Genomic DNA, 54836 nt, shown 5'->3' on the forward strand with positions numbered 1-54836 from the left:
CGGCGGCGGCATGACATGCCCGCAATGATGGCAGGCGAGGCGGTGGACGAGGCGATGCTCGACCATCCACGCGGTGCAGTTCGGGCACTGGATGCGGTGCCCGCAGGTCCGGCAAAGTGTGAGCGGCGCAAAGCCGCGGCGATTGAGGAACAAGAGGCTCTGTTCGCCCTTGTGGAGCCGGTCGGCGAGAGCATCGACGAGCGGCGGGGCGAGCCAGCGGCCGCGATCGGGCGGATCCTGCCGCATGTCGATGGCCGCAAGGTCGGGCAGCATCGCGCCACCGTAGCGCGCGGGCAGGATGATGTGGCGATAGCGCCCCGCCTCGACCTGCGCGAGGCTCTCGAGCGCGGGGGTCGCGCTCGCAAGGATCACGGGCAGCGCCTCAAAATGCCCGCGCATCACGGCGACGTCGCGCGCATGGTAATGAACGCCATCCTCCTGCTTGAAGCTGGTCTCATGCGCTTCGTCGACGACGATCAGGCCGAGATCTGCATAAGGCAGGAAGAGCGCCGAGCGGGCACCGACCACGATCTTCGCCTCGCCGCGGGCTATGGCGTGCCACGCGCGGCGGCGTTCGGTCGAGCGCAGGCCGGAGTGCCAGGCGACAGGCTCGCAGCCGAAGCGCGCGGCAAAGCGCGTCAGCATCGGTTCGGTCAGCGCGATCTCGGGGAGGAGGACGAGCGCCTGCTTCCCCGCTTCGACCGCGGCGGCGATCGCCTCCATATAGACCTCGGTCTTGCCCGACCCCGTGACTCCGTCAAGGAGCAAGGTCTCGAAGATCGCGGCGGTCACGGCGTCGCGAAGCTGGCTCGCGGCCGCGGCCTGTTCGGCAGAAAGGTCGGGCGGACCAAAGTCGGGGTCGGGTTCGGGGTAGGGCGCGTCGGCTGACACGCTCACGGCTTCGAGCGCGCCCGCCTGTACCAGCCCGCGGATAACGGCCTCGCTGACGTCGGCAAGCGCTGCGAGTTCGCGCACGAGCCCTTGCCGCGCGCCGATCTTTTCGAGCGCAACAATGCGCTGCGGCGTCATGCGCGCGGGCAGCTCGCCCGTCGCGCGATACTCGACGATGGGGCGCCGCGCGTCGGCAAAGGCGGCGCCGGGCAGGACCATGCGCAGGACCGCGCCAGGCGGCGCGAGATAATAGTCGCTCGTCCATTCAACGAGCCGCCGCAAGGGCGCTGGCACGGGGGGGACGGGCACAATCTCGTAGAGGTTGCGCAGTCGGTTGTCGCCCACCGGCTCGGGCGCGCCGAAGCTTTCATCTTCCCACACTACGCCGCCCATCCGCCGCGGACCGAGCGGCGCGACGACGACGCTGCCGAGCGGGGCATCGCTCCCCTGCGGGACGCGATAGTCGAGCGGACCGAGGGCGGCGGTGAGAAGGAGAACGCGGGCGCGGGTCATGGGCTGGGGAGGATATAGGCCTGCGGGAAAAATTGGAAAGCGGTGAGGGTTGCCCGCAAGAGATTGCACGGGTCGATGACCTGACCCGCCCTATGGCTGCGACGTCCAGGCGATCAAGTTTCGCTATTGGCGTATGCTCGCGGTTTCGTCCGGTTTTGGCCTTCTTGCTGTCGACGCGCTTTGGAATGGGGGCGAAGGGGCGGTGCAGGCTGGCGTCCTTTGCCGGATTCCCTGAGCCTGCCGCTCATCGTCTGCCTTTCGCGCGACCAGGCCGGACGGCAGCTATTGGGGCGACGCCGGTCGTCCCGCTCGCTTCTGAGCGTTGGATATTTTATATGGGACTCGCAGCGCCTCCAGCGCTTGAACTCCCAGGGATCGTTGGCGGCCTCTCAGCACAAGGCCATCATGTCGAAGCGAGCGCCGCCGTTTCCACCATCCGCTTTGCGGGTTTCGGCCGCTTGAACCAGAAGGTCCAGACCGCGAAGCTGCCGAGCATGGTCAGCGACAGGCCCGAGACTGTGAGCACCACCCGCCAGAAAAGTCCGCCGACCTTGCCGGCGTGGAGCGGATAGGCCTTGTTGAACGCTTGCGCGCCGGGCGCCATGGCCAGCGCGTCACGCGCACCTAGGACCTCGCCGGTCGCCGCGTCAAACCACAAGGTCGTGCGCCCATTGGGCAGCCATTCGGCTGGCTGCCGCATCCGCAGGCTTATCGGCTCGCCCGCCTTGCGGGGCAGGCTGAGAATACGGAATTCGGCGCCTGGAAAGCGCCGCTGCGCCTCGGCGAGCATCGCGGCATAGTCTGGCTTCGCGGCGAGCGGCCCGCTTTCATATTTGGGCGGCTCCATCGATCTTACCGTTTCGGCGACGGAGCCGAAGGGCGAGACCATCGCCATCGCGAAGGGGCGGAAGATCATCATGGTGCCGGTGACGATCGACAGCAGGAGGAGCGGCGCGACGACGACGCCGAGGTCGCGGTGATGGGTGACGATCGCTGCGCGGCTCATCCGCTTGGGCCACAGCCGAAAGCGAAAAGTTTTGCGCGTGCGCCACCAGAGGATCAGCCCCGAGACCAGGAAGAAGAGACCGCACAGACCCGCCGTTCCGATCACCCATTCGCCGCTGTCGCCCGCGAAGAGATGGTGGTGGAAGTCGAAGATCCACAGCTCGGGCCGTTCCCACTGGCTCGCCCAGCGCGCCATGACCTCGCCCGACTGGTCGGCGTAAAAGCCTGCGCCTTCGCCGAACCGGAAGCGCCCCTGATGCAGCCCGAAGCCGTCGCGGGCATAGATGACGCCCTGCGGCGTCCCGGGCAGCGCCATGATCGCCTCGGTCGCCGCGGTGACGCTGGCAAGGTCACTGCGCAGCGGATCGCCGGCATGCTCAACGCCGATCCACGCATCCTTGTGAAGCAGGATTGTGCCCGACAGGCCGAGCAGCGCCAGCACGAGGCCGATCAGGCCTCCCGTCCAGCGGTGCAGCGTGTCGAGCAGCTTCATCATCTAGAAGCGGGTATCCCATCCCAGGGTGAAGGTGCGCCCGCGCCCTGCAAAATTGAAGAAATTGTCCGTCGGGCGCTGGGTGTCGCTCGCATAGCTGATATACTGCTCGTCGAACAGATTCTGCACCGCGAGGCTGATGCCGCCGAAACCCGTCTGATAGCGAACGAAGGCGTCGGTGAGCGTATAGCCCTCGAAGTCATTTCGCGGGTCGCGGTTCGGCCCGCGGAAGCTGCGCGAGAGATAGAATTGCGTCTGCACCCGCGCCGACAGCGGTCCGCTCGCGTAGGACGCGGCGAGGTTCAGCCGATCGGGCGAAATGTTCGCGCCGTCGAGGTCGGTGTCGACCACACCGTCCTGATCCTCATCGAAGCGGCCCTTGATATGGGCATAGCCTCCCGAGACGGTGAGTCCGTCGATCGGCAGCTTGATTGCAAGGTTGAGCTCAAGTCCCTGGATCTCGACGCGCTGGCGCACGACGTCGAAAATGCCGTCGGGGCGAGCGATCAGCAGCTGCCCCTTGGTGCTGGTCGACCAGAAATAGGTCGCGCTGGCGTCGAGCGGCCCGCGCTTCACCTCGACCCCGATCTCGCGATTGTTCGAAACGACCGGCGCGATGTCGAGATAATTGTCGATATCGACCCCGGCTACCTTCACCGCCCGGGTGATGCGGCCGATGTCGGGGACCGTATAACCCTCGGCGTAGCTCGCGTAGGCTCGAATGCCCGCGAGCGGCTCGACGATGACGCCGCCGTTGAGCAGTACGTCGTCAAAGCTCGGACTGCCGCCCGCGACATCTACGCCGCCATAGGTCGGAAGACCGCACGGCCCGCTCGGCACCGCAGGCGGTGCGGGGCAGGCGACAAAGGTGTTGGCGGCGAGCGTGTGATAATCGCCGATCTTGATCTTCACATTCTCATAGCGCGCCCCGCCGGCGAGCCGCAGCGCGCCGTCCAGCAGCTTGAGATTGGCCTGACCGAAGGGGGCAAAGCTTCGAAATTCGCTCGGTGGGACCCAGGTGCGGCCAGTTGTGATCAATCTTTGTTCGGTCGTGTCCCACAGGGCGTCGAAACCCGCGATCAGCGTCAGCGCCTCAAGGCCCGGCACCACGCGCTCATAGCTCAGTTTGCCGCCAATCTTCCGGCTGCGGTTTTGCGACTGGTCGAGCAGGGTCCCCACCGTCCCGATCGCTGGATCCTGGAAACTCGCGATCGGAGCAGGCTCGCCGCCGAAGGTGTCGCGGCTGCGGTTCCAGAAGATCTGGCTGATGAAGTTGCCGCCGCCAAGGTCGGTGTCGGTCAGCGACAGCGCGACGCTTTCGGTGCGATTGGTCGCCGGGATGCCGGGTGGCGAGCCGGGCTCTGCGCTCGTCGGCAGTCCGCCAGGCTTGTTGCCTGCAACAGGGGCGTAATCGCCATCGCCTTCGAGCTCGAAACGGCTCGCGATCAGGTCGAGCCGCATCGTATCGGTCACCGCATAACCGAAGCGTCCGAAGAGCGAGAGCGCTTTTGAATCCATTGTTTCGCCCTGCGTCAGGTTGATGCCGACCGGACGGCCTTCGCCGTCACGGAACAGCCCGCGCAGTTCGTAAGCCGCGCCGACCGAGGCGTCGAAGCGACCCGCCTTGTACTGGACGAGGCCGGCAAGCTTGCCGCCCATGCCGGCATCGGAAAACGCATTGTCCGCCGTTCCCTGCAGCAGCGCGCGACCCGATACGCCTTCCTTGGTCGGGGCGCCGACGGTGACCTGATTGACGATGCCGCCGGTGCCACCGATTCCCTGCAGCGCATTCGACCCGAAGATGACCTCGACCCGGTCGATAAAAAAGCCGTCGATCGTGAAGCCGTCGCGGCTGCCGTCGCGCAGCGGTGTCGACTGCGGGATGCCGTTGATCGCATAGAGCGGCGAGCGCCCGCGCAGCGTCTCGCCCGCGCCCGACAGTTTCTGCCGGGTCGGGGAAAAGCTGGGGACCAGCGTCGCTACTGCGTCGGTAACAGACCCCGAGATGGCGATCTGCTGGTCGAGCGCTTCCTTGTCGATGACGTCGACGGTGAGCGGGAGCGCATTGGCCGGCAGGATCGAGCGCGCCGCGGTAACGACGATATTGTCTGCGTCGCTCGCCGCCAACGCACTTGTGCCGTCCTGCGCATAGGCGGGGGAGGAAAGCGCGGGGCACATGAGCGCAGCAAGAGCCAATTTGCGATTCATTCTCATCTCCTGTTCGCTTGGCCGCTAATGCGAGCGATTTGCAGATGCAAGAGCTTTCGCGCGGGCGCGGGGGTTCTTGGCAGCATTCTCGTCCTTGCGTCTTGGGGGGGCCAATTGGCGAAAGGCGCGACCATCACGGCGCGACCTTCCAACCCCTGACGGGCCAGCGGCATTCGCGCCGGGGACCGCCCCTGCCTTTTCCAATTAATCCTAGCCAAGCCCACGGCGTTCATTCTATGTTCCGCGCATGACCCTTGTCTCGCTGCTCGCTGCCCTCGTCGCTCTTGCTGTCGGCGCCCTCATCGGATGGCTCTTTGCGGCGCGCCAGACGGGAGGGCTCAAGGCCGAGCGTGACGGACTTGCCGAGCGCTTCAAGGCCGCGGTGACCGACCTTGCGGCGGAGGCTGAGGCGCGCAAGGCGGCGGACCTCCAGCTTTCGGCGCTTCTCGCTGAGCAGAAGGCGCGCGATGCCGCACATGATGCGCAGATCGCCCAGCTCAAGGATGCGCAGGCAGCGCTGAGCGCGCAGTTCCGCGAAGTCGGGCAGGTGATGCTCGGCGAGGCGCAAAAGGCGTTTCTCGAACGCGCCGACCAGCGCTTCCGGCAGAGCGAGGAAAGCGCGGGCCAGACGCTGAAGTCGCTGCTCCAGCCGGTCCACGAGCGGCTCGCGCGCTATGAGGAGGCCGTAAGCAAGGTCGAGGCAGACCGACGCGATGCCTTCGGTTTGCTTCACGGTCAGATCGCGGCGATGCGCGAGGGTACCGAACGCGTATCAAGCGAGGCGGCGAAACTCGTCAACGCGCTGCGCAACGCCCCCAAGGCGCGCGGTCGCTGGGGCGAGCAGCAGCTACGCAATGTGCTCGAGAGCTGCGGTCTGTCCGAACGTGCCGATTTCCAGACCGAGGTCAGCGTGACCGATGGCGATGGCGGGCGGCTTCGTCCCGATGTCGTGGTCAAGGTGCCGGGCGGGCAGAGCCTCGTCATCGACGCGAAGGTTTCGCTCAACGCTTATCAGGATGCGTTCGGCGCGGTCGATGAGAGCGAAAGGGCGGCGCATCTCGCAGCGCATGCCGCCGCGATGAAGGCGCATGTCAACACACTGGGCGCCAAGGCTTATTGGAGCCAGTTCGACGACACCCCCGATTATGTGGTGATGTTCGTTCCCGGCGAGCATTTCCTCGCCGCGGCGCTCGACCATGATGCCGACCTTTGGGACTATGCGTTCGAGCGCAAGGTCCTGCTCGCGACGCCGACCAACCTCATCGCGATTGCGCGCACCGTGGCGGCGGTATGGCGGCAGGAAAAGCTCGCGGGACAGGCGCGCGAGATCGCGGCGCTCGGCAAGGAGCTATACGCGAGGATGGCTACAATGGGCGCGCATATCGCGCGCGTCGGCAAGAATCTCGATCAGGCGACGGGTGCGTACAATGCCTTCGTCGGCAGTTTTGAATCGCAGGTGCTCACGCAGGCAAAGCGCTTCGAGGCGCTCGATGTCGAAACCGGCGGCAAGGAGATTCCGGCATTGCCCGTCGCCGAACAGGCGGCGCGGCCGCTCGCCAAGCTTTCGGCAGCGCCGAGCGCGGTCAATGACGGCGAGTAGAGCCGCGTCAGATTGCCCGCTTGAGCACCGCACTTTGTCCATCGGCGCCGGTCAGAATCAGCGTGCCGTCGGAGGGAAATTCGAGCCGTACCGGTCCTGCCAGCAGCGCAAAGAAGCTGCTCTCCTGCGTCATCGCTGCGCCGGGACAGGCCATTTTTGTCGCCATCAGCGGGCCGGCGCGCAGCGTCGTGCCGTCGCTAGTATAGGTTCCTGAAAAGCGGTTGCAGCCCGCGCTGCCGCTGAGCCTCGTCTCCTCGAAGGCGAGCGAGGCCACCCGGCCGCCGGCCACGGAAACCCCGCCGATCGAGACGAAGGTCCAACTGGTTCCCGCGAGCGCCTCGGGCGCAAGGATGCCGCCGCCGCAGCCCTTTACCGTCTTCCCGTCGGCGCTGACCGTCACCGTGTCGCGGTAGCGGCGCTCGCTCATCCCGTCGCTGCATTCGGCATGGGTGATGTCGACCGCGAGGCGCTTGCCGGTATAGCGCTCGCCATTGAAGCCCGGCCGTGCGCCGGGGTTCGGCTCTAATATCTTGGTGTCGCCATAGTCGCCGGTATAGTTGAGGAGGCCCGGCGTGATCTCGAGCGTCCATCCGGGCTCGGTGCCGAGCGCCATATAGGATTCAGGCTGCGCATCCGGCGTCTGGGGCGGAATCGCGGTGCACGCCGCGAGTCCGAGCGGCAGGGCGAACAGGGACGGAAATCGGATCATCGAACGGCCTTTCTTCTTCGTCACCCTGAAACAGCTTCAGTCGAGCGAGGTTCCTGGAAGGCGCCGAATGTCCGGATCCTGAATGTCAACGTCGCCGCTGGTTCAGAACCTCATAGGCCATCACCGCGCCCGCAACCGCGGCGTTGAGGCTGTCGGCCTTGCCCATCATCGGCATCTTCACGCGCACGTCGGCCGCGGCAGCATAAGCTTCGGGCAACCCTTGGGACTCATTGCCGATCAGGATGAAGGTCGGCGCTGCATAGCGCACCGCCTGATAATCCTTGGTGTCCTTGCCCAGCCATGTCGCGACCAGTTCGCCCGGGCCGGCCCGCAGCCAGGCGAGAAAATCGTCCCAGTGCGTCTGCACGAGCCGCTGGGTGAAGATCGCCCCCATGCTCGCGCGCACCGCCTCGACCGCATAGGGATCGGTCGATTCGTCGAGCAGGATCAGCCCGCCGGCGCCGACCGCATCGCCAGTGCGCAGCATCGTGCCGAGATTGCCCGGATCGCGCAGCCGCTCAGCGACGAGCCAGATCGGCGCGGCAGCCCGGTCAAGATCGCCGAGGCGCGTTTTCGGCTCCGCGTAGATGCCCACAACCGTCTGCGGATTGTCCTTACCCGACAATTTGGAGAGGATGGCCGGCGTCGTGTCGATCACCTCTCCGCCGCCTGCCAGCGTCGCCTCGACAAGCGCCTTGGCGAGCGGATGCCCCGCCGCGCCCTCGTCAGCAAGAAACAGCCATTGCGGCAGCACCCCCGCCTCGCGCGCCTCGGTCGCGATGCGCAGCCCTTCGGCGAGGAACAGCCCCTCGGCGCGGCGATGCCGCTTCTCGCGCAGCAGCCGCATTCGCTTGACGAGCGGGTTCGAAAGACTTTCGATCCGGGAACGGCGAGCGGTCGCCATGGGTCAATCCTCGCCGAAGCTGTCCTTGACCAGCCCGACGAGCTTGAGCAGCGCCGCGTCGGCACCATGCCCTTTCGTGTGGATGGTGATCGAATCGCCTTTTGCTGCGCCAAGCATCATGAGCCCCATGATCGAGGTGCCGTTGACGCGGTTTCCGCCCTTTTCGACCTCAACGGTGACACTTTCGGGCAGGCGGCTGACAAAGGTGACGAATTTGGCGCTGGCGCGCGCATGAAGACCGCGCTGGTTGGTGATTTCGACGGTCTCCGACAATTCGCTCAAAGGCCCACTCCCAGCATTTCCGACGCGACCGAAATATATTTCTGTCCGGCCTCGCGCGCCGCGATGACCGCGGGGCGCAAGTCCATCGTCTTGCGCGCACTCTCGAGCCGGATCAACATCGGCAGGTTCACGCCCGCGATCACTTCGGTTCTTCCCGCTTCGAGCAGGCTGATCGCGAGATTGGACGGGGTTCCGCCAAACAGATCGGTCAGCATGATGACGCCGCGGCCGCCGTCGACGGCGCGGATCGCCTCGGCAATCTCCTGGCGGCGCATCTCCATATTGTCGTTGGGACCGATGCATACGGTCGCCACAGCGCGCTGCGGACCGACGACATGCTCCATCGCGGTGACCATCTCTTCGGCGAGGCGGCCGTGCGTGACGAGAACCATTCCGATGAGCGGCAATGCTTTATCGCTGGGCATGCAGTCTGGGACCCTTATGCTTTACCGCCGGATGCGGGCGGGGGCTTGCCCTCAAGCCCATCTTGCGGGGCCGAGTCAAGGTTGCGATGGAGGAGATTGGGGGCGTGGCCAGCAGCGCGTAGCGTCCCGGCGACGCGCTCTGCGACATGCACGGACCGGTGCCGCCCGCCGGTGCAGCCGAAAGCAATCGTGACATAGCTTTTCCCTTCGGCGCGGTAGCGCGGCAGCAAGGTGAGCAACAAGGTCTCGATCTGCTGAACCGTCGTCTCATAGGCGGGGTCGGCTGCGACATAGGCGGAGACGTCGGCATCGAGGCCGGTGCCGGGCCGCAGCTTCGGGTCCCAGTGCGGATTGCGCAGATAGCGCATATCGAACACCAGGTCGGCATTGCGCGGAAGTCCGCGGGCGAAGCCGAAGCTCATCACGGTCAGCGACGGCTCGTCGTCGCCTGTATCGGCGAAGCGCTGGCGAATCTCCTGCTGGAGATCGTTGCTGCTGTAATTGGTCGTGTCGACGACATGCTCGGCCCAGCGGCGGAGGGATTCCATCATCTCGCGCTCGCGCGCGATGCCGTCGGCTGCGGGACGGTCTTCGGCGAGCGGATGGCGCCGCCGCGTCTCGGAGAAGCGGCGTTCGAGTTCGGCGCCGGCGCAGTCGAGGAACAGCGTCTGGATGTCGCGGCCGCCCGCCTCCCGCAATTCCTTGATCCGTTTGACAAGTCGCGCGGGCTTGAAGCCGCGGCTTCGGCTGTCGATACCGACCGCGATCGGTCTTGCCGCCTCGCTCGGTTTGACGGGAGCTTCGATCAACGGCTCGAGCAGCGAGAGCGGCAGATTGTCGACAACCTCCCACCCCAGATCCTCGAGCACCCTGAGCACAGTCGATTTGCCTGCGCCCGACAGGCCAGTGACGAGGAGGAGGCGCGGCTCGGCGGCAGGGAGGGTAACGGTCATGCCGCCTCGAGCCGGTCGAGCGCGAGCAGCACCTTTGCCGGTGCCGAAGCCTCAAATGCCGAGAGCGTCACCGCGGGAAGAGGATTCCCCGCCACAGTCTCGATCTGGTTAGTCGGGGGCATGCGTTCATAGCGTTCGGCGAGCCGCACCGCGAGCGCCAGCGGCACCGGCGCTGTCCAGGGTTGCTCGACGATGCCAAGGCCGCGCACTTCCATCTTGCCGGCCAATTCGGCAGGCGGGCGGCACCAGAGCCGGCCGCGGTCGAACCAGACGTCGCAGCGGTCGTCGGCGACCAGCCGCGCTCCCCGATCGATCAGCCGCAGCGCGAGATCGGACTTGCCGCGTCCCGAGGGGCCGAGCAGCAGAATTCCCCGGCTGCCAGCCGCAACGCAGCTCGCGTGGATATTGGAGATAAGAGGGGCGGTCCGGCTCGAAAGCATGCATCGAGGCTTACCGGCGCGCGCACCGCGCCGCAAGGCGGATGGCTAGGCCGCCCCGCCTTCTTCCGCCGCGGGAAGGGTGATGAGCAGGCTCGCCCCGGGCTTGCCGTCATCGCGGTCGCCCGCGGCGATCGTTCCGCCATGTCCCTCGACGATGGTGCGTGCGATTGCGAGGCCAAGCCCGCTGTGACGGCCGAAAGCTTCGCCATTGGGGCGTTCGCTATGGAAACGGCGGAAAATTGCCTCGCGCTGCGCGGGCTCGATGCCTGGGCCGTCATCATCGACGCCGATATGCACCTCTTGCCCCAGCCGCGTCGCCCGTACGCAGACGAGCCCGTCCGGAGGCGAGAAGCTGATCGCATTGTCGATAATATTGTCGATCGCGCGTTCGAGCCGATGGCCATCGCCCATCACCGTTGCCGTGCCCTTGCGCGGGCGGGCGAACGCGATGCGCGGCTGCGGCTTCTCTCCCTGCTCGGCGCGGGCGGCGCGCGCGGCCAGCATCGATTCGATCATGAGTCCGACGTCGATCGGCTCGAAAAGGGTGCGCGACAATTGCGCGTCGATCCGGCTCGCGTCGCTGATATCGCTGACCAACCGGTCAAGCCGGCGCACATCCTCGTCCGCGATCGCGAGAAGCTGCGCGCGCTGTTCGTCGGTCTTGACGCGGCCAAGTCCTTCGATCGCCGAACGCACCGAGGCGATCGGGTTCTTGAGCTCATGTGTCACGTCGGCGGCGAAATGCTCACCGGCGTCGATGCGCTCGCGAAGCGCTTGCGTCATGTCGCTGAGCGCTCGGGCAAGCGTGCCGATTTCGTCGCGGCGGCTCGGCAGGCGAGGAACCACCACTTCACGCGCGCGGCCGAGGCGGACCCGCACCGCGGCGCGCGCGAGGCGGCGCAATGGGCGCACGATCGTGCGCGCAAGGAAAAGCGAGAGAAGGACCGAGGCGATCAGAACCATCGCGAGCACGACCGCGAGGCGAAAGCGCTCGGCGCGCACAGTCCGCGTGATGTCGCGGGCATTGACCGTCATCAGCATCACTTCGGGGGCCTCAAGATCGACGACGCGCGTTGCGCTGAGCAGCGGGGTGCGCTCGGGGGCGTAACGGAATCGGCTGGTGCCCTCACCGCTTTGCTGCGTCTCCTTTACTTCGGGCCAAGCGGCGGCGCGGTCGGTCGCGGGCTCTTCGAACTCCGGATATGCGGGGGCACCGACGATCCAGTCTATGCCGCGGTCCATCGCGCGCGCCGCATCGCGCTTCCATGGCTGCAGGTCGGGATCGCGCAGCGTGTAGGTCGGCGGGCCATGCGCGAAACTGTCGTAAAGCTTGCGCCCATCGGGCGCATAGAAGCGCAGCCGCGATTCCGTCGCGCGCGTGAATTCACCGATCAGTCTCTCGCGCTGGTCGGGCCGCGCGGCTTCGAGCGCGCTATCGAGCAACGCAAGCTGATCCTCCATCACGGCGATCCGCGTGTCGACGAGGCGGCTGCGATAGGTGTCGAGATAGAAGAAACCGCCGGCGAGCAAAGCAACCGCGAGAATGTTGACCACCAGGATGCGCGTCGTCAGCGACCAGCGCGCCGACCAGACGAGCTGCAGGTCCTCGGCCGCGGCTGCGCGATTGTCAGCCCTCGTCAGCAAAGCGGTATCCCGCGCCATAGAGGGTCGCGATGGCATCGAAATCGGGGTCGACCTCGCGGAATTTGCGGCGCAGACGCTTGATATGGCTGTCGATCGTGCGATCGTCGATATAGACATCGTCCTGATAGGCCGCGTCCATCAGCTGGTTGCGACTGCGTACGATTCCGGGGCGGCTGGCAAGCGTTTCGAGGATCAGGAATTCCGTGACGGTGAGTGTTACATCCTTGCCGTCCCAAGCCACCTTGTGCCGCGCCGGGTCCATCGTCAGCCGCCCGCGCGTGATGGGTTCGGCGACTGCCTCGTCCTCCTCGCTCGGCGCGCTCCGGTTAAGCTCGACGCGGCGAAGGATCGCGCGAATGCGCGCGATCACCAGGCGCTGGGAAAAGGGCTTGGCGATATAGTCGTCTGCCCCCATGGCAAGCCCCAGTGCCTCGTCTATTTCGTCATCCTTGCTGGTGAGGAAGATAACGGGAAGCTGACTCTTCTCGCGCAGGCGGCGCAAAAGTTCAAGACCGTCCATACGCGGCATCTTAATGTCGAAAACCGCAAGGTCGGGCGGGTTGTCGATCAGGGGCTTCAGCGCCGCCTCGCCGTCCGAATAGACGCGCGTCACAAAGCCTTCGGCCTGCAACGCGATCGACAGGGACTGGAGAATGTTGCGGTCGTCGTCGACCAGCGCGATGGTTGCCGTCATGCTCTTTCCATTGGGGCGGGACCCGCATGCTCGATTAGCCGATCCCGCACCCACCGACAACTGCGCCCGCGCGTCACCGGTTCCCTTGCGGCGCACTCGTCGTGCCTCGGGCACGGGTCCCGCTTTAATCTTTGACCTCATGGGCCATCGCCGCTAACGCGACCGGGAATTTTCGGAATCGGCGTCACCGTCGGCACCCATCACGATGCGGGCCTGCCCTTTTGCGCGGCGGGCGTTGCATAGGTATGCAAGGGTCCGGCGAAGTAGGGAAAGGCCAGGACATGACCAAGGTGGTGATCGGTAGCGAAGCCGTCGAGACGCGTGCGGACGTGGCCGAAAACTGGGGCACGGCGCAGCTTGTCGAGGAAGCAGTGCGTCATGGCGAAGGGCTCCTCGCCAAGGACGGCCCGCTCGTTGTTGCGACGGGCAAGCACACGGGTCGCAGCGCCAAGGACAAGTTCATCGTCCAGGACGAAGAGACGCGCGACACCATCTGGTGGGGCAAGACCAACGTTGCGATGACTCCGGATCATTTTGCCGCTCTCAAGGCCGATTTCCTCGCCTATCTCGCGGACCGTCCGCGCCTTTATCGTCAACAGCTGTTCGGCGGCTCGCAGCCCGAGCATCGCGTGGGCGTGCAGGTCATTACCGAGCTTGCCTGGCACAGCCAGTTCATCCGCACCCTGCTTTGCCGCCCGACCGCAGCCGAGCTCGCGGCGTTTGCAGCGGAATATACGATTATCGACCTGCCAAGCTTTCGTGCTGACCCTGCGAAGCATGGCACGCGGACGGAAACCGTCGTCGCGGTCAATTTCACCGAGAAGCTCGTGCTGATTGGCGGAACGGCCTACGCCGGCGAGATGAAGAAGTCGGTCTTCGGCATCCTCAACTATCTGCTGCCCGTGAAAGGTGTGATGCCGATGCACTGCTCGGCGAACATTGGTCCGAAGGGCGATACGGCGGTTTTCTTCGGCCTGAGCGGGACCGGCAAGACGACGTTGTCGGCCGACGCTTCGCGCACGCTGATCGGTGACGACGAGCATGGCTGGTCGGACACGGCCGTCTTCAATTTTGAAGGCGGCTGCTATGCCAAGATGATCCGCCTCTCGCCCGAGGCAGAACCTGAAATTTTCGCGACCACCAAGCGTTTCGGCACCGTGCTTGAGAATGTCGTGATCGACCCCGAAACGCGCGAACTCGATTTCGACGACGCGAGCCTGGCCGAGAACAGCCGCGGCTCCTACCCCATCGACTTCATCCCGAATGCGTCGCCGGAAAATATGGGACCGGTGCCGCAGAATATCATCATGCTCACCGCCGATGCCTATGGCGTGCTGCCGCCGATCGCGAAGCTCACTCCCGACCAGGCGATGTATCACTTCCTCTCAGGCTATACGGCGCGCGTTGCCGGCACCGAGATCGGCGTGACCGAGCCCGAGGCGACCTTCTCGACCTGCTTCGGCGCCCCCTTCATGCCGCGCCATCCTTCGGTCTACGGAAATCTGCTGAAGGAGCGGATTGCAAAGGGCGGCGTCCAGTGCTGGCTTGTCAATACGGGCTGGACTGGCGGCATGGCGACGATGGATGGCATTGCGCGCATGCCGATCAAGGCGACGCGTGCGCTGCTCAACGCTGCGCTCGACGGCAGCCTGAACGATGCCGAGTTCCGCAAGGACCCGAATTTCGGCTTCCTCGTGCCCGTCGCGGTACCGGGTGTCGATTCCGCGCTGCTCGATCCGCGCGAGGCCTGGGCCGACAAGGCGGCCCATGACCGCACGGCCGAGGCGCTGGTGCAGCAATTCATCGATAATTTCGCGCAATTTGCGGACCATGTCGATGAGGGCGTCCGCCAGGCCGCCCCTCGCGCAGCCGTCGCAGCCTGATCGCGCCCGGTGCTTCCGGGTGGCCCATCACCCGGAAGGAGCCGGACGATGACGACCCGATTTTCACCGCGCCTTTTCGAGCGCGACCTTGACATCCGCATGCTCGGTGAGGGGCTGCTCGCCTGCACGTTGCCGCGCGAGGCTTGGACGCATGAGGCGCATCTGGCCGCGTGCCTGTGGCTCCTGACCGAACGCCCCGACATCGACTTCGATAAAGAAATCGCGGGGCTTATCCGCCGTTTCAACGAAAGTGTCGGCGGCATAAACGACGACCAGAATGGCTATCACGACAGCATCACGCGCGCCTTTGTCGCCGGCGTGCGTCAGTTCCTGTCCGAGACTCCCGAAACCGGACTGGTCGCGCGCGTCAACGCGCTGCTGCTCTCGGACGTCGGGCGGCGCGACTGGCCGCTGCGCTTCTACAGTCCAGATCGTCTCTTCTCGGTTGAAGCGCGGCGCGGGTTCGTCGAACCCGATCTGGCGCCGCTGCCCCGCTTTAATCGCGGGCATGGCGGCGGCGCGCTCGCACTGACGCGATGATCAGCTCCTCCCGCTCGCGATATATTCATCGACATTTTTCGCCAGCACGTCGAGCGGGACGTTGCCGCCCTCGACGACCACATTGTTGAAATCGCGCAGATCGTATTTCGCGCCGAGTGCTGCCTGCGCGCGCGCGCGCTGGCGGACGATTTCGCTATGCCCGACCTTGTATCCGCACGCCTGGCCCGCCCAGCTGCAATAGCGGTCCACTTCGCTTGCGACTTCGAGCGGGTTCGATCCGTTGCGCTCGACAAAGAAGCGGACGCCTTCCTCTCGCGTCCAGCGTTTTGCGTGGAGACCCGTGTCGACGACGAGGCGGCACGCCCGGAACGCCAGCGACTGGAGATAGCCGAGCCGGCCCACCTCGAAATCATCATAAAGCCCAAGCTCGTCGGCGAGCTGCTCAGCGTAGAGCGCCCAGCCTTCGGAATAGGCGTTGAACGCGAGCATCGAGCGGATCAGCGGCATCTGGTTCGCATATTCGCCCTGCCAGACATGCCCCGGAATGGCCTCGTGCATCGCAAGATCCGGGAGTGAATATTTGCTGTGAAGGTCGGTCGTGCGCAGGTTGATCCAGAATTTGCCGGGAATGCTCCCGTCGATCGATCCCGCGCCGCCATAGGCGGCAGGCGCGCCGGGCTCCTCGCCGATCGGCAGGCGCTTCACCTCGACATTGCCCTTCACCAGCGTCCGGAAGGCGCGCGGCAGCTCGGCGCGAATCTTGCCGAGCCAGGTCTGGATATAGGCCTTGATCTCCTCGCGTCCCTTGTCCCCTTCGGGGAACTTGTAGCGCGGGTCCTGCGCCAGCGCGTTCATCCGTGCGCCGACCGGGCCGTCGCTATAGCCGAGCTTCTTGAGGATCGGGTCCATCCGCCCGTGAAGCTCGGCAAGCTGGTCGAGGCCCATCTGGTGCACCTCGTCGGGGGTCATGCGGGTGGTGGTCGAGGCGCGCAGCCCCCACGCATACCATTCCTCGCCGCCGGGCCGCGCCCAGAGGCCCGCATCCATCGTCGCCTTGGGCCGCTGCGCGCGCATCTCGGCGATTTGCCGCTCAAGTGCGGGCACGACCGCGCTCTTGACGATCCGCTCGGCGCGCAAACCCCAGTCTCCCCCAATCTTCAACGCCGCGGTCCGCTGCGCAAGGCTGTCGACCAGTTCGCCGCCAGCGCGCGCATCGGCAAGGCTCGCGTCCATCTGCTTGAGCGCCGCGTCGATAAGGAAGGCGGGCGCGATCAGGCCCTGCGCCCCGGCCGCCTTCAGTCGCTCGGTCTCGCCGTCGAGCGCGGCGGGATAGGCGTGGAGCCGCGCAAGATAGGCCTCGGCGTCGGCGGCGTTTCTGAGCGGATGATCGCTGCCGAGAAAGCGGGGGATATCGAGATAGGCGCCGACATTCTGGATCACGACATAGGGCGTGTTGCGCCAGCCCCCGACCGCGACGTCGCCATAGGGCAGCGCAAAGCCATCGAGTGCGACGCTGTAGGCGCTGTCGACCACCGCGAGGCTGGTGCGCGTCGCATGATCGAGGCCGCTCGTGTCCAGGGCGCGCACGCGCGCGAGGTCGGCCTTGAGGGTCGTAGCGAGCGCGGCGACGCCGGCGGGGGAGCGGTCGGACAATTGCCCGCGCATGTGCGCGCGATCGCCGGTGTCGATGCCAAGCGCGGTCGCGCCCTCGGGCGCGTGGGCAAGGAGATTGTCCGCGACCGAATCGAGAAGCTGCTCCGCCTCGCTCTTCGGTGCCTGCTGCAGCGCAGCGGCGGGGCGCGCGACGGTAAGCGTCGCGGCCCCGGCGCCGAGCGCAGCGAGCGTCTGGCGGCGGCTTACGGGCGTAAAAAGCGGATATTGCACTGGCGGCTCCCTGCGACTTTGTTTCTTCTGAAACCTGTCTAAGGCGGGCGCCGCGCCGGTCAATGGGCCTGCCAACCATCCTCCCGGGGGACCGTGGTGAGCGAACGCCGGACGGCGGTGAAGCGACTATGGGCTTTGCCCCTTCAATTCCGCGCGAGACCGCTGGCGCTTCCCCATGCCCCCGCACGGGGAAGCCTGCCCTTTGTCAATCTGTCAGTTCGGCCGGCACCTTGCCGCCGTTCGCCGCGAGTTCGCGCATTACAGCCTTGTGCAGCCAGATATTCATCTCGGCGCTGCCGTTGAGCTCACCGGTATAACCGAGCTCCTGCGCCAATTCTTTGCGATTCTGAAGACTGGGGTCGATCTCGAGCAGCTTCATCAGGTCGACGATCGACGTGCGCCAGTTGAGCGTCTGGGTCGCATAGGCGTTCTGTGCGGTCAGGATTGCTTCGACGTCGACCTCGCTTATCGGCGTCGGCGCGGCGGGAACCGGCTGCGGGGCCGCGGGGGCGGCCGTTGCGGCTGGAGCAGCCGCCCCCTCGGCGGCGGCAGCCTTCTTGCCGAAAATCGCGTCCTTGATCTTGCCGAAAATGCTCATGATGGGGACTCCCTCTCCTCATGCGACCGCAGCGGGTCGCTTGCGTGCAGATCGGCACCGGCAGACAAAAGGAGAATGAACGGCTCCCCGCCCGCCCGTGCACTGCTATACCAACCCTTGTCGGCGCTGTTCGATCCGCGCCCCAGACGGAGAATATTCATGAACCTCACCGACATTTTGCAGCAGGCCGGCGGCCTTGAATCGATGGCGAAGGAGCTGGGCGTCTCGCCCGGCGTCGCGCAGCAGGGCGCCGACGCGCTGCTCCCCGCAATTCTCGGCGGGTTCAAGAAGCAGATACAGGGTGGGGGCCTTGAAGGGCTCGGCGGTCTGATCGGCCAGCTCGGCGGCGGGGGACTGCTCGATTCGGTGCTCGGGTCGCAGCCGACTCCGGTCGGGCAGGGCAATGAGGTGCTAGGCCAGATCTTCGGGTCCAAGGACATCAGTCGCACCGTCGCGGGTGATGCAGCGGCGAAGACCGGCCTCGACGCCGGGCTTCTCAAGAAGATGCTCCCGATGCTCGCGATGATGGTCGCAGGCTATATGGCAAAGCAGGGCGGCCAATCTCCCGGCGGCGGACTGGGCGGCATGCTCGGCAATGTCCTCGGAGGACTTGTGGGAGGGGGCAGCAGCGCGCCCGCGGCAGGCGGACTCGCGGGTAGCCTTGGAGGCCTCGGCAAGCTCATCGACATGAACGGCGACGGCAATCCGCTCGACGACATCTTGGGCATGGCGGGAAAGATGCGCGGCTAGGGTGCGAGGCGCCCGCTACTTCCGCCGGATGGGAAGAGGGGTTAGGCCGCCTCCAGTCGCCAATCGCTGCGAAGCCTATCGGGCCACCGCGCGGCGCGCGGCATGGCGACGGCCCCTTCGTCGCCGTCGCCATCGGTGCCCGGTGCCGCGATGTCCCGGGCATATTCGATTGTCGGAGCGGCCTCGCCGCGGGCAAGGCTAGCGCGCAGCGGCCGCCGCCCGGTCTGCCGGAAGCCGAGCTTGCGTAGCACGGCGCCCGAGGCTGGATTGTCGGCGAAATGGGAGGCCATGAGCCGGCTTATGCCGAGCGTATGCGCGAGGTCGACCATGTGCCGCCCCGCTTCGGTCGCATAGCCAAGCCCCCAATAGGGACGCGCCACCCAGTAGCCGAGCTCGAACTCGCCGCTTTCGGTCCGGTCCATCCCGACACCGCCGATCAGGCGCGGCGCACTTGCGGTGCGCTGGAGCATCAGGAAGCGGCTCGGGTGGCCTTCGGTCCAGCCCGCCAGAAACGCGCGGGCATCCTCTTCATGATAGGGCCAGGGCGCCCGAGCGAGGTTCCTCGCAATCGCCTCTTCGCCGATCGCGCGCGCAAGCGCAGGGGCATCCTCGTGCCAACCGGGCCGCAGCAAGAGCCTGTCGGTGCGTGCAAACATGTTCGTCACTCCCATTGGGGGTCGCTCTGGCGTCAGATGGTGACGCTTTGACGACAGCCGATATGCGAGGGAGATGATCGGATCCTTTTTTGCGCCCTGCGCCAAGCGGCGGATAGCGGGCAAGAAAAAAGGGAGTCCGGGGGCGACCCGTCTCCCTCTTTTCGAACCTGGTTTCCGCTTGGGCGGAAAGGGCGGCTCCGGGTCGTCCCTGGCGGACGACCTCGGTGAAAGTCGTCCCTTATTCGGCGGCGTCTGCCATGCAGTCGACCGACACATATTTGCGGCCAAGCTTGCCCTCGTGGAATCGGACGCGGCCGTCGGCAGTGGCAAACAGCGTGTGGTCCTTGCCCATCCCGACGTTGACGCCCGGATAGACCTTGGTGCCGCGCTGACGCACGATAATGTTGCCGCCGATCACTTCCTGACCGCCGAACTTCTTCACGCCAAGGCGACGGCCGGCTGAGTCGCGACCGTTGCGCGAGGAACCGCCTGCTTTCTTATGTGCCATGACTGATGCTCCTTAATCTCTTGGGCCGAGCCGCGGGATCGCGCTCAGGCGTCCTTCTTGGGGGCCGCCTTCTTGGCAGCGGGTTTCTTGGCCGGCGCGGCCTTCTCGGTCGCGGCGTCCTTCTTGGGAGCAGCCACCTGCTTCGGAGCGGCTTCCTTCGCAGGCGCAGCCTTGGCTTCGGCCGCCGGGGCAGCCTCTTCCTTCTTGGGCGCCGCTTCCTTCTTCGGAGCCGCCTTCTTGGCGTCGCCCACGGCGAGGATGCGCAGCAGCGTCAGCGACTGGCGGTGACCGTTGCGACGGCGGTAATTGTGCCGACGGCGCTTCTTGAAGACGATGACCTTTTCGCCGCGCGTCTGGGCGATGATCTCAGCCGAGACGGTCAGGCCCTTGGCGTCCTTCACTTCGCCGCCGTCGCCGGCCAGCAGGACGTCGCCCAGCGACACGGTGTCACCGGCTTCACCTTCGATCTTCTCGACGGCGATCTTGTCTCCAGCGGCGACGCGATACTGCTTGCCGCCCGTGCGCACGATTGCGAACATGGTCTTCCATCCAATCAGAAACTAAAGCACCCGCGCTGCCAGTTGCCCGCCGAAGCAGGCGATTTTTCCGGCATGCGGGAAAGTCAGCGCCACTAGCGGCCAAGCCCGATGCTGTCAACCGCATATTTCCGCGTTTTTCGGGCTTTCGGCCATCCCGCTTTCAGTCCTGCGCGTCCTTCCCCCGATTCGGCTTGCCGCCCGCGCCCGCGGCCCATATCAGGAGCGGCAATGACGCGCATCCCCCATATGCTTCCCGCGGCGATCGCGGCCTCGCTGTCGCTGTCGGCCTGCGCCACCGCGCAGGAAGGCCAGGCGCCCTCGCTCGCCAAGCGGCCGGTCGAGGGGCGATTCGATGTCGCGCCGCCCGCGGTCGTCGTGGCGCCTCCGGGGCCGCTGCCCACTGATCTTGCAGGACGGCTCGCTCGTTGGGAATCGGATGCCGTCGAGGCGCAGCGGGCTTTCGCCGCGGAGCGCGGCGTCACTGCACCCCTGGTCTCCGCGGCCGCGGGTTCGGGGGTTTCGAGCGAAGCGTGGGTGGTCGCGCAGCAGGCGATCTCGCGCCTCATTGCAGCGCGCGCTCCGCTCACCGGTGCGCTTGCCGAGATCGACCGTCTCTATATCGACCGCAGCGTCGAGGGGGCGATTGACGGCTTGCCCGACATCTATGCGCTGCGCGAGCGGCTCGCCGACATGGCGTCGGCGCAGAACGCGGTGATAGAGGCGCTTGAGGCCCAGCTGCCCGAGCAATAGGCGCATCGCGCCCTGCAACAAATGCGGCCGCGCGGGGCCGTTGATCGCTTGCGCTTCGGATATTGCCGGGCCGCCAGGGGCGCGGCGCCGTGCTATTGATTGAGCCCATGCTTCTTCAGGGCGTGGCGGATCTGGTCGTAACTGAGCCCCAGTGCCTCCGCTGCGACCTTCTGATTGTAGCGGCAGCGCGCCATCGTATCGGCGAGGATCTGCCGCTCATAGCTGTCGACCGCTGCGCGAAGGTCGCTGACGGGCCCGAAGGGCGGCGCGGCGGGAGCCGCGGGGGAGGGGGCGGGTGCAGATGCGGGCGCCGCGCCCTCCTTTTGCCTTGGGCGGTGGGCGGGCTGCCAGGGGCTTGCGAACGGGTCGAAGCTCAGCGCGTCGACGGGCCTTGCAGGATCGGGCCAGCGATAGATAGCACGTTCGATTACGTTCCGAAGCTCGCGAACATTGCCCGGCCAGTCGTGACCCTCCATCTGCGCGAGTGCGCGCGGGCCGAAGCCGGGCCATTCCTCCCACCCGAGCACCGCCGCCATGCGCTGCCCGAAATAGGTTGCAAGCACCTCAATGTCGCCCTCGCGGGCGCGCAAGGGGGGCAGGGTGATGACCTCGAACGACAAGCGGTCGAGCAGGTCTGCGCGAAAGCGGTTCTCCTCGACAAGCGCCGGAAGATGCTCATTGGTCGCCGCGACAATGCGCACGTCGACGCGGATCGGGCGCGATGAGCCAACGCGGGTTACCTCGCCATATTCGACCGCGCGGAGCAGCCGCTCCTGCGCCGCCATCGACATTGTCGCAAGCTCGTCGAGGAACAATGTTCCGCCGTCCGCCTCTTCGAAGCGCCCGGCGCGACTGCGCGCCGCCCCGGTGAAAGCGCCAGCCTCGTGCCCGAACAGCTCCGATTCGATCAGCGTCTCGGGCATCGCTGCGCAATTCATGATCAGATAGGGTTTGTCCCAGCGCGCCGACAGGCGGTGGAGGCGCTCGGCGATCAATTCCTTGCCGGTGCCGCGCTCGCCGATGACGAGCACTGGACGGTCGAGCGCGGCAGCCTGGCTCGCGCGTTCGACCGCATCTTGAAAGGCCGCCGATTGGCCGATGAACTGCGTCTCGCGCTCCATTCCCAATGATTGGCAAAATTTCCCGCTCGTTGGCAAGGCAAATCGTGCGCGGACCGGCACCGGAGAGAATATTCGGAGTTTTTCCGGCCTTCTGGCCAATTGGCACACCCCCTGCATATCGATTGCCGAACCGGCACGACGGTGTGTCGGAGCAGCGAGAACAGGAAGGTTGACCCATGAAAACGACGTTTGCCCAAGCCGCTACTTTCGCGCTCAGCGCGGTCGGAGCATTGGCCATCCTCGTGGGCGTGATCGACCAGCCGCAAATCGCCTTCAGCGCCGGACACCCCGTCGGCGTCCTGGCGGTGACCGCTGCAGCGTCCCCGGCGGTCAGTCCTTTGGCCTGACCGGCTCTGGTGCCGGGGCACTCTCCCCCTTGCCCCGCCCCGGCACCAGCATTTTTCAAGGTCTCAAGAGTTTCGACAGGAGTTAGTAAAATGGGTATTTTCTCACGGACCCGCGATATCATTGCCGCCAACGTCACCGACCTGCTCGACCGCGCGGAGGATCCCGAAAAGATGATCCGCCAGATCATCTTCGAGATGAACGAGACGCTGGTCGAAGTTCGCGCCTCGGCCGCGCGCACGATCGCGGACCAGAAGGAGATGCGCCGTCATATCGCCAAGCTCGAAGGCCTGCAGGATAGCTGGAAGGAAAAGGCGGAGCTCGCGCTGTCGAAGGACCGCGAAGACCTCGCGACCGCGGCGCTGATCGAAAAGCAGAAGGCCGGCGACATGGCCGAGCGGCTGAAGGCCGAGATTGCCGTCCTCGACGATTCGCTGAAGGGATATGAGGCCGACATCGCCAAGTTGCAGAAGAAGCTTTCGGAGGCGCGGGCGCGCCAGGCGAGCGTTGTGAACCGCCTCGAAAGCGCGGAGAACCGCTACAAGCTGCGCGAAATGACCAACGGCGACCGTGTCGAAGATGCCTTCTCGCGCTTTGAAATGCTCGAACGCCGCGTCGACGAAGCCGAGGGCCGTGCGGAAGCGCTGGGCCTGGGCTACAAGAAGTCGCTCGATGACGAAATCGCCGAGCTGCAGGCAGCTGACAAGGTCGCCGACGAACTCGCCGCGCTCAAGGCTGCGCAGGGCAAGAAATAAGGAGCCCGACCGATGGAAGACATCATCATCGTCCCGATCGTCATCGGTACGCTCTTCCTCGGTCTGCCTTGGCTGATCCTCCACTACATCACCAAGTGGAAACAGGCCAAGACGCTGACCGGCGAGGACGAGCAACTGCTCGACGAACTCTACGACACGGCCCGGAGGCTCGAGAACCGCCTCCATACCGTGGAACGCATCATCAGCGCCGACCATCCCGACTTCCGCCCCGCGGTGCGCAGCGATGAGGACCTGGCGCAGCTCGAAAATACAAACAGGAGGAACTGAGATGTCTGCCAGCCGCACGAAATTCTATCTCGACAAGCAGAACGCCAAATGGAGCGGCGTGTGCGCAGGGATCGCGGACTATAGCGGCGTCGATGTCCTCTGGGTTCGCGTCGGCGCGGTCCTCCTGACGCTGATGGGTGGCTTCCCCTGGACGCTCATCGCCTACTGGATGGTCGCCTGGATGGGAACGCCCAAACCCTTCGCTCTCTATGGCTCGAATGAAGAAGCAAAATTCTGGCAGGGCGTGCGCTCGAACCCCAGCGCGTCGACACGCGACATCCGCTCGCGCTTCCGCGACATCGACCGCCGGCTCGCCGACATCGAGCTTTATTACACCAGCCACAACCGTCGCCTCGCCGACGAGATCGACGCGCTGCGCTGAGCGCAAGCGCGGGTCAGGGAGAAGAGACATGAGCATCGGTGCCCCTGCCTTCATCCTCGCAATCGTCGCCATGTCGATGATCGGATGGATGGCGACGACTTGGATGCGCGCGAAGCACGGCTATCCGGTCGAGAATGAATGGGGCGGCACGGTTCATCGAACCGCCCCCGACACTGATCGAAAAATCACGCTTCTTGAAAGCGATAATGCCAAGCTAGCCGACCAGATCACGCGGCTCGAAGACCGGATTTCGGTGCTCGAGCGCATCGCGACAGAAGCGAACGGCGGCGCGGCCCAGCTCGCCGACCAGATCGAACGGCTGCGTTGAGAGCTATGAGAGAGGATGGGATATGAACGCATTGACGGTCATCGGCGCCATTGCCCCGATCGTGACAATCATCACGGTAGTGGCGATCGGCGGCTGGGTCTTCACCACCTGGCTTCGCATCAAGAACGGTTATCCGCTCGACGGGGCCTGGGGGCAGGCGGTTTACCCCAAGACCAGCGACGAGACGGTCGAGCGCGTCAAACTGCTCAGCCAGGAAAATGCCCAGCTTCGCGCCGAGCTAGGCTCGGTCAAGGACCGGCTGGCGGTGATCGAGCGCATCGTGACCGATGAAAGCCACCGCGTGGCGAGCGAAATCGAGGCGCTGCGGCGCCCGGCGAACTGAGGAGATAGACGATGAACGGCACCTTTGTCCTCGGCTTCTTCTTCATCGTCGTCGGCATCCCGGTGATCTTCGGCATCGCCGCCGACATGTACAAGAGACACCTGAAATTCAAGGAACGGCAACTGACGGCGATCACCCATGAAGCCGCGGAAAGGGCGGCCCAATATGCGGCCCAGACCCAGCGGCTTGAGGAACGCGTCCGCGTCCTCGAACGCATCGTGACCGACAAGGGCATCGACGTCGCCGACGAAATCGAAAGGCTGCGCGACGCGCCGCTCAACTGAAAAACAACAAGAATCAGGCGAAAGGATCTTCCCCATGAACCCCTTTGAAATGGTCATCGGCATCGTCCTCATCGTGACGATCGGCAGCATCGTCCGCGCGAAGTACGGCGTGCGGCGCGACCATCGCGGCGGCGAGTATTTCGTCGGCCAGGACACTGCCGAGACCAAGGCGCTGCAGGCCGAGATCCGCGCGCTCAAGGAGCGCATCCAGGTTCTCGAACGCATCGCCACCGATCACAACCGGGCCGCCACCCTCGACGAAGAGATCGAGAAACTGCGCGACCGGTCTCTCCCGTAACGCGACGAAGAAGGAGCCGACCCATGGCCGCCATAACGTCCGACATCAGCATAAATCTCATCACTGCCGCGATTGCGCTGAGCGCGCTCACCATCATCAGCCTTGTCGCGCTGCGCGGCTGGCGCGACTGGATCCAGCTCAAGCGCGAGGAACTCGCCGCGGGCCGCGCCCCGGCGCAGGAGGCGAGCACACAGCATGCCGGATCGCGCATCGAGATCGCCGACCTTAAGGAACGGCTGCGCAAGCTTGAGGCCATCGCTGCTGGCGTAGATCTTTAGGAGCTCGCAGGATCGTCCGTACCAGGCGAAGGCGAGGCGCCGGCAGCCAGCCGCTCTGTCCACCGCCTGCCGCGCCTTCGTCCAGCCCGCATCGCGAAATGCCGGGGCTATCTTCCCACCGGACGTCAAATCTGCCACTGCCGCGCCTATGCGCAGCCTCTCCGACATTTTCGACGAATATGATTTCCTCGACGGCGACGATCGCTATCGCCTCCTGATCGAACTGGGGCGCGAGCTCGAACCGATGCCCGATGCGCTCAAGACCGACGCGACGCTGGTGCGGGGCTGCTCGGCGAGCGTCTGGGTCTATCCGGTGCCGCGCGACGATGGCCGGCTCCACTTTCTCGCCGACAGCAATGCCGCGATCACCAAGGGCATTGTCGCGCTGGTCCTCGCCGCGGTGCAGGACAAGCCCGCGTCCGAAGTCGCCGGCATGGACATCGCCGCCGCGCTCGCCCCCTTTGAGCTTACACGCCAGCTTTCGTCGAACCGCACCCAGGGCGTGCCCAACATGATCGCGCTGGTTCAGGATACCGCCCGCCGCCTCTCGAGCTGACCGCGCGGCCGGGTGCCCGGCCGAGCCGCTGTCCCAACGAAAAAGGGCGGCCCCGCAGGACCGCCCTTCGTCTTGTCGCTGGCGCCGCGGGCTCAATCGCTCGCGGGCTGAAGGTTCACCGCCGCGAATTTGCCGCGGTCGTCGACCTCGATGTCAAAGGCAACGCGGTCGCCCTCTTCGAGGCCCGCCATGCCGGCGCGCTGCACCGCGCTGATGTGGACAAAGGCGTCCGCCTGCCCATCGTCGCGCGCAATGAAGCCGAAGCCCTTCGTCGTGTTGAAGAATTTGACTGTGCCCGAAGTGCGCTCGCCGGTCAGCTGACGCCGGCCGCGCGCACCGCCGGGGCGATCCTCGCGCTGACGCGGCGAGAAGTCCTCGACCGGTAGCGGTTCGCCTTCGATCTTGAGGTCGATCGCCGACACCTTGCCGTTGCGTTCGACGAGCGTGAAGGCAAGCGGCTGCCCCGAGGCAAGGCCCTGCAGACCGGCCTGCTCGACTGCGCTGATATGCACGAACACATCTTCGCCGCCATCGTCGCGGGCGACGAAGCCGAAGCCCTTCGAGGGATTGAAGAATTTGACCGTGCCCTGGCCCTCGCCGACAACCTGCGCCGGCATGCCGCCGCCGCGTCCACCGCCGAAGCCGCCGCGATCGCCGCCGCCGAAGCCGCCACGATCACCGCCGAAGCCCCCGCGGTCGCTATAGCCGCCGCTGCGGTCGCCATAACCGCCGCGCGGGCCGCCGAAGCTATCGCCGCCGTAAGGCGACGGTTCGAAGCTGTCGAAATTTCCGAAATCATCGCGCTTACCGCGTCCCCGATGGCCACGGCGATCCTTGTTGAAACTCATTGCTTAGTAGTCGCTTTCGGTTCGTCCACGCCCTATTGAACCGGCTCCTTGCGCCGGACGGGGACGCAGTTCACCACAGGCACAGACTCGCCCCGTGCCACCAAGGGCGCAATATATAACCTATAAGGGCGGCTTCTGCGAACAGAAAATTCAAGGATACTGTGGCGTCTTTGCCACGCTTGAACGTGGCGCGACGCCGTTCCTCGCTGTTGGGGAAAACCAGTCATTGAGCGGCGGGGCAACAGGCTCTAAGGCGAGGCGATGAGCGTATATTTTCACGAAGAGGACCTGCCCGAAGGCGTATTGGGGCCGGGCCCGGTCGCGATCGACACCGAAACAATGGGTTTGAACCCGCTGCGCGACCGGCTGTGTCTCGTCCAGATCAGTGACGGAACGGGCGACGAGCATCTCGTCCGCTTCGGTCCTGGCAGCGCTTATGACGCGCCGGTGCTCAAAGCCATCCTGACCGACCCAGAGCGGCTGAAGCTTTTTCATTTCGCGCGATTCGACATTGCTGCGCTCCAGCATGCGCTCGGGGTCGTCACTGCACCCGTCTACTGCACGAAGATCGCCTCGAAGCTGGTGCGCACCTACACCGACCGCCACGGGCTCAAGGAACTCGTCCGCGAACTGCTCGGCCAGGAAGTGTCGAAGCAGCAGCAGTCGAGCGACTGGGGCGCTGCGGTCCTGAGCGAGGCGCAGCGCGATTATGCCGCGAGCGATGTGCGCTTCCTCCACGCGATGAAGGAGGTGCTTGATGCGCGGCTCGCGCGCGAAGGCCGCACGCATCTGGCGCAAGCCTGCTTCGATTTCCTGCCGACGCGCGCCGCGCTCGACCTTGCGGGCTGGCCCGAGGTCGATATTTTCTCGCACAGCTAGGGAGCGAACCGGAAAGCGACGATGTCCGAACGTGCCGAACTCGACCGGACGATGCGGCAATTGTGGGCGGCCAAGGGGTCGAGCCACGACAGGGTCGTGCGTATCCTGCGCGTGGGCTTGCCGCTCGTTATCGGGGTGGTGGCCGCGGTGCTCGTCTTTTCCCCATTTACGCAGCGCAGCGAGGTGAGCTTTCTGCTCGCGAAGGACAAGGTCGAGGTCGCGAAGGAGCGGATGCGCGTCACCCGCGCCGAATATCGGGGCCAGGATGGCAAGGGCCAGCCTTTCGCGCTGATCGCGGGAAGCGCGGTGCAGAAATCAAGCGCCGAGCCGATCGTGCGGATGACGGACCTGTCGGGTGCGATCCGGCTCGAGGACGGCCCGGCGACGATCGCGGCCAAGCAGAGCCTTTACAACATGGACACTGAAAAGGTCCTTGTCCCTGGCGAAGTGCTGGTGAAAAGCGCCGACGGCTATCGCATCGTTGCCGACGGCGTGGCGTTCGACCTCAAGAATCGCAGCCTCGCGGGCAGCAGCGGAGTCCAAGGTGCGTTGAACATCGGGCAATTTTCGGCCAACCAGCTTTATGCCGACCTCGATACGCGGATTGTGCGCCTGTCGGGCAATGCGCGGCTGCGGATCAATCAGGGAGTGATCAGATGAACCGCCCACCCGCGCCGCGCGCCTTTGGCTGGAAGAGCCTGGCGCTCGCAGGCGCCAGCTTCGCGGCGACCAGCCTTGCGATCCTCGCCACGGGCGGCGGCGCGCCGGCCCATGCCCAGGCGCTCGCCAATCACAACAGTAATGCGCCTGTGGATTTTGCCGCCAATGTTATCGAGGTGCAGGACCGGTCCGACCGCGTCGTTATCTCGGGCAATGTGCGGGTGACACAGGCGGGGATGACCCTGACCGCGCAGCGAATGACCGTGGCCTACACCCGTGCGGGGGGCACTGACGTCAACAGGCTCGACGCCTCGGGCGGGGTTACCGTGACCAAGGGTGACGAGACCGCGAAGGGAAACGTCGCCATTTATGACCTGGAGCGGCGCTTGATCACCATGGTCGGCAATGTCGAGCTGCGCCAGGGAGCGAACCGCCTGTCGGGCGGGCGGATGGTGATCGACCTCAATTCAGGGCGCGCTACCGTCGATGGGCGCGGCGCGGCGCGCGGACCCGATGGAAATCCCGTGCAAGGCGGCACCGGCGGGCGGGTGACGGGCACGTTCACCGTACCGCAGCGCACGAGCCAATAGCGGCAATAGAGCGGTAACCAATCCGTTAAACCGGGACGAAACCATGCGCTCTGAATATCGCGGCAGGGACCAGATTCACCGCGGCGGGCCGGGGGGCGACGCCGCTTAGCGAGGTTTGCCCCTCATGCGTCTGTTCGCTCCCCTTGTCCCGCCCCGCCGTCCGAGCTTTGGCCGCCGCCAGGCTCCTCATCCCCAACCGCCTGTCCTTGCCGGACCCGATGCGGAGGCGCGGCGGCTGATCGATCGCATTCTGCGGCACGCGGGCAAGCGCGAGAGGCGGTAGGCGGCCGGCATCCACGCGTCGGCCGACATACCATAATCCATGCAGCCTACCCGGCGCCGGGTGCGCTCCTAAGGTCAAGCGCGGTCCTGTTTGACCGCGCCGGCTTGGCGTTCGGCTCCTCAGCTCCTACATGGCGTCTCCATGCCGCCCGACACCTCCACTTCCGCCGATGCGGCACGCGAACCGCCTGTTCTGGCGACGCTGAAGCGTTTCCTGCCCTATCTGTGGCCGGCCGGGCACCGCGAGCACAAGATCCGCATCATCCTCGCTGCAACGATCGTGCTCGCGTCGAAGGGCGTGCAGCTTTCAATGGGTTTTCTCTATGGCGCTGCGATCGACCGCATGGCGCCCGGGATGGAGGAAGGCGCCGCGCTCGCGATCGGCCTCGTGCTCGCCTATGCCGGCGCGCGCTTTGCCGGGGTGCTGTTCGATAATCTGCGCAATGTCGTGTTCGAGCGCGTCGGTCAGGACGCGACGCGCGAGCTGGCAATCGCGACCTTCACGCACCTCCATGCCCTGAGCCTGCGGTTTCATCTCGCGCGCCGAACGGGCGAGGTTACGAAGGTGATCGAGCGGGGGACCAAGAGCATCGATACGATGCTCTATTTCCTCCTGTTCAATATCGCGCCGACACTGATCGAACTGGTCGCGGTATTGGTCATCTTCTGGAGCAAGTTCAGCCTGGGACTCGCGGGTGCGACGGCGCTGATGGTGGTCGTCTACATCGGCTTTACGCGGCGCGTGACCGACTGGCGCAACGCGCTGCGCACCCGGATGAACGACCTCGACACACTGACCGTCGGGCGCAGTGTCGACAGCCTGCTCAATTACGAGACAGTCAAATATTTTGGCGCCGAGGAGCGCGAGGCGGCGCGCTATCGCGACGTCGCCGACCAATATGCACGTGCCGCGGTGAAGAGCGAGAACAGCCTCGCCTGGCTCAACATCGGGCAGAGCCTGATCACCAACGCCGCGATGGCGGGGGCTATGGCCTATACAGTGTGGGGCTGGTCGAAGGGGCAGTTCGCGGTCGGCGACGTCGTGCTGGTGAACACGCTGCTCGCCCAGCTTTTCCGCCCGCTCGATATGCTCGGCATGGTGTACCGGATCATCCGCCAGGGGCTGATCGATATGGAGGCGATGTTCCGCCTGATCGACACGCCGCCCGAAATCCGTGATGCCGAGGGCGCCCCGCCGCTGGCTATCAATGGCGGCGCGGTGATTTTCGAGAATGTGGTCTTCGGCTATGAGAGCGACCGGACGATCCTGAACGGCGTGAGCTTTGCGGTGGGCGCGGGCGAGACGCTGGCGATCGTCGGACCCTCGGGGGCAGGCAAGTCGACGATCGCGCGGCTGCTCTTTCGCTTTTATGACCCGCAGGGCGGGCGGATCCTGATCGACGGGCAGGACATCAAGGCGGTGACGCAGGCAAGCCTGCGCGCGGGGATCGGTATCGTTCCGCAGGATACGGTGCTGTTCAACGATTCCATCGGCTACAACATCGCCTATGGCTGCGCCGATGCGAGCGTCGACGAGATTACTGCGGCGGCGGAGGGCGCTGCGATCGACGGCTTCATTGCGCTCCTGCCGCAAGGCTATGAGACCGAGGTCGGCGAGCGCGGGCTCAAGCTGTCGGGGGGCGAGAAGCAGCGCGTCGCGATCGCACGGACACTCCTCAAAAACCCGCCGATCCTGATCCTCGATGAAGCAACGAGCGCGCTCGACAGCCGCACCGAGGCGGCGATCCAGGCGACGCTCGAGCGCATCGCGGAGCGGCGCACGACGCTGGTGATCGCGCATCGCCTGTCGACGGTGGTGAATGCCGACCGGATCATCGTGCTGGAAAGGGGCCGGGTCGCCGAAACGGGTACGCACGAACAGCTGCTCGCCATGCGCGGCCTCTACGCCGACATGTGGGCGCGTCAGCAGGCGGAGAAGGAAGAGGGGACGGTGTAGGGGGAGTCGCAGGGAGCGAGCCTCCGCAACCCCGCCGAGCAGCCGGCCGTGCCGTGCAGAAAAAAAAGGGCGCGGGAGCTGCCTCCCGCGCCCTGATCTTTTCGGTGAGGCCGCGGCTTAGAAGCCGACGACGATCGAGCCGATGAACGTGCGCGGCGCGCCGATCTGCACGAAGGGGGCCGAGTTGGTCGCCAGCTGACCGTCGAAACCGCCGACATAGAGCTTGTCGAACAGATTGGAGACGTTGAACTGGAAGTAGGTCTTGTCGCCGAGACCCGCCCATTCGAGCCCAAGGCGCGCGTCAAGATCGACCAGCGTATAAGCCGGCGTCTTCGCGCCATAGACATCCACTCCGCCGATCGTCAGCGGGAGATTCTGGTCGTTCACATAGCGCGGACCGGTCCGCTTGACCTGCGCGCCGAGCTGGATCGGGCCCAGCTCGCCCTGGACGCGGCCGCCGAAGGTGTAGACCGGCGCACCCGATTCGCGTTTGCCAGCGGTCGGCGCATAGATCGGGTCGCCGTTGCCGTCGATGCCGTTCAGCACGTCGTCCTTGATCTTCGACTTCAGGTACGAACCGAAAGCATAGATCGAGAATTCGGGAATCGGACGATAGGAGATGCTGCCGTCGATGCCATATTTGTCCACGCGACCGAGGTTGCGATAGACGTTGCGTTCAGTCTCAGGGTCAAACGAGGAGGCGAGACGATCATTGAAGATCGTGTACCACAGTCCAACCTGCGCCTGGATCTGGCTGCTGCTGTAGCGCACACCCGCGTCGAAATTGTCGGTCGTTTCCGGGGCCGGATTCGCCGACGGCGTGTTCGCCGGGAAGTAGAAGGCGTTGTAGAGGTTGTCGGTGCCGGGGACCTGAACGCCCTTCGAATAGTTGGCAAAGATGCTGAAAGCATCGGTCAGGTCATAGGTCAGGCCGACGTTCGGCGTGAACTTGTTGTATTTGCGAACGCGGCGCTGCGGGCCCTGCGTATCAAAGGTCACACCCGCGACCGTCTGGGTCGGGTTGGCTGCGAGCCAGGCTTCGAGGCCGTCGGTGTTGGTGCCGAAGCATTCGACAAAGCCGGTCACGCTTGAGGTGGCGCAATAATTTGTCAGGTCGCGCTTGAACATCTTGTATGCACCGCCGACCTGAATGGTCAGCGCGCCGAACTCGCCGCGATATTCACCGCCGAACATGTTCAGCATGGCGATCGACTTGCGGTCGCGCTTTTGCAGGACATGGCCGTCGACATCGGTCAGCGGATCGTTGACCGGGAAGACGTCGATCGGCGAGCCATCGAGCTTGAGGAAGCCCGTCTGACCGGTCTGGCGGTGGCTGGCGCGATCGAAGCTATAGAAGACGCGGAAGGTATTGCTGTCATCGAGCTCGTAACGGAGGCCGGCGATGACGCCAATGCGGTCGGTCTGCGTTTGGCTGGGCGCCAGGACGCGGACGGTGTCGAGAATGTCGCCATCGCCATTGAGATCGCGGCCATAATAGGGCGAGCCCGACATGTAGCCGGTCTGCAGCGAGACGCCCGCTCCAGGATCGACGTCGCGGAAACCTTCGTTTCCGGTCGCGGTGCCGCCGCCGTTCGCCTTCACATATTGATAGCTCGGGTCAATCGTCAGCACGAGGCCGTCCGACAGGGTGAAGCGCGAGTTGATGCGGATGTTGCCGGTGTTCGACGGGTTGAAGCGTTCGTCGAAGGTCGAACCGCAGCTGTTAGCCGTGTCACGAACGCCCGGAGTCGCTACCGTGTTGATCTGGCAGCGCGCGATCCCGTAATCGCGTTCGTCTTTCGTCTGCGGGAAGCCAGCCGGAACGTCGCGGTCATTGCGCAGCGCGACCGAACCGAAGAAGTTGTTGCGGTTCTGGTTGTAATGGCCCGAGATCGCGACGAAGTCGCCATTGTCGCCGATCGGCTGATAGATTTTGGCATTATACTGCTGCTTGTTAATCTGCCCCTTGTGCGACGGGACACCGGGCAGATCGACATTGCCGAATACCGTATCGTTGGTCGCGCTGCTGGCGGAGAAAAAGGCGCGCGTACCCCAGGGGGTGAAGACGCCGGTGTCCACCATTCCGAAGACGCGGAAGAAGCTGAAGTCGCCGGCCGAACCGACCAGCTTGACGCCAAACTCCTCGCCCGGGTTGCGGGTGCGGTAGTTGACGGTGGAACCCGAAGCCGCGGCGGTCGGGCTGTCGACGTCGGTCGAACCCAGGTTGACGTTCACCTGTTCGATCAGCTCGGGGTCGAGCTGCTGGTTCGAGTAGAGCGCATAGTTACCCGAGTCGTTGAGCGGAATACCGTCGAACGTCTGGTTGATGCGGGTATTGTCGAAGCCGCGGATCGTCATCTTGCCGCCGGCCGATCCAAACGGGTCGTTGTTCTGGAAGCTGACGCCAGGAAGCTGATTGATGATGTCGTTGACGGTCTGGCCCGGCGCCTGATGCGCGATGAATTCCTGCGTCAGAACGGCCTTCGCCTTGGTCGTGTCGGGCGCGACAACGCCCGCCACGCCCTGGTTCGCACGCGAACCGGTGACGACGATCTCGTTTTCGAAGTCCTGCGAACCCGTCGACTGTGCAAAGGCGGGCGAGGAAAGCAACGCGACGGGAAGCAGCGCGCAGCTAGCGGCGAGCGAATGACGAAATTTCATTTCAGAATGTCCCCTTGGTGGATGGCTGGCCGTAGCGTGCAACAGGCACGCGATAACCTGGCCGGGCCCCTGACGCCCCTCTATGGCATGATTGTGACAGTGCAACCCCGCCGCTGGCCTCCCGCGAACAGGACGCGGCGGAAAAGCGCGGTTTTTCCGTTACAATGACGGGGAAGCTATCCGCCGAAGGGGGCGTTTTTTCGGCAACTGTTGCTGCAATGCAACATTGCGCCAGGGCGACTCGGCCTAACCCCCATTCCCTCGTTCGAGGGTCAGATAAGCGGGTGAGGCAGCTCTTCCTCAGCGCGCCGTCCCGTTCAGGCGGCGTCGCCGGCTTCCTTCGCCTTGTCGGCATAGACGCGCACCGGCTGCTTGCGACCCTCGACGACATCCTTGTCGACGACGATCTCGACCACGTCGGTGAGGTCGGGTAGATCGAACATGGTGTCGAGCAGGATCGCCTCGACGATCGAGCGAAGACCGCGCGCACCCGTTTTGCGTTCGATCGCCTTCTTGGCGACCGCGACCAGCGCGTCGTCGGTAAAGGTCAGCGCGACCTCCTCGAGGTCGAAAAGCTTCTTGTACTGCTTCACCAGCGCATTCTTGGGCTCGCCCAGAATCTTGACCAGCGCGTCAACGTCGAGATCCTCGAGCGTCGCGATGACGGGCAAGCGCCCGACGAATTCGGGGATCAGACCGAATTTGAGAAGATCCTCAGGCTCGATCTGCTTCAGCACTTCGCCCGCGCGGCGCTCGTCAGGCCCCGCGACATGCGCGCCGAAGCCGATCGACTTGCCCTGCAGGCGGTCGCCGATGATCTTTTCGAGGCCGGCAAAGGCGCCGCCCGCGATGAAGAGGATGTTCGTCGTGTCGACCTGCAGAAATTCCTGTTGCGGATGCTTGCGGCCGCCCTGCGGGGGAACGCTCGCGGTCGTGCCTTCCATCAGCTTCAAAAGCGCCTGCTGCACGCCCTCGCCCGACACGTCGCGGGTTATCGAGGGATTTTCGGCCTTGCGGCTGATCTTGTCGATCTCGTCGATATAGACGATGCCGCGCTGCGCCTTTTCGACATTATAGTCAGAGGCCTGGAGCAGCTTGAGGATGATATTCTCGACATCTTCGCCGACATAGCCCGCTTCGGTGAGCGTCGTCGCGTCGGCCATGGTGAAGGGCACGTCGAGAAAGCGCGCGAGCGTCTGCGCGAGCAGCGTCTTGCCGCTGCCCGTCGGGCCGACGAGCAGAATGTTGGATTTGGCAAGCTCGACATCATCGCCGCGCCCCGAGTTGGCGAGCCGCTTGTAATGGTTGTGCACCGCGACCGACAGGACGCGCTTGGCCGTGTTCTGTCCGATCACATAGGCGTCGAGATGCTGGCAGATTTCCAGCGGCGTCGGCACCGCGCCATCCTTGCGCGCGGCGACTGCGCCCTTGATCTCTTCGCGGATGATGTCGTTGCACAGCTCGACGCATTCGTCGCAGATGAACACGGTCGGCCCGGCAATCAGCTTGCGGACTTCGTGCTGCGACTTGCCGCAGAAGGAGCAGTAGAGAGTGCTCTTGCTGTCCGAGCCGCTCAATTTCGTCATAAAACTTCCTTTGGCCGACGCCGAAATGAGCGCCAGCGCCTATATCCTAGCCCCCGTCCATCCAATTACAATATGGCAATTGGCTGACTTGCAGACAATGTTCCGACCCGGATCCCATCATGGGGCAGGGCGGCGAAAGACGCGTCAAGAAACGCGGTTACCGCAATCTTGTCGCGTCCACCGATCAGGGCGTGGGGCCTTCGCTCAGCTCGCTCGGAGTCTCCGCGTCGGGCATGCCGGGACGGCGGTCGAATACCTGGTCGACGATGCCGAATTCCTTGGCCTCGTCAGCCTCGAGGAAAGTGTCGCGATCCATCGCTTTCTCGATCTCTTTCAGAGACTTGCCGGTATATTTCACATAGAGATCGTTCATCCGCTTGCGAATGCGCAGAATTTCCTTGGCCTGAATCTCGATGTCCGATGCCATGCCGCGCGCGCCGCCCGAGGGCTGGTGCACCATCACACGCGCGTTCGCCAGCGCAACGCGCATGCCGGGCTCGCCGGCTGCAAGCAGGAAGCTGCCCATCGACGCTGCCTGGCCGATACATACCGTACCGACGCGCGGGCGGATATATTGCATCGTATCGTGGATCGCCATGCCCGCCGTGACGACGCCGCCCGGCGAGTTGATGTACATATAAATGTCCTTTTTCGGATTTTCCGATTCGAGGAACAAAAGCTGGGCGACGATCAGCGAGGCCATCTGGTCTTCCACCTCGCCGGTCACGAAGACGATCCTTTCGCGCAGCAGACGGGAAAAGATGTCAAAGCTGCGTTCGCCGCGGCTCGTCTGTTCGACGACAACGGGAACAAGGGCGGCGAGCGGATCGATCATTGGAATTCTGTCCTTATATTTGCCGGGCTGTCCGGTCCAAAACCGGCGGGTGGCCCTTCCACGCTTTACATCGGCGGCAATGCCCAGCGTTTCAAGGGGGCAAAATCGCCGCGGCTGCCTCAAACAGAAAAGGGCGGGAAGCACCCGCCCCGATCCACCTTTTCACATCGGCTGAGAATCAATCGCCCTCGCCAGGCTCGGGAGAGAAGAATTTTTCAAATTTCCCATCGACGCCCTTATATTCATCGGCGTCGGCGGGGCTGTCCTTCTTGGTCGTGATGTTCGGCCATTCGGCGCTGAACTTGCTGTTGACCTCGAGCCATTTCTCGAGCCCGCTTTCGGTGTCGGGCAAGATTGCCTCGGCCGGGCATTCGGGTTCGCAGACGCCGCAGTCGATGCACTCGTTGGGGTTGATGACGAGCATATTCTCGCCCTCATAGAAACAGTCGACCGGACAGACCTCGACGCAGTCCATATATTTGCAGCGGATGCAGGCGTCGGTGACGACGTAGGTCATGGGTAACGGCTCCCTTATCGCGGCGCGCCGGCGCCGTTCGACTGTACTGATTCCCCGCCTCTATGCCGCGTGGCGGCGGCGCGTCAACGCTTTCGGGCAGTTGCGAATCACTTTCACTCCATAGGCTCGTCGGAGGCGTCGCGGCTAACAGCTTTTCCTTCGCCGCTGATAGCCGCGCTGGGGGGCGAAGGGGTCTCGGGGCCAAGTCGCAGATAATGCGCCTGCGCTTCGCTCGCGGGGCCCCGCCGTCCGGGAAGCGAGAGGAGGCGCAGCACCTCGATCCGTTCACCAACCGGAAGGACGAGCGTCTGGCCTGCGTGCACGGCGCACGACGCGCGCGTTACGCGCCGGCCATCAAGGCGGATATGTCCCGCTGCTATCAGAGCCTGGGCAAGGCTGCGCGAGCGCGCAAAGCGCAAATACCACAGCAGCTTGTCGAGCCTCATGCTTCCTGCCGCGCCAGGGCTCGCCATCAATCCTCCCGGGCGCCTGCAAGCAGGTCTGCCAGTCCCGCGAAGGGACTGTGGGGCGAGGGGCCCCGCCGCGCTGTGCGGTCGCCGCGCGCGGCCCGCGAGCCCGTGTGGGGAGCCTTGCCGCTTTTGCCTTTTTTCGCGCGGGGAGCCTTCTCGGAGCGCGGCACCTGCGTTTTGGGCGCGCCCGGGCGCGGCTCTGCGCCCTTGCGACGATGACGGGGACTGCGCCGCTTTTCGCCGCTGCGCCGCCCGAGCCAGCGCCAGCGCTCGAGCGCAGGATCGCCGACGCTGCGGAATCCGAAGCTGCCGAGCAGCGCACGCCGCGCGTCGGCATCAAGACCAAGCGAGGTGGCGAGCGCGGGGTCGATCGCGAAGCCCGGTAGCGCTTCGGCCTGGGCTTCGCTTTCCTCGGGCGCGTCGTTGTCGTGGTGCGGCTCGCCGCCGGCAATGGGCGCGGTCGGCGGCGCGGCGGCCTGCATCCGCGCGGCATGGGCCTGGCGCGCGAGCTTTTCGGCCATGTCGATGCGCAGCCATCCCGTCGCGCAGCGCCGAAAGCCGGCGAGGCGCAAGCCCTCGGGGCTGCCGTGCTTCTGGATGACTGCGCCATGGGGAGGAAGTTCGGGCATCGCGCTGCCCTGCTGCGCGGCCGCAAGCGCGGCGCGCCAACGCACCGCTTCGGGTTTCAGGAGCTGCGGATGAAAGATGTCGAGCGAGCCGATGGTCAGGCCGAGCTTGCGAAGTTGAGGCCGCTCCTCGGCGCTCATCGCGGTGAGCTGTTCATCGACGACGGCGCGTTCGACGAGTCCGCTGCCGTCAGCCATGGCCGCGAGCAAGGCGCGGACGCGCGGCGGCGTGAACAGGTCGCTCGCCGCCGCGCCCATGGCGGCGAGCGGTGCCGCGTGGCGCGCGAGCTGTTCAGCGACGAAGGTCTGCAGTCGCTCGGCGATCGCCTGCACCTGGGGCGGCTCGAGCCGGCGTAGCGCCGGTTCCAGGAGAATCGCGGGCTGAACGAGCGTTGTGCCCTTGGCGAGCGTCGCGATGACGTCGCCATGCCACGCAATCCGTGGCGGGGCGCCCGCTTCGCTGATCAGCGTCAGCGCGCTCCCATCGCCTTCGGCAAGCGCGGCCGCGCGCCGCGCGAGTTCGCCCCGCAGATGTTTCTCCGCGGCCGCGAGCAGCAACCGGTGATCGCTCGCCCGCGCCTGCGCATCGACCTTGAACTGGAATCCGGCGAGGGTCCCGATCGGCTCGCCGTCGACTGCAACTGTGCCGTCGGCGCCAACCGCGACCGGCAGCGCGGTGTGACGCTGCCCGGCATCGCGAATGAGAAGCGCAAGCCGGCGGTCGACAAAGCGCTGCGCCAGCGCGGCATGCAGCGCGTCGGACAGGCGCGTCTCGAGATCCTGCGTCTGCGCTGTCCAGCCTGCCGCGTCCGCGATCCAGTCGCCGCGCTGCGCGATGAAGCAGAGCGTGCGTACTGCGGCAATGCGGCTCGCAAGCTGATCGATATCACCCTCCACATCGTCGAGCCGTGCCAGCCGCCGCGCGAACCAGTCGGGGTCAATCATCCCGTTGCCGCTTGTCCGCCACTGCCAGAGCTTCAACACCGTGCGGCTGTGGTGCTCCGGGCCCAACTGTTCAAAATCGGGGAGGCCGCATGCATCCCATAGCCGTGCGACTGCCTCCGTATCGTTGGCGCGCGCGATAACTTCGATGTCGCCCGCAAGGTGCTTCAGCACCGCAAGGTCGACCGCCTCGGGTGCCGCGCGCAGCGCCGGATGGGCTGGCGGGCGGCCGAGGTCCGCTATCAGCCGGTCGAGCGAGTCGAAGCGAGGGCTGGGCTCGCGCCAGAACAGGCTCGCCAGCGGTGGGAAATGATGTCCCTCGATCGCGGCGATTTCCTCGGGCATCATGCCGCCCTGCGGCAGGCCGATGGTGCCGAAGCTCCCGTCCTGCTGGTGCCGCCCCGCGCGGCCCGCGATCTGGGCCATCTCGGCGATCGTCAGCCGGCGGACGCGGCGGCCGTCGAATTTCTGCAGGCTCGCAAAGGCGACGTGAGTGACATCGAGGTTGAGGCCCATGCCGATCGCATCGGTCGCGACGAGATAGTCGACCTCGCCCGCCTCGAACATTGCGACCTGGGCGTTGCGCGTTCGGGGACTGAGCGCGCCCATCACCACCGCCGCGCCCCCTGCAAAGCGGCGCAGCATCTCGGCGATCGCATAGACTTCATCGGCAGAAAAGGCGACGATCGCCGATCGCTTGGGTAGCCGCGAAAGCTTCATCGGCCCGGCGTAGCTGAGCGTCGAGAAGCGGGGGCGGGTGATGATCTCGGCCTCGGGCACCAGATCGCGAACGAGCCCGGTAATGCTCGCCGATCCCAGGATCATCGTTTCCTCGCGCCCTCGAGCCCGCAGCATCCGGTCGGTGAAAACATGTCCGCGCTCGGGGTCGGCGCCCAGTTGCGCCTCGTCGATGCCGACGAAGGCGACGTCGCGTTCGACAGGCAGCGCTTCCATCGTCCCGAGCAGATAGCGCGCGCCCGCGGGCATGATTCGCTCTTCCCCCGTGACAAGTCCGACCTGGCCAGCGCCCTTGATCGCGACAACGCGGTCATAAACCTCGCGTGCAAGCAGGCGCAACGGGAAGCCCATCATGCCGCTCGCATGGGCGGTCAGGCGCTCGACCGCCAAATGGGTTTTGCCGGTGTTGGTGGGGCCAAGGACGGCCTTGACCGGATGGGACGAGGGAGATGGCATATTCTTGTCGCGTGATGCTGGCATGGGCGGCCCGGCGGCGCAACCGTCGATCGCACGGAGGGCAGCCTTTTTCCGAACATGAGCCCAGAAGTCGCGCTCCTGCGCATCAACGTGCCCGCGCCACGGTTCGCCGCAGCGGCAGGCGCCATAACCCCCGTTAAATTGACTTTAACGGCCTTTATTTACAAAAACCGGCGCAGAATTTTCATCGATGGCCGCTGCGAAAGGGCAGCGCCGTCGAGCGGGGGTAATATCTTGTTTCAGCGCCATGAGCCCATCGCGGGGATGTCCGGCAACGCCGCCGCGCTCGCGTTGTCGCAGGCGCTTCCCCTGCAAAAGGGACATGGCGGCGCCGAGCCGCCGCTGACATGGCGCGAGCGGCTCGCCCAGCTCGATCTCGTCCCCGACCTCGGCGCCGATATCGGATCGGCCGAATGGTGGCGAGGTTTCGCCACGCTTGCGCTGCTTTGCGGCAGCGCGATCGCGACCTTCCCCGGAATCCAGCCGCTCGGCGTGGGCGGAGCGCCCGTCCTCGACGCCGCCGATTTCAACGAAGCGCGCGCGCAGATGATCGTGCCGCTCGCGCTCGGCGCCGACACCGGCCGCCACATGGCCGCGACCGATGCGGTTCGCCCGCTTGCCCAGACCCCCGAGCGGCCGCAAATCGAGCTCACCGCGACGCTAGGCAGGGGAGACAGCTTTGCCCGTCTGCTCGAACGTTCGGGCGTGGGCAGCACCGAGGCGCAGGCGCTGGCCAGCCAGGTGGCGAGCGCGGTGCCGCTCGCCGATATTGCACCTGGGACACGCATCGACCTGATCCTCGGCCGCCGCGCGATGCGGACCATGCCACGCCCCGTCGAGGCGCTCGCGATGCGCGCGCGCTTCGATCTGCGGATCGAAATGGAACGGGAGGGCGACCGGCTGGTGATGCGCCGCATTCCGATCGCGGTCGACGCGACGCCGCTGCGTATCCGCGGCCGTGTGGGAGACAGCCTCTATCGCTCGGCCCGCGCCGCGGGCGCGCCGCCGGAGGCGATTCAGTCCTATTTGCGCGTCATCAGCCGCGAGATGCCGGTAAGGGCGATCCGCGCCTCAGACGAATATGACATCATCGTCGAGCATCGGCGCGCCGAGACCGGGGAGAGCGAGAGCGGCAAGCTGCTTTACGCAGGGCTTTGGCGCGGCGGGAAGCCGAAACTGTCGATGCTCGAATGGACCAAGGAAGGGCGAAGGCAGTGGTTCGAGGCCTCGGGTGTCGGGCAGCAGCGCGGCGGCATGGTGCGTCCGACGCACGGCCGCGTCACCTCGTCCTTCGGCATGCGCCGGCACCCGATCCTCGGATACCGGCGCATGCACAGCGGCATCGATTTCGGCGGCGGATACGGCGCGCCCATCTATGCCGTGAGTGACGGCGTCGTCACCACGGCGGGCCGTAACCGGGGTTACGGCAATTATGTGAAGCTCAATCACGGCGGCGGCCTTGGCACCGGCTATGGCCACATGAGCCGTATCGCGGTGCGCGCGGGCCAACATGTCCGCCGCGGACAGGTGATCGGTTATATTGGCAGTACTGGCCTGTCGACGGGGCCGCACCTTCACTATGAGCTCTACCGCAACGGTCATGCGGTGAATCCCGCATCGGTAAGCTTCGTCACCAGGGCGCAGCTCGAAGGCAAGGAGCTCGCCGATTTCCGCGCGCGCATCCGCCAGCTCACCGACGTAGCCCCTGGCGCGGCGCTGACGCCGATCGCGCCGAGGCAGATCGAAGGGCCCAAACTCGGGAGCCTCGCCGACGTGGCGTCGAAACGGGCCGGCGGGGGGATTTAGTCGATCATCGCCCCCGCAAGCGCGGATGATCCGGCGACCAATATCCCTTTTCACTGCCGGCAAAGCGCGGCTATGCACGCGCGATGACTCACGCCGCATTCCCCGACCTGCGCCTTCGCCGCATCCGCCGCACGGGCTGGAGCCGCGCCATGGTGCGCGAGACGCAGATTTCGCCCGCCAATCTCATCTGGCCGCTCTTTGTCTGCGCAGGTGAGCGCACCGAAGAGCCGGTCGCGAGCCTTCCCGGCGTGTCGCGCTGGTCGGTCGATCTGCTCGTCGAGCGCGCGCGGGATGCGGTAGATGCCGGCATCCCCTGTCTTGCACTTTTTCCCTATACCGAGGCAGATCGCCGCAGCGAGAACGGCGCCGAGGCGCTGAACCCCGACAATCTGATGTGCCGCGCGACCGCGGCAATCAAGGATGCGCTGGGCGACGCGATCGGCGTCCTTACCGACGTCGCGCTCGACCCCTATACCAGCCACGGACAGGACGGGCTGCTCGATGACGCGGGCTATGTGGTCAACGACCCGACGGTCGAAGTGCTGGTTGGGCAGGCCCTCAACCAGGCGCGCGCAGGCGCCGACATCATCGCACCCAGCGACATGATGGACGGCCGCGTCGGCGCGATCCGCAGAGCGCTCGAAGCGGAGGGCTTCGGCAATATCCAGATCATGAGCTACGCCGCCAAATATGCCTCGGCCTTCTATGGTCCGTTTCGCGACGCCGTCGGCTCGCGCGGGCTCCTGAAGGGCGACAAGAAGACCTATCAGATGGACCCTGCCAATGCTGAGGAGGCGCTGCGTGAAGTGGCCCAGGACCTCGCCGAGGGCGCTGACAGCGTGATGGTCAAGCCGGGGCTTCCCTATCTCGACATCGTCCGGCTGGTGAAGGAGCATTTCGCGGTTCCGGTCTACGCCTACCAGGTATCGGGCGAATATGCGATGATCGAGGCCGCGGTGGCCGCGGGAGCCGGGGAACGCGACGCGCTCGTTCTTGAAACCCTGCTTGCGTTCCGCCGCGCCGGCGCTTCGGCTGTGCTCAGCTATCACGCGCTCCACGCGGCGCGGCTGCTCGGCGCATGATCGAGATCCAGGGGCTGACCATGCGGGCGGCGCGTCGCAAAGGCATCGCGCCCATCCAGCAAATCTGCATCGACCCTGGCGGCACCGCGACCTTGGGGCTCAAGCGAGCCCGCACGCATCGCTCGCGTGCGCATGTCCATTATTTTCGACACCGCGCCGCGCGGGAGGCGGCGTGACCGCTTCGCCGCACCGTTGGCTGTTCGTGCTGACGATTCTCGTCGGCAGCTTTCTGCTTTTTCTCGTCCAGCCGATGGTGGCGCGCATGGTACTGCCGCGGCTCGGCGGCGCGCCGATGGTGTGGAACAGCGCAATGCTGGTCTATCAGGCGCTGCTGCTCGGCGGCTATGCCTATGCGCACTGGCTTGGGCGCTTCGCGGTGCGGCGGCAAGCCGCGATTCACATTGCGCTGCTGCTCGTTGCATCCCTCTGGTTGCCGATCGGAATCGCCCAGATCGCACCGCCCGCGCCGGGGCAGGAGGTGCTATGGGTGCCGTTGCTGCTCACCGCGTCGATCGGCCCCGTCTTCTTCGTTGTCGCGGCGCAGGCGCCGTTGATGCAACGCTGGTTCGCACTCGATAGCCGCTCGGGCGATCCCTACATTCTCTACGCCGCCTCCAACCTCGGCAGCTTTGCCGGTCTGATTTCCTATCCCGCGCTGGTGGAGCCGGCGATGCCGCTTGACGCGCAAAGCCTCGGCTGGGCGGCCGGATATGCGTTGCTTTTCCTGCTTGTCGCCGGGAGTGCCGCGGCACGCTGGCGCGGCGCGGCAGCCACCTTTCATGGCGTGGAAGCGCCTCGCGAACCGCGCCCTGCACTCAGGCGGCAGATCCATTGGCTGCTGATCGCTGCGGTTCCCTCGGGGCTGATGCTGTCGACGACGACGCACCTCACGACGGATATCGTCGCGATGCCGCTGCTCTGGGTTCTCCCGCTAGGCCTTTACCTTCTGAGCTTCGTCATCGCCTTTTCCACTCTCGACGGGGTCAAACAGATCTTCGCGACAATTGCCCCGGCGCTTCTTCTGATTACGGGCGGACAGGCGCTCCTCAGCACCGGCGGCGGGACGATGCTGCTCGCGCTGATGAGCCTTGTCATGCTCTTCGTCGTCGCGACTGCACTGCATGGCTATCTCCACCATCTGCGCCCCGCGCCCGAGCATCTGACGCTCTTCTATCTGGTCATGTCGGCCGGCGGCGTGCTCGGCGGTGCCTTTGCCGCGCTCGCTGCGCCGCTGCTCTTCAACTGGGTGTACGAGCATCCGGTTCTGGTCCTCGCCGCCGCCGCATTGCTTCCGCTGCCTGCACTGCTGCCGTGGGATCATTGGCTGAAGATTGCGCGGCCCACCCCTTATGTCGCAGCGCTCCTGCTTCTTGCCGTCTTCGCCTCCTGGCAGCTCGCGTCTGCCTGGGACGGCACCCTTGGCGGAATGAGCTGGGTGTGGGCGGGGCTGCTCCTGGCGATCGGCCTGCTCGTGATCGCATGGCGCTGGGCTTATATTCCGGTCCTGATCCTGCTCATGCTCGGGATCGGCGGCCTCGACACGCTGGAAAAAGGCCGGCATGGCATGCGCGTGCGCAGCTATTTTGGTGTGTACACCGTTACCGACGATCGCGTGCACCAGCAGCGCCGCCTTGCGCATGGCACGACCCTCCACGGACTCCAGCGCACCGACCCCGAGCATCGGCTCGAACCGACAACCTACTACGGCCCCCAATCAGGGGTCGGCTTGGCGCTGGGCGCCGCTGCCCGGCTCGCCGGACCCAATGCGTCGGTCGGCATCGTCGGTCTCGGCGCGGGAACCTTATCCTGCTATCGCCGGGCGGGGCAGCGCTGGACGATTTTCGAGATCGACCCGGTGATGGTCAGCATCGCCCGCGATCCCGCCAAATTCACCTTCCTGTCCCGCTGTGCGGGAGACACGCCGATCATCATCGGTGATGCGCGCCTGGAAATTGCCAAGCAACCCTCCGGACGCTTCGATATCCTCGTGATCGACGCCTTCTCGTCCGATGCGATCCCGCTTCACCTGCTGACGAAGGAAGCGATCGGCATCTACGCCCGCGCGCTCAAACCCGACGGCATTCTCGTCATTCATATCTCGAACCGCTTCTTTGATCTTGAACCCGTGCTCGCGACGGAGGCAAAGGCGCGTGGGTGGGCGGCGGCGATTCGCATGGACCCGGCGGGGCACGACGATAGCTACAGCGCGCTCACTGCTTCGAACTGGGTCGCGCTCACCGCGAGGAAAGAGCGTATGGATCAGTTGACCGGCGGTCTCAGACCGCGCGACGAAGCGCAGGAAGACGGCGCCTGGGTGCCTCTGGAGGGGCGGGCGCATTTCGATCGCTGGACCGACGATTATGCCTCGACGCTGCCCGTCCTGCTCTGGAAACATCTTATCGGAGGCCGCGAATGACCCGCAGCGACATTTCTATCATCAGCGTGAATGGCAAGACGCCGCGGATCGATCCCAGCGCCTTCATTGCCCCCGGGTGCCGCATCATTGGCGATGTAGAAATCGGGCCAGATGTCAGCATCTGGTACAATTGCGTGCTGCGCGCCGATGTCAGCCACATCCGCGTGGGAGCGCGGAGCAATATCCAGGATGGCAGCATTGTCCACTGCGACGGCCCGATGCCCCATCGCCCGGACGGCTATCCGACGATCATCGGCGAAGATGTGCTCATCGGTCATCTCGCGATGGTGCACGGCTGCACACTCGCCGACCGAGCATTCGTCGGATTGAAGGCGACGGTGATGAACGGCTGCCACATCGGAAGTGACGCGATGCTTGCAGCGGGCGCGCTCTTGACCGAGCATAAGGAAATCCCCTCGCGCGAGCTATGGGCAGGAGCGCCCGCGCGCCGGGTACGCGAGATCGACGACGCGCAGGCCGCAGGGATGCAAGCCGGCGTTGCGCATTATGTGCTTAACGGACGGATGCACAAGGCCGCGATCGAAGAGCGTTGAAACGCCGCCCTTCCAGCGGCGAGAGTTATTTTGCTTCGCTTTCGGACACCGCAAGGCCGTTCTTCATCATCACCGGTAATTGGGTCAGCGTGAAGAGGAAGGATAGCGCGGTGACGCCCCAGACCTTGATCGTCAGCCAGAGGTCGAAGCTCATCTCGCCCGCCTGGATCAATTCGTACATGACGTGATTGGCGATGCCGAGCGCTGCAAAGAAGAGGCCCCAGTTTCGCGAAAGCGCAAGCCAACCCTTTTCGGTCACGCCCTCGAGCGCCGACTGCAGCAGATATTTGAGCATCGGCTTCTTGAAGAACCATCCGCCGAGGAGCAAGGCCGCGAAACCGGCGTAGATGATCGTCGGCTTCATCACGATGAAGCGCTCGTCGTGAAACCAGACGGTCAGCGCCCCGAAGCCGAGAACGAGGATGCCTGACATCCACAGCATCGGCGAAATTTTGCCGAGTTTCCATTTCGACACCGCCATCGCGATGACGATCGCGACCATGAAGGCGAGCGTGCCCTTGATCGCGCCCGCCGTCGCCGCGAAGGCGCCCTCGCCGCCCGAGGTGAATTTATAGGTGATGAAGAAGATGAGCAGCGGCCCGAAATCGATCGCGAAGTTGAGCCAGCCATGCTTGGCAGGCGGCGGTGCGGGCACCGTCTCCGGGCCGGCGGGCAGTTGGTCGAAAGTCTCGCTCATCGGATATTTCCTGCAATAATGCCCGCGATCTCATCGGCATCGAAGGGCCGGAGGTCGTCAATCGTCTCGCCGATCCCGATCGCGTGGATCGGCAGGCCGTGGCGCTCGGCCGCGGCGACGAGCACGCCGCCGCGCGCCGTGCCATCGAGCTTGGTCATCACAAGACCCGTTACGCCTGCCACCTCGCGGAACACGTCGATCTGCGAAAGCGCATTCTGTCCCGTCGTCGCGTCGAGCACCAGAACGACGTCGTGCGGCGCCGCCGGATTGAGGCGGCCCAAGACGCGCTTGATCTTGGCAAGCTCGTCCATGAGCTCGCGCTTGTTCTGAAGCCTTCCCGCGGTATCGACGATGAGCACGTCGATGCCGGTCGCTGTTGCCTGCTTGACGGCGTCGAAAACGATGCCCGCGGCGTCACCGCCCTCAGCTCCCGCCATGATCGGCACCCCAAGCCGCTCGGCCCAGACTCTCAGCTGCCCGATCGCGGCGGCGCGGAAGGTGTCGCCCGCGACGAGCATGACCCCATAATCCTGCTCCTGAAAGAGATGCGCAAGCTTGGCGATCGTCGTGGTCTTGCCCGAGCCGTTGACGCCGATCACCAATATGACCTGCGGGCGCGGAAAGGCGTCGATCTCCAGCGGTTCGGCGACCGGGCGGAGCACGGCAGCAATCTCACCGGCGACGATCTTCCTCAATTGTTCGACATCGCCCTCGCCCGCGTCGCGCCGCTCGGCAAGGCGGTCGCGGATACGCGCCGCCATCCCGGGCCCAAGGTCGGCGGTGATCAACGCCTCCTCGATCCGGTCGAGATCCTCGTCGTCGAGCCGCGACTTGCCGGTGAGACCAGCGAGATTCTCGCCGAGCCGCTCCGACGTCCGCTTGAGACCGCCGAATAGCCGCTCGCTCCAGCTTGCGCCGCTCATGCCGCGATCCTTTCGGCGATCATCCGCTCGCCGTCTCGCGCGGAGAGGCGCACCGGAACGATGCTTCCCGGCGCCGCAGGGGCGACGAGGGCGAGCGCGGCGAATGTCTCGCCATGTCCGGTTAGACCATCGCGCTCGACGAGCATCGATGCCCGGAGGCCTTTTTGAGCATCCATCCACGCATGACGCCGCCGCGCATTGGCTTCGCGCAGGATCGCTGCGCGCTCGCGCGCCACGGCGCGGGGAACTTGCGGCATGCGCGCGGCGGGGGTTCCGGCACGCGGGCTGTAAGGAAAAATATGGCCAAAGACGATGTCGGCCTCGTCGATCAGGGCCAGGCTGTTGGCGAACATCTCGTCATCCTCGGTGGGAAATCCGGCGATCAGGTCGGCGCCAATCGCAATGTCGGGCCGCGCGGTCTTGAGGCGTTCGACCAGACGCACTGCATCGGCGCGGCGGTGGCGGCGCTTCATTCGCGTGAGCACCATATCGTCGCCGGCCTGCAGCGACAGATGGACGTGAGGCATCACCCGCCTTTCCTCGGTGATCAGCGCGAAAAGAGCGTCGTCGAGGCGGTGAGGATCAAGCGACGAGAGGCGCAGGCGCTCGACGGGCAGCTCCAGCAGTGCCGCGACCAGCGCAGCGAGGCTGGTGCCAATATCGTCGCCATAGCTTGCAAGATCCACCCCCGTCAGCACGATCTCGCGCTGGCCGCGCTCGAGCGCCGTGCGGGCGGCATCGACTACGGCTTCGACCGACGAGGAGCGCGCGGTGCCGCGGGCGAGCACGGTGGCGCAAAAGGTACAGCTGTGCGAGCAGCCGGTCTGCACGCCCAGGAAGGCGCGGGCGTGATCGGCGCCAGAGAGGGCTGGGGTGTACCCGTTCTTTGTCTGGTCGAGGGCAAGAGGCTGATGAAGAGTGTCGGCTTTCACGCCCGGTTGGGGCGCGCTGGCGGCACGATAGCTCGCGGCGAGGTTCTTGGCGTCGTTGGCAACCACCCTTGCGCCCATGTCCGCAAAGCGCTGCCCCTCGAGCTCGGCGGCGCACCCCGTGACCACGACATGGGCGCCGGGCCGCTCCCGCAGTGCGCGGCGCACGGCCTGCCGTACCTGTCGCAGCGCTTCCTCGGTCACGGCGCAGCTGTTGAAGACGATCGTGTCGCCCGCATCTGCACGCGTCGCGGCGACGCGCACGGCCTCACCCTCGGCGATGTTGAGCCGGCACCCGAAATTGACGACATCGACGCATCCGGCAGCGCTCATCCGAAGCGCGCCCAGTCAGTTTCGCCCTCGAACACGCGCGTCGCGGCGCCGCTCATCACGATCGGCTCGCCTTCCGCCCAGCGGATCACGAGATCGCCGCCGGGCAGCGAAATGGTGACTGGGGACTGGACAAGGCCGGCGCGGATCGCGGCGACCGCGGTGGCGCAGGCGCCGGTTCCGCACGCCTGTGTCAGCCCGACCCCGCGCTCCCAGACGCGCAGCTGCAGCTGATTTTCGCCATCGAGGCTCGCGACGTTGACGTTGACGCGTTCGGGAAACAGGGGGTCGGTCTCGATCCGGGGTCCAAGGTCAGCGAGCGGGACCGCATCGGCTTCGGGAACAAAGAAGATAATATGCGGATTGCCGACATTGACCGCGGCGCCATGCTCAAGCTCGTCCCAAGCAACGGGCATGTCACGCGTATCCATCGGCATTGCGAGCGGGATCTGCTCCCAATCGAAGGCGGGTTCGCCCAGCGTCACCTCGGCGCCGCCATCGGCCGGGCTGACACGCAGCATGCCGCCCAGCGTCTCGATCACGGCAGCCTTTCCGATCAGCGTCGCGACGCAGCGCGTCGCATTGCCGCACGCCTCCACCTCGCCGCCGTCGGCGTTGAAGATACGCATCTTCAGATCGGCCTTCTCGGACGGCTCGAGCAGGATCAGCTGGTCGCAGCCGATACCATGGCGCCTGTCGGCGATCGCATGCGCGCGCGCCGCCGTCATCTCGACGGGGCATATCCGCGCATCGATGACGACAAAGTCGTTGCCGAGGCCATGCATTTTGGTGAAGCGATCCGCCATGTTCGCGCATGTAAGGGCGCGCAGGCGGGAAGTCTAGCGAGGCGGGACGGGCAGCCTCGTCTGCTTACGATATCGGGCGCGACGTGCCTACGCCGACTTGCGCAGCGGTGCGCTCTCGCCGTCGGGGGCGTTCCGGGCTTTGAGCGGCGTCCGCAGGAGCCCGCGCTCGGCGAGCATTTCGGCGGTGTCGACGGCCGACATCGCGCGGCCGTAATGCCAGCCCTGGCCCTTGGCGCAGCCGAGCCGCGTCAACTCGGTCGCGGTTGCAGAATCCTCGACCCCCTCGGCGGTGATCGGCATGCCGAGGCTTTCGCCGAGGCGGACGATTGCAACGACAATCGCCTGCGCATCGGCGCTTCCGCGCATCGCCGCGACGAAGCTCTTGTCGATCTTGATCCGGTCGAACGGCAGCGCACGCAGATGCGACAGCGAACTATAGCCGGTACCAAAGTCGTCGAGTGCGAGCGAAACGCCCTGATTCTTGAGGCTGGTGACGATCGAGCGCACCAAGGCAAGATTCTCAAACAAGGAACTTTCGGTGATCTCGACTTCGAGCTGACCTGCCGGAAATCCTGTTTCGGCGAGGAGCTTGGTCAGCTTCTGGCTGAACCAGGGGTCTTTCAGTTGCTGGGGCGAGATGTTGACGGCCAGCACGATCGACGGGTCCCAGCCCTTGGCAATCTCCATGGCGGCGCGAATGACGCGTAGCGACAGTTCGCCGATCAACCCGCTTTCCTCGGCAATGGGGATGAACCGTTCGGGCGGGATCATGCCGTGCTCGGGCGAATCCCACCGCATCAGCATCTCGAAGCCGACGAGCCGCCCGCTCGCGATGTCGACTTGCGGTTCGAAATGGGGAACGAATTCGCCGCGCGGCATGCCGTTGCGGATGCCTGTCTCAATCTGATTGCGGGCCTGCATGGCCATTTCCATGCCGGGTTCGAACCAGATGTGGCGATGCCGGCCCTTCTCCTTGCCGTGATACATGGCGATGTCGGCCTGGCGCACGAGCATTTCCATCGTCACATTTTGTCCGGTCGCAAGAGCGATGCCGAGCGAACTGCCGATCCGGATCCGCTGGCCTTCATATTCGACCGGCTCTTCGAGCGCGGCCACGAGCGCTGCGGCCAATGCATCGATCTGGTGCCGCGCGGCGGGTTCGAACGCAATCATTGCGACGAACTCGTCGCCGCCAAGCCGCGCCTTGGTCGCGTTCGGGGGCAGGATCGCGGTGATCCGCTCGGCAGCGACCTGCAGCACATGATCGCCTGCGACATGGCCGTGGATGTCGTTCACCCTCTTGAAATGATCAAGGTCGAGGAGCAGCAAGGCGACATGGCGCCTTTCGGCAGCCGCTGCGGCGACCAGCGAGGGACCGGCGGCGAGCAGCGCACGCCGATTGAGATAGCCTGTTAAGGGGTCGGTATCGGCAAGGAAACGCGCCCGCTTCTCGGCAAGGGTGCGCTCACGAATTTCGCGGTTGAGATCATCGTAGCGGCGCCAGCCAAACAGGATCAGCGCGATATTGAGGATCAGCGTTGCCGCGAGCACCCGATCGGTGCCGCCACCCGCTCCCGCAAGCGCGCGCACCACCGATTGCATCACATTACTGCCCGTGCCGACGAACAGCAGGATGGCGGCGATGACGATGCCGCCCGCGACGATGTCGCGCTTGGCCCCCTCGCTGCGATCCCATTCTTTCGGCACGATCGTTTCGGCTCTCATTGCTATGTCCCCACAGTCGCACCTCCTTGCACCCCAAGCGGTGAAATTTGCGTTAAGTGAGGGCCCGGCGGCGCTCCATGGGCTTGCGACACGCAGGATTGCGCAGACTTGCCTTCTTGCCCGCTTTCCCTTAAAGGCGCCCCGTTCGGCCGCATCTTGCGGGCGGGCATATCGACATCCGCGACGGGAAAATCTGTCCACGGATAGCCGCTGGTTGGCGAGGTTTCGCTCACCGGCGTCTTTTGCGTTGCGGCCTGTCAGAAGGGATTTTGGGCCACATGTTCGACAGTCTGAGCAATCGGCTTGGCGATGTTTTCGGGAAGCTCCGCGGCCGCGGCGCGCTGACCGAGGCCGATGTGCGCGCCGCGATGCGCGAAGTTCGAATCGCGCTTCTCGAGGCCGATGTCGCGCTCCCTGTCGTGCGCAGTTTCGTCGACCAGGTGACCGAACTCGCCATCGGCCAGAATGTCCTGCGTTCGGTCACACCGGGTCAGCAGGTGGTCAAGATCGTCAGCGACGCGCTGACCGAAATGCTTGGCTCTGAAACCGCCGAGCTTGACCTCAATGTCACGCCGCCCGCGGTCATCATGATGGTGGGTCTGCAGGGGTCGGGTAAGACGACCACCACCGCGAAGATCGCGAAGCGCCTGAAGGACAAGGAGCGCAAGAAGGTGCTGATGGCGTCGCTAGACGTCAATCGCCCTGCCGCGCAGGAGCAACTCGCAGTTCTCGGTCAGCAGATCGACGTCGCGACTCTTCCGATCATCGCCGGGCAGCAGCCGGTCGAGATCGCGCAGCGCGCGATGCAGGCCGCGAAGCTGCAGGGCTTCGATGTGCTGATTCTCGATACCGCGGGCCGCCTCCACGTCGACCAGCAGCTGATGGACGAGATGCAAGCGGTGTCGCGCGCAGCGAATCCTGCCGAGACCTTGCTCGTCGTCGATAGCCTGACCGGCCAGGATGCGGTGCAGGTCGCGCAGCGCTTTACCGACCAGGTGCCGCTAACCGGCGTCGTGCTCACCCGCATGGATGGCGATGCGCGCGGCGGCGCTGCGCTCTCGATGCGCGCGGTCACCGGCAAGCCGATCAAGTTCGCGGGCACGGGTGAAAAACTCGACGGTCTTGAACTCTTCCAGCCCTCGCGCATCGCGGGCCGCATCCTCGGAATGGGCGATGTCGTCAGCCTCGTCGAGCGCGCTGCCGAGACGATCCAGGCCGAAGAGGCCGAGGCGATGGCGAAGAAGATGGCGAAGGGTCAGTTCGACCTCGACGATCTTCGCACGCAATTGAACCAGATGCGCCGCATGGGCGGCCTTGGCGCGCTCGCGGCCATGATCCCCGGTCTCAAGAAAGCGCAGGCCGCGATGGCGCAGAGCGGTGCCGACGACAAGATGCTCGTCCACTTCGATGCGATCATGGGCTCGATGACTCCCAAGGAGCGCGCAAAGCCCGAAATCATCAACGCCAAGCGCAAGATCCGCATCGCCAACGGGTCGGGGACCAGCGTGCAGCAGGTGAACAAGGTGTTGAAGATGCACCAGGAAATGTCCACCGCGATGAAGCGCATCCGCAAGATGGGCGGGCTCAAGGGGCTCGGTGCGCTGTTCGGCAAGGGCGGCGGCATTCCTGGAATGCCGGGCCTTGGAGGCGGGGGACTAGGCGGCGGCGGGGGCATGGGCAGCCTGCCCGGTCTCGGCGGCGGAGCGATCCCACCCGATCTCGCTAACCTGATGAATAAAAAGAAATAACCCAAGACAACCGAGTTCAGACTAGAAGGATATTATCATGGCTACCTCTATTCGCCTTTCGCGCGGCGGTTCGAAAAAGCGCCCCTATTACAAGATCGTCGTCGCCGACTCGCGCAGCCCGCGCGACGGCCGCTTCATTGAGCGCATTGGCAGCTACAACCCGCTGCTCGGCAAGGACAATCCCGAGCGCGTGAAGCTCGACACCGAGCGCGCTGCCCACTGGCTCTCGGTGGGCGCGCAGCCGACCGACCGCGTCGCCCGCTTCCTCGACGCTGCAGGCATCAAGGAACGCGCCGCGCGCAACAACCCCAAGAAGGGTGAGCCGGGCGAAAAGGCCAAGGAACGCGCCGAAGAGAAGGCTGCGAAGCTGGCCGAGGCCGAAGAGGCTGCGAAGGAAGCCGCCGCCGCTCCCGCTGAAGAAGCTGCTGCTCCCGAAGCCGCCGAGTCCGACGCGACCGGGTCGGTGAAGAGCGAGGAGACCGCTGAAGCCGTTGCCGACGCCGTGGCTGAAGACGTCCCGGCCGAAGCGACCGCCGAGGACGCGGCTGCGATCGCCGAGGAAGTCGCCGAAGGCGGCCCGGTGGCCGAAGACGCTGGCGAAGAAAAGGCCGAAGGCTAAGCCTTGGCGCATCGCGACCGCCCTGTCACCCTCGCCGCCATCGCCGGCGCGCATGGGGTGCGGGGTGAGGTGCGCCTCAAACTGTTTGGGGAAGGCGCGGACGCCTTGCGCGCCTTTTCCACGTTCGACGCCGGTGAGCGCAAGCTGACGCTGGAAGCGGTTCGACCCGCGAACCAGGGCGCGGTTGCGCGCTTTGGCGAAATCACCGACCGCGCGGCGGCCGAGGCGCTGCGCGGGACGCTGCTCACCGTGCCGCGCTCGGCGCTACCGCCGCTTGGCCCCGGCGAATATTATCATCACGACCTGATCGGCCTTGCCTGCACCTCGACCGAGGGCGAGGCGCTGGGCATTGTGGTCGGGGTCGAGAATTTCGGGGCCGGCGACATCCTCGAGGTCGAGCGGCCGGCGGAGCCCGGCAAGAAGCCGAAGCGCTTCATGGTGCCGATGACCCCGCAAGCGGTGCCCGAATGGAGCGACGCGGGGATCATCGTCGCCGCGGCTTTCGCCGAATAGGTCTTTCGTTCGATAGCGGTTGGACGGAAATCCCGCCGCAAGGGGGAGCGGCCGGCGTGCGGCGCGCGCAGCGGCACGGTCGACGGGATTTCCGTCCGTCTCAGTGCGCCCCGGCGCAGGGCTTGGAGCTGGTCACGGGGCGTGCGCTGCGGCCGCGCCAGTCGCGCCACGCCTGCGCAATTTTTCCGAAGCCGCGGTCGAGGTCGGCGCTGAAACGGCCGTGGTTTTCTTCCCAGCCGCGCATCCACATTTCGTCGAGCATCGATTGTCTCCTGCTGCGTGATGGCCTCTGAATGCGCCTCGCGCGGCAAATGGGCCAACAAAAGCTTTGCGGGATATCATAAGGCTGGCTTATAGAGTGCCGATGTCCAGACTGCCGCCTCTTGCCGCCATCCGGGCCTTTGAAGCTGCTGGAAGACTGGAGAATTTCTCGCGCGCTGCCGAAGAGCTCGGGATGACGCAGGCCGCGGTGAGCTATCAGATCCGCCAATTGGAAGACCGGCTCGGTCATGCGCTCTTCGTGCGGGAAAAGGGCCGGGTGCGGCTGTCCGAGACGGGGCAACGGCTGCTCCCTGCGATCCGCGCCGCCTTCGCCTCGATGGGCGATGCCTTCGCGTCGCTCGACAGCGACGAGGCCGAGGTGCTGACGATCAACGCCGCGACCAGCTTCGGGGGAACGTGGCTCAGCGCCCGGATCGGCAGCTTCCAGCTGCAATATCCCGACCTCGCGGTGCGCATGGCGATGAGCAATGTGCTTGTGGATTTCGATGCATCGAATGTCGACGTCGCAATTCGCATTGGCGGGGGGCATT

At 65.4% G+C, this 54836-nt stretch carries 57 protein-coding genes and 1 pseudogene (2 of these 58 cut by a window edge); 28 read left to right on the plus strand and 30 right to left on the minus strand.

Annotation, left to right across the window (positions count from 1 at the left end; all coding sequences use genetic code 11):
* The 3 genes from B5X69_RS08190 to B5X69_RS08200 form a co-directional block, all read right to left on the minus strand.
* Nucleotides 1-1404 carry the 5' portion of a primosomal protein N' gene (locus B5X69_RS08190; RefSeq protein WP_079638225.1) on the minus strand. Its footprint begins 765 nt before the window's first position, so the window shows 1404 of its 2169 coding nt (coding positions 1-1404); the start codon lies at nucleotides 1402-1404; its stop codon lies beyond the left edge, outside the window.
* Nucleotides 1405-1807: 403 nt separating this feature from the next.
* Nucleotides 1808-2902, minus strand: coding sequence for a PepSY-associated TM helix domain-containing protein (locus B5X69_RS08195; RefSeq protein WP_079638322.1), 1095 nt, complete (start codon nucleotides 2900-2902; stop codon nucleotides 1808-1810).
* Between the two features lie 3 nt (nucleotides 2903-2905).
* On the minus strand, nucleotides 2906-5110 hold the full coding sequence (locus B5X69_RS08200; protein WP_079638323.1) for a TonB-dependent receptor: 2205 nt from the start codon (nucleotides 5108-5110) through the stop codon (nucleotides 2906-2908).
* 247 nt (nucleotides 5111-5357) lie between these two features.
* Between B5X69_RS08200 and B5X69_RS08205 the strand changes: the two genes are divergently transcribed.
* The gene (locus tag B5X69_RS08205) at nucleotides 5358-6710 is read left to right on the plus strand and encodes a DNA recombination protein RmuC (protein WP_079638226.1); all 1353 of its coding nucleotides are present in this window, start codon (nucleotides 5358-5360) and stop codon (nucleotides 6708-6710) included.
* A 7-nt stretch (nucleotides 6711-6717) separates the two neighbouring features.
* Here B5X69_RS08205 and B5X69_RS08210 read toward each other — a convergent pair whose 3' ends face one another.
* The 8 genes from B5X69_RS08210 to B5X69_RS08245 all read right to left on the minus strand — a co-directional run bounded on the left by B5X69_RS08210 (nucleotide 6718) and on the right by B5X69_RS08245 (nucleotide 12761).
* A complete protein-coding gene (locus B5X69_RS08210; protein WP_079638324.1) occupies nucleotides 6718-7419 on the minus strand; it encodes an META domain-containing protein in 702 nt (233 codons plus the stop codon).
* Between the two features lie 85 nt (nucleotides 7420-7504).
* Nucleotides 7505-8323: a TrmH family RNA methyltransferase gene (locus B5X69_RS08215; RefSeq protein ID WP_079638227.1), complete on the minus strand. Its 819-nt coding sequence runs from the start codon at nucleotides 8321-8323 to the stop codon at nucleotides 7505-7507.
* A 3-nt stretch (nucleotides 8324-8326) separates the two neighbouring features.
* A complete protein-coding gene (locus B5X69_RS08220; protein WP_079638228.1) occupies nucleotides 8327-8605 on the minus strand; it encodes an HPr family phosphocarrier protein in 279 nt (92 codons plus the stop codon).
* Nucleotides 8602-9030 (minus strand): PTS sugar transporter subunit IIA, encoded by a 429-nt coding sequence (locus B5X69_RS08225; RefSeq protein ID WP_053555178.1) that lies wholly within the window; start codon nucleotides 9028-9030, stop codon nucleotides 8602-8604. Before B5X69_RS08225 ends, B5X69_RS08220 begins: the two co-directional genes overlap by 4 nt.
* A gap of 14 nt (nucleotides 9031-9044) precedes the next feature.
* A complete protein-coding gene (gene rapZ / locus B5X69_RS08230; RefSeq protein WP_079638229.1) occupies nucleotides 9045-9983 on the minus strand; it encodes an RNase adapter RapZ in 939 nt (312 codons plus the stop codon).
* A complete protein-coding gene (locus tag B5X69_RS08235) occupies nucleotides 9980-10423 on the minus strand; it encodes an HPr kinase/phosphorylase (protein ID WP_079638230.1) in 444 nt (147 codons plus the stop codon). Before B5X69_RS08235 ends, rapZ begins: the two co-directional genes overlap by 4 nt.
* Nucleotides 10424-10468: 45 nt before the next feature.
* Nucleotides 10469-12085, minus strand: a complete 1617-nt coding sequence (locus B5X69_RS08240) for a sensor histidine kinase (RefSeq protein ID WP_079638231.1) — start codon at nucleotides 12083-12085, stop codon at nucleotides 10469-10471.
* Complete coding sequence (locus B5X69_RS08245; RefSeq protein WP_079638232.1) at nucleotides 12051-12761, minus strand: response regulator transcription factor; 711 nt, start codon at nucleotides 12759-12761, stop codon at nucleotides 12051-12053. Before B5X69_RS08245 ends, B5X69_RS08240 begins: the two co-directional genes overlap by 35 nt.
* 281 nt (nucleotides 12762-13042) lie before the next feature.
* On the opposite strand from B5X69_RS08245, the gene B5X69_RS08250 reads away from it, so the two are divergent.
* Both B5X69_RS08250 and B5X69_RS08255 read left to right on the plus strand, forming a co-directional pair.
* On the plus strand, nucleotides 13043-14644 hold the full coding sequence (locus B5X69_RS08250; protein WP_079638233.1) for a phosphoenolpyruvate carboxykinase: 1602 nt from the start codon (nucleotides 13043-13045) through the stop codon (nucleotides 14642-14644).
* 48 nt (nucleotides 14645-14692) lie between these two features.
* Nucleotides 14693-15184, plus strand: a complete 492-nt coding sequence (locus B5X69_RS08255) for a hypothetical protein (protein ID WP_079638234.1) — start codon at nucleotides 14693-14695, stop codon at nucleotides 15182-15184.
* On the opposite strand, the gene B5X69_RS08260 is transcribed toward B5X69_RS08255, so the two are convergent.
* Both B5X69_RS08260 and B5X69_RS08265 read right to left on the minus strand, forming a co-directional pair.
* On the minus strand, nucleotides 15185-17029 hold the full coding sequence (locus tag B5X69_RS08260; RefSeq protein ID WP_079638235.1) for a DUF885 domain-containing protein: 1845 nt from the start codon (nucleotides 17027-17029) through the stop codon (nucleotides 15185-15187). It abuts the gene before it with no gap.
* A 205-nt stretch (nucleotides 17030-17234) separates the two neighbouring features.
* Nucleotides 17235-17627 (minus strand): DUF3597 domain-containing protein, encoded by a 393-nt coding sequence (locus B5X69_RS08265; RefSeq protein ID WP_079638236.1) that lies wholly within the window; start codon nucleotides 17625-17627, stop codon nucleotides 17235-17237.
* A 159-nt stretch (nucleotides 17628-17786) separates the two neighbouring features.
* On the opposite strand from B5X69_RS08265, the gene B5X69_RS08270 reads away from it, so the two are divergent.
* A complete protein-coding gene (locus tag B5X69_RS08270) occupies nucleotides 17787-18377 on the plus strand; it encodes a DUF937 domain-containing protein (RefSeq protein WP_079638237.1) in 591 nt (196 codons plus the stop codon).
* A gap of 41 nt (nucleotides 18378-18418) precedes the next feature.
* On the opposite strand, the gene B5X69_RS08275 is transcribed toward B5X69_RS08270, so the two are convergent.
* The 3 genes from B5X69_RS08275 to rplU all read right to left on the minus strand — a co-directional run bounded on the left by B5X69_RS08275 (nucleotide 18419) and on the right by rplU (nucleotide 20080).
* Entirely contained in the window at nucleotides 18419-19033 is a 615-nt protein-coding gene (locus B5X69_RS08275; RefSeq protein WP_079638325.1) for a GNAT family N-acetyltransferase, read from the minus strand.
* 238 nt (nucleotides 19034-19271) lie between these two features.
* Nucleotides 19272-19541: a 50S ribosomal protein L27 gene (gene rpmA / locus B5X69_RS08280; protein ID WP_079638238.1), complete on the minus strand. Its 270-nt coding sequence runs from the start codon at nucleotides 19539-19541 to the stop codon at nucleotides 19272-19274.
* Between the two features lie 44 nt (nucleotides 19542-19585).
* Nucleotides 19586-20080, minus strand: coding sequence for a 50S ribosomal protein L21 (gene rplU / locus B5X69_RS08285; protein WP_079638239.1), 495 nt, complete (start codon nucleotides 20078-20080; stop codon nucleotides 19586-19588).
* A gap of 228 nt (nucleotides 20081-20308) precedes the next feature.
* Here rplU and B5X69_RS08290 point away from each other — a divergent pair, with 228 nt between their 5' ends.
* The gene (locus tag B5X69_RS08290) at nucleotides 20309-20830 is read left to right on the plus strand and encodes a hypothetical protein (RefSeq protein WP_079638240.1); all 522 of its coding nucleotides are present in this window, start codon (nucleotides 20309-20311) and stop codon (nucleotides 20828-20830) included.
* Between the two features lie 92 nt (nucleotides 20831-20922).
* Here B5X69_RS08290 and pspF read toward each other — a convergent pair whose 3' ends face one another.
* Complete coding sequence (pspF, locus tag B5X69_RS08295; protein WP_079638241.1) at nucleotides 20923-21951, minus strand: phage shock protein operon transcriptional activator; 1029 nt, start codon at nucleotides 21949-21951, stop codon at nucleotides 20923-20925.
* A gap of 176 nt (nucleotides 21952-22127) precedes the next feature.
* Between pspF and B5X69_RS21400 the strand changes: the two genes are divergently transcribed.
* From B5X69_RS21400 to B5X69_RS08340, 10 genes are all read left to right on the plus strand, one after another.
* Nucleotides 22128-22298: a hypothetical protein gene (locus B5X69_RS21400; RefSeq protein WP_158501157.1), complete on the plus strand. Its 171-nt coding sequence runs from the start codon at nucleotides 22128-22130 to the stop codon at nucleotides 22296-22298.
* A 90-nt stretch (nucleotides 22299-22388) separates the two neighbouring features.
* Nucleotides 22389-23051, plus strand: coding sequence for a phage shock protein PspA (pspA, locus tag B5X69_RS08300; protein ID WP_079638242.1), 663 nt, complete (start codon nucleotides 22389-22391; stop codon nucleotides 23049-23051).
* 12 nt (nucleotides 23052-23063) lie between these two features.
* The gene (pspB, locus tag B5X69_RS08305; protein WP_079638243.1) at nucleotides 23064-23339 is read left to right on the plus strand and encodes an envelope stress response membrane protein PspB; all 276 of its coding nucleotides are present in this window, start codon (nucleotides 23064-23066) and stop codon (nucleotides 23337-23339) included.
* 1 nt (nucleotide 23340) lies between these two features.
* On the plus strand, nucleotides 23341-23721 hold the full coding sequence (gene pspC / locus B5X69_RS08310) for an envelope stress response membrane protein PspC (RefSeq protein WP_053555163.1): 381 nt from the start codon (nucleotides 23341-23343) through the stop codon (nucleotides 23719-23721).
* A gap of 28 nt (nucleotides 23722-23749) precedes the next feature.
* Entirely contained in the window at nucleotides 23750-24049 is a 300-nt protein-coding gene (locus B5X69_RS08315) for a hypothetical protein (RefSeq protein ID WP_079638244.1), read from the plus strand.
* A gap of 22 nt (nucleotides 24050-24071) precedes the next feature.
* Complete coding sequence (locus B5X69_RS08320) at nucleotides 24072-24392, plus strand: hypothetical protein (RefSeq protein ID WP_079638245.1); 321 nt, start codon at nucleotides 24072-24074, stop codon at nucleotides 24390-24392.
* 11 nt (nucleotides 24393-24403) lie between these two features.
* Complete coding sequence (locus B5X69_RS08325) at nucleotides 24404-24676, plus strand: hypothetical protein (protein ID WP_079638246.1); 273 nt, start codon at nucleotides 24404-24406, stop codon at nucleotides 24674-24676.
* Nucleotides 24677-24710: 34 nt separating this feature from the next.
* Complete coding sequence (locus B5X69_RS08330) at nucleotides 24711-24974, plus strand: hypothetical protein (protein WP_079638247.1); 264 nt, start codon at nucleotides 24711-24713, stop codon at nucleotides 24972-24974.
* Nucleotides 24975-24997: 23 nt separating this feature from the next.
* Nucleotides 24998-25252 carry a hypothetical protein gene (locus B5X69_RS08335; protein ID WP_079638248.1) on the plus strand — a complete coding sequence of 85 codons (255 nt, stop codon included), beginning with the start codon at nucleotides 24998-25000 and terminating at the stop codon, nucleotides 25250-25252.
* Nucleotides 25253-25400: 148 nt separating this feature from the next.
* Complete coding sequence (locus B5X69_RS08340) at nucleotides 25401-25808, plus strand: SufE family protein (RefSeq protein WP_079638249.1); 408 nt, start codon at nucleotides 25401-25403, stop codon at nucleotides 25806-25808.
* Nucleotides 25809-25900: 92 nt separating this feature from the next.
* Here the strand turns inward: B5X69_RS08340 and B5X69_RS22225 are convergent, their stop codons facing one another.
* Nucleotides 25901-26656 carry a cold-shock protein gene (locus B5X69_RS22225; RefSeq protein ID WP_079638250.1) on the minus strand — a complete coding sequence of 252 codons (756 nt, stop codon included), beginning with the start codon at nucleotides 26654-26656 and terminating at the stop codon, nucleotides 25901-25903.
* A 261-nt stretch (nucleotides 26657-26917) separates the two neighbouring features.
* On the opposite strand from B5X69_RS22225, the gene B5X69_RS08350 reads away from it, so the two are divergent.
* From B5X69_RS08350 to B5X69_RS08370, 4 genes are all read left to right on the plus strand, one after another.
* Nucleotides 26918-27535, plus strand: coding sequence for a ribonuclease D (locus B5X69_RS08350; RefSeq protein ID WP_079638251.1), 618 nt, complete (start codon nucleotides 26918-26920; stop codon nucleotides 27533-27535).
* Nucleotides 27536-27556: 21 nt separating this feature from the next.
* Nucleotides 27557-28195: an LPS export ABC transporter periplasmic protein LptC gene (locus B5X69_RS08355; protein ID WP_079638252.1), complete on the plus strand. Its 639-nt coding sequence runs from the start codon at nucleotides 27557-27559 to the stop codon at nucleotides 28193-28195.
* Entirely contained in the window at nucleotides 28192-28785 is a 594-nt protein-coding gene (locus tag B5X69_RS08360) for an LptA/OstA family protein (protein WP_079638253.1), read from the plus strand. Before B5X69_RS08355 ends, B5X69_RS08360 begins: the two co-directional genes overlap by 4 nt.
* Nucleotides 28786-29209: 424 nt before the next feature.
* On the plus strand, nucleotides 29210-31024 hold the full coding sequence (locus B5X69_RS08370; protein ID WP_079638255.1) for an ABCB family ABC transporter ATP-binding protein/permease: 1815 nt from the start codon (nucleotides 29210-29212) through the stop codon (nucleotides 31022-31024).
* 117 nt (nucleotides 31025-31141) lie between these two features.
* On the opposite strand, the gene B5X69_RS08375 is transcribed toward B5X69_RS08370, so the two are convergent.
* From B5X69_RS08375 to B5X69_RS08400, 6 genes are all read right to left on the minus strand, one after another.
* Nucleotides 31142-33685 (minus strand): TonB-dependent receptor, encoded by a 2544-nt coding sequence (locus B5X69_RS08375; RefSeq protein WP_079638256.1) that lies wholly within the window; start codon nucleotides 33683-33685, stop codon nucleotides 31142-31144.
* Between the two features lie 317 nt (nucleotides 33686-34002).
* Entirely contained in the window at nucleotides 34003-35271 is a 1269-nt protein-coding gene (clpX, locus tag B5X69_RS08380; protein WP_053555150.1) for an ATP-dependent Clp protease ATP-binding subunit ClpX, read from the minus strand.
* Between the two features lie 184 nt (nucleotides 35272-35455).
* Nucleotides 35456-36106 carry an ATP-dependent Clp endopeptidase proteolytic subunit ClpP gene (gene clpP, locus B5X69_RS08385; RefSeq protein ID WP_053555149.1) on the minus strand — a complete coding sequence of 217 codons (651 nt, stop codon included), beginning with the start codon at nucleotides 36104-36106 and terminating at the stop codon, nucleotides 35456-35458.
* Nucleotides 36107-36284: 178 nt separating this feature from the next.
* Nucleotides 36285-36623 (minus strand): ferredoxin FdxA, encoded by a 339-nt coding sequence (fdxA, locus tag B5X69_RS08390; protein ID WP_053555148.1) that lies wholly within the window; start codon nucleotides 36621-36623, stop codon nucleotides 36285-36287.
* Between the two features lie 113 nt (nucleotides 36624-36736).
* Nucleotides 36737-37096 (minus strand): RNA-binding S4 domain-containing protein, encoded by a 360-nt coding sequence (locus B5X69_RS08395; RefSeq protein WP_079638257.1) that lies wholly within the window; start codon nucleotides 37094-37096, stop codon nucleotides 36737-36739.
* Entirely contained in the window at nucleotides 37096-39855 is a 2760-nt protein-coding gene (locus B5X69_RS08400) for a helicase-related protein (RefSeq protein ID WP_079638326.1), read from the minus strand. Before B5X69_RS08400 ends, B5X69_RS08395 begins: the two co-directional genes overlap by 1 nt.
* Nucleotides 39856-40110: 255 nt before the next feature.
* On the opposite strand from B5X69_RS08400, the gene B5X69_RS22230 reads away from it, so the two are divergent.
* The 5 genes from B5X69_RS22230 to B5X69_RS08425 all read left to right on the plus strand — a co-directional run bounded on the left by B5X69_RS22230 (nucleotide 40111) and on the right by B5X69_RS08425 (nucleotide 45734).
* On the plus strand, nucleotides 40111-41682 hold the full coding sequence (locus B5X69_RS22230; RefSeq protein ID WP_281250924.1) for a M23 family metallopeptidase: 1572 nt from the start codon (nucleotides 40111-40113) through the stop codon (nucleotides 41680-41682).
* A gap of 83 nt (nucleotides 41683-41765) precedes the next feature.
* Nucleotides 41766-42764: a porphobilinogen synthase gene (gene hemB, locus B5X69_RS08410; protein WP_079638258.1), complete on the plus strand. Its 999-nt coding sequence runs from the start codon at nucleotides 41766-41768 to the stop codon at nucleotides 42762-42764.
* Nucleotides 42761-42940 carry a hypothetical protein gene (locus B5X69_RS08415; protein WP_053555144.1) on the plus strand — a complete coding sequence of 60 codons (180 nt, stop codon included), beginning with the start codon at nucleotides 42761-42763 and terminating at the stop codon, nucleotides 42938-42940. The genes hemB and B5X69_RS08415 overlap by 4 nt, the downstream gene beginning before the upstream one ends.
* The gene (locus tag B5X69_RS08420) at nucleotides 42937-45180 is read left to right on the plus strand and encodes a spermidine synthase (protein ID WP_079638259.1); all 2244 of its coding nucleotides are present in this window, start codon (nucleotides 42937-42939) and stop codon (nucleotides 45178-45180) included. The genes B5X69_RS08415 and B5X69_RS08420 overlap by 4 nt, the downstream gene beginning before the upstream one ends.
* Entirely contained in the window at nucleotides 45177-45734 is a 558-nt protein-coding gene (locus B5X69_RS08425; protein WP_079638260.1) for a gamma carbonic anhydrase family protein, read from the plus strand. The genes B5X69_RS08420 and B5X69_RS08425 overlap by 4 nt, the downstream gene beginning before the upstream one ends.
* A gap of 25 nt (nucleotides 45735-45759) precedes the next feature.
* Here B5X69_RS08425 and B5X69_RS08430 read toward each other — a convergent pair whose 3' ends face one another.
* The 5 genes from B5X69_RS08430 to B5X69_RS08450 all read right to left on the minus strand — a co-directional run bounded on the left by B5X69_RS08430 (nucleotide 45760) and on the right by B5X69_RS08450 (nucleotide 51144).
* Nucleotides 45760-46431, minus strand: a complete 672-nt coding sequence (locus B5X69_RS08430) for an inner membrane-spanning protein YciB (protein ID WP_079638261.1) — start codon at nucleotides 46429-46431, stop codon at nucleotides 45760-45762.
* Nucleotides 46428-47354, minus strand: a complete 927-nt coding sequence (gene ftsY, locus B5X69_RS08435; RefSeq protein ID WP_053555141.1) for a signal recognition particle-docking protein FtsY — start codon at nucleotides 47352-47354, stop codon at nucleotides 46428-46430. Before ftsY ends, B5X69_RS08430 begins: the two co-directional genes overlap by 4 nt.
* Nucleotides 47351-48616: a MiaB/RimO family radical SAM methylthiotransferase gene (locus B5X69_RS08440; RefSeq protein WP_079638262.1), complete on the minus strand. Its 1266-nt coding sequence runs from the start codon at nucleotides 48614-48616 to the stop codon at nucleotides 47351-47353. The genes ftsY and B5X69_RS08440 overlap by 4 nt, the downstream gene beginning before the upstream one ends.
* Nucleotides 48613-49419, minus strand: coding sequence for a diaminopimelate epimerase (gene dapF, locus B5X69_RS08445; protein WP_079638263.1), 807 nt, complete (start codon nucleotides 49417-49419; stop codon nucleotides 48613-48615). Before dapF ends, B5X69_RS08440 begins: the two co-directional genes overlap by 4 nt.
* 87 nt (nucleotides 49420-49506) lie before the next feature.
* Complete coding sequence (locus B5X69_RS08450) at nucleotides 49507-51144, minus strand: putative bifunctional diguanylate cyclase/phosphodiesterase (protein WP_079638264.1); 1638 nt, start codon at nucleotides 51142-51144, stop codon at nucleotides 49507-49509.
* Nucleotides 51145-51422: 278 nt separating this feature from the next.
* Here B5X69_RS08450 and ffh point away from each other — a divergent pair, with 278 nt between their 5' ends.
* The 3 genes and pseudogenes from ffh to rimM all read left to right on the plus strand — a co-directional run bounded on the left by ffh (nucleotide 51423) and on the right by rimM (nucleotide 54024).
* Complete coding sequence (gene ffh, locus B5X69_RS08455; protein ID WP_079638265.1) at nucleotides 51423-52892, plus strand: signal recognition particle protein; 1470 nt, start codon at nucleotides 51423-51425, stop codon at nucleotides 52890-52892.
* A gap of 37 nt (nucleotides 52893-52929) precedes the next feature.
* Nucleotides 52930-53382: pseudogene (gene rpsP / locus B5X69_RS08460) on the plus strand (30S ribosomal protein S16); the annotation flags it as partial.
* A gap of 132 nt (nucleotides 53383-53514) precedes the next feature.
* Nucleotides 53515-54024, plus strand: coding sequence for a ribosome maturation factor RimM (rimM, locus tag B5X69_RS08465; RefSeq protein ID WP_079638267.1), 510 nt, complete (start codon nucleotides 53515-53517; stop codon nucleotides 54022-54024).
* A 100-nt stretch (nucleotides 54025-54124) separates the two neighbouring features.
* On the opposite strand, the gene B5X69_RS21405 is transcribed toward rimM, so the two are convergent.
* The gene (locus B5X69_RS21405; RefSeq protein WP_176141548.1) at nucleotides 54125-54286 is read right to left on the minus strand and encodes a hypothetical protein; all 162 of its coding nucleotides are present in this window, start codon (nucleotides 54284-54286) and stop codon (nucleotides 54125-54127) included.
* A 102-nt stretch (nucleotides 54287-54388) separates the two neighbouring features.
* On the opposite strand from B5X69_RS21405, the gene B5X69_RS08470 reads away from it, so the two are divergent.
* A protein-coding gene (locus B5X69_RS08470; protein WP_079638268.1) for a LysR substrate-binding domain-containing protein crosses the window boundary here: on the plus strand, nucleotides 54389-54836 show its start. It continues 476 nt past the right edge of the window; only the first 448 of its 924 coding nucleotides appear in the window; the start codon lies at nucleotides 54389-54391; its stop codon lies beyond the right edge, outside the window.

This window comes from Sphingopyxis flava (assembly GCF_900168005.1).
GTDB lineage: Bacteria > Pseudomonadota > Alphaproteobacteria > Sphingomonadales > Sphingomonadaceae > Sphingopyxis > Sphingopyxis flava.

Bases quoted from the DNA above. Each gene is read 5' to 3' on its own strand.
- ftsY (WP_053555141.1), bottom strand. From the start codon at position 47,354: ATGAGCGGCGCAAGCTGGAGCGAGCGGCTATTCGGCGGTCTCAAGCGG.
- B5X69_RS08370 (WP_079638255.1), top strand. From the start codon at position 29,210: ATGCCGCCCGACACCTCCACTTCCGCCGATGCGGCACGCGAACCGCCT.
- B5X69_RS08395 (WP_079638257.1), bottom strand. From the start codon at position 37,096: ATGGCGAGCCCTGGCGCGGCAGGAAGCATGAGGCTCGACAAGCTGCTG.
- dapF (WP_079638263.1), bottom strand. From the start codon at position 49,419: ATGGCGGATCGCTTCACCAAAATGCATGGCCTCGGCAACGACTTTGTC.
- clpX (WP_053555150.1), bottom strand. From the start codon at position 35,271: ATGACGAAATTGAGCGGCTCGGACAGCAAGAGCACTCTCTACTGCTCC.
- B5X69_RS08315 (WP_079638244.1), top strand. From the start codon at position 23,750: ATGAGCATCGGTGCCCCTGCCTTCATCCTCGCAATCGTCGCCATGTCG.
- B5X69_RS08250 (WP_079638233.1), top strand. From the start codon at position 13,043: ATGACCAAGGTGGTGATCGGTAGCGAAGCCGTCGAGACGCGTGCGGAC.
- pspB (WP_079638243.1), top strand. From the start codon at position 23,064: ATGGAAGACATCATCATCGTCCCGATCGTCATCGGTACGCTCTTCCTC.
- B5X69_RS08225 (WP_053555178.1), bottom strand. From the start codon at position 9,030: ATGCCCAGCGATAAAGCATTGCCGCTCATCGGAATGGTTCTCGTCACG.
- B5X69_RS08215 (WP_079638227.1), bottom strand. From the start codon at position 8,323: ATGGCGACCGCTCGCCGTTCCCGGATCGAAAGTCTTTCGAACCCGCTC.
- B5X69_RS08415 (WP_053555144.1), top strand. From the start codon at position 42,761: ATGATCGAGATCCAGGGGCTGACCATGCGGGCGGCGCGTCGCAAAGGC.
- B5X69_RS08210 (WP_079638324.1), bottom strand. From the start codon at position 7,419: ATGATCCGATTTCCGTCCCTGTTCGCCCTGCCGCTCGGACTCGCGGCG.
- B5X69_RS08275 (WP_079638325.1), bottom strand. From the start codon at position 19,033: ATGTTTGCACGCACCGACAGGCTCTTGCTGCGGCCCGGTTGGCACGAG.
- B5X69_RS08320 (WP_079638245.1), top strand. From the start codon at position 24,072: ATGAACGCATTGACGGTCATCGGCGCCATTGCCCCGATCGTGACAATC.
- B5X69_RS08340 (WP_079638249.1), top strand. From the start codon at position 25,401: ATGCGCAGCCTCTCCGACATTTTCGACGAATATGATTTCCTCGACGGC.
- B5X69_RS08235 (WP_079638230.1), bottom strand. From the start codon at position 10,423: ATGCTTTCGAGCCGGACCGCCCCTCTTATCTCCAATATCCACGCGAGC.
- B5X69_RS08200 (WP_079638323.1), bottom strand. From the start codon at position 5,110: ATGAATCGCAAATTGGCTCTTGCTGCGCTCATGTGCCCCGCGCTTTCC.
- B5X69_RS08440 (WP_079638262.1), bottom strand. From the start codon at position 48,616: ATGAGCGCTGCCGGATGCGTCGATGTCGTCAATTTCGGGTGCCGGCTC.
- B5X69_RS08375 (WP_079638256.1), bottom strand. From the start codon at position 33,685: ATGAAATTTCGTCATTCGCTCGCCGCTAGCTGCGCGCTGCTTCCCGTC.
- B5X69_RS08265 (WP_079638236.1), bottom strand. From the start codon at position 17,627: ATGAGCATTTTCGGCAAGATCAAGGACGCGATTTTCGGCAAGAAGGCT.
- B5X69_RS08195 (WP_079638322.1), bottom strand. From the start codon at position 2,902: ATGAAGCTGCTCGACACGCTGCACCGCTGGACGGGAGGCCTGATCGGC.
- B5X69_RS08400 (WP_079638326.1), bottom strand. From the start codon at position 39,855: ATGCCATCTCCCTCGTCCCATCCGGTCAAGGCCGTCCTTGGCCCCACC.
- B5X69_RS08350 (WP_079638251.1), top strand. From the start codon at position 26,918: ATGAGCGTATATTTTCACGAAGAGGACCTGCCCGAAGGCGTATTGGGG.
- B5X69_RS22225 (WP_079638250.1), bottom strand. From the start codon at position 26,656: ATGAGTTTCAACAAGGATCGCCGTGGCCATCGGGGACGCGGTAAGCGC.
- ffh (WP_079638265.1), top strand. From the start codon at position 51,423: ATGTTCGACAGTCTGAGCAATCGGCTTGGCGATGTTTTCGGGAAGCTC.
- B5X69_RS21400 (WP_158501157.1), top strand. From the start codon at position 22,128: ATGAAAACGACGTTTGCCCAAGCCGCTACTTTCGCGCTCAGCGCGGTC.
- B5X69_RS08360 (WP_079638253.1), top strand. From the start codon at position 28,192: ATGAACCGCCCACCCGCGCCGCGCGCCTTTGGCTGGAAGAGCCTGGCG.
- B5X69_RS08450 (WP_079638264.1), bottom strand. From the start codon at position 51,144: ATGAGAGCCGAAACGATCGTGCCGAAAGAATGGGATCGCAGCGAGGGG.
- pspC (WP_053555163.1), top strand. From the start codon at position 23,341: ATGTCTGCCAGCCGCACGAAATTCTATCTCGACAAGCAGAACGCCAAA.
- B5X69_RS08425 (WP_079638260.1), top strand. From the start codon at position 45,177: ATGACCCGCAGCGACATTTCTATCATCAGCGTGAATGGCAAGACGCCG.
- B5X69_RS08205 (WP_079638226.1), top strand. From the start codon at position 5,358: ATGACCCTTGTCTCGCTGCTCGCTGCCCTCGTCGCTCTTGCTGTCGGC.
- B5X69_RS08430 (WP_079638261.1), bottom strand. From the start codon at position 46,431: ATGAGCGAGACTTTCGACCAACTGCCCGCCGGCCCGGAGACGGTGCCC.
- B5X69_RS08355 (WP_079638252.1), top strand. From the start codon at position 27,557: ATGTCCGAACGTGCCGAACTCGACCGGACGATGCGGCAATTGTGGGCG.
- rapZ (WP_079638229.1), bottom strand. From the start codon at position 9,983: ATGACCGTTACCCTCCCTGCCGCCGAGCCGCGCCTCCTCCTCGTCACT.
- rpmA (WP_079638238.1), bottom strand. From the start codon at position 19,541: ATGGCACATAAGAAAGCAGGCGGTTCCTCGCGCAACGGTCGCGACTCA.
- pspF (WP_079638241.1), bottom strand. From the start codon at position 21,951: ATGGAGCGCGAGACGCAGTTCATCGGCCAATCGGCGGCCTTTCAAGAT.
- B5X69_RS08245 (WP_079638232.1), bottom strand. From the start codon at position 12,761: ATGACGGCAACCATCGCGCTGGTCGACGACGACCGCAACATTCTCCAG.
- B5X69_RS08330 (WP_079638247.1), top strand. From the start codon at position 24,711: ATGAACCCCTTTGAAATGGTCATCGGCATCGTCCTCATCGTGACGATC.
- B5X69_RS21405 (WP_176141548.1), bottom strand. From the start codon at position 54,286: ATGCTCGACGAAATGTGGATGCGCGGCTGGGAAGAAAACCACGGCCGT.
- hemB (WP_079638258.1), top strand. From the start codon at position 41,766: ATGACTCACGCCGCATTCCCCGACCTGCGCCTTCGCCGCATCCGCCGC.
- B5X69_RS08240 (WP_079638231.1), bottom strand. From the start codon at position 12,085: ATGGCGCGGGATACCGCTTTGCTGACGAGGGCTGACAATCGCGCAGCC.
- B5X69_RS08270 (WP_079638237.1), top strand. From the start codon at position 17,787: ATGAACCTCACCGACATTTTGCAGCAGGCCGGCGGCCTTGAATCGATG.
- B5X69_RS08290 (WP_079638240.1), top strand. From the start codon at position 20,309: ATGACGCGCATCCCCCATATGCTTCCCGCGGCGATCGCGGCCTCGCTG.
- B5X69_RS08335 (WP_079638248.1), top strand. From the start codon at position 24,998: ATGGCCGCCATAACGTCCGACATCAGCATAAATCTCATCACTGCCGCG.
- fdxA (WP_053555148.1), bottom strand. From the start codon at position 36,623: ATGACCTACGTCGTCACCGACGCCTGCATCCGCTGCAAATATATGGAC.
- B5X69_RS08255 (WP_079638234.1), top strand. From the start codon at position 14,693: ATGACGACCCGATTTTCACCGCGCCTTTTCGAGCGCGACCTTGACATC.
- pspA (WP_079638242.1), top strand. From the start codon at position 22,389: ATGGGTATTTTCTCACGGACCCGCGATATCATTGCCGCCAACGTCACC.
- rplU (WP_079638239.1), bottom strand. From the start codon at position 20,080: ATGTTCGCAATCGTGCGCACGGGCGGCAAGCAGTATCGCGTCGCCGCT.
- clpP (WP_053555149.1), bottom strand. From the start codon at position 36,106: ATGATCGATCCGCTCGCCGCCCTTGTTCCCGTTGTCGTCGAACAGACG.
- B5X69_RS08325 (WP_079638246.1), top strand. From the start codon at position 24,404: ATGAACGGCACCTTTGTCCTCGGCTTCTTCTTCATCGTCGTCGGCATC.